This is a genomic window from Ruminiclostridium hungatei, from assembly GCF_002051585.1.
GTDB classification, from domain to species: Bacteria; Bacillota; Clostridia; order Acetivibrionales; family DSM-1351; genus Ruminiclostridium; species Ruminiclostridium hungatei.
The window spans coordinates 1-57,671 of sequence record NZ_MZGX01000015.1 but is presented as its reverse complement, the minus strand read 5'-3'; the positions used below and the strand labels follow the sequence as shown (position 1 = coordinate 57,671).

At 42.6% G+C, this 57,671-nt stretch carries 50 protein-coding genes, 3 tRNA genes and 1 pseudogene (1 of these 54 running past the window's edge); 10 read left to right on the top strand and 44 right to left on the bottom strand.

Features of this window, described 5'->3' with window-relative positions:
• From CLHUN_RS11985 to CLHUN_RS11960, 6 genes are all read right to left on the bottom strand, one after another.
• Positions 1-1,300: the 5' portion of a sensor histidine kinase gene (locus CLHUN_RS11985; protein WP_080064831.1), read on the bottom strand. The gene continues 101 nt to the left of window position 1, outside the view; the window shows 1,300 of its 1,401 coding nt (coding positions 1-1,300); the start codon lies at positions 1,298-1,300; its stop codon lies beyond the left edge, outside the window.
• Positions 1,301-1,390: 90 nt separating this feature from the next.
• On the bottom strand, positions 1,391-2,083 hold the full coding sequence (locus CLHUN_RS11980) for a response regulator transcription factor (RefSeq protein ID WP_080064830.1): 693 nt from the start codon (positions 2,081-2,083) through the stop codon (positions 1,391-1,393).
• A 166-nt stretch (positions 2,084-2,249) separates the two neighbouring features.
• The gene (locus CLHUN_RS11975; protein ID WP_080064829.1) at positions 2,250-2,465 is read right to left on the bottom strand and encodes a copper ion binding protein; all 216 of its coding nucleotides are present in this window, start codon (positions 2,463-2,465) and stop codon (positions 2,250-2,252) included.
• Between the two features lie 371 nt (positions 2,466-2,836).
• On the bottom strand, positions 2,837-5,257 hold the full coding sequence (locus CLHUN_RS11970) for a heavy metal translocating P-type ATPase (RefSeq protein WP_080064890.1): 2,421 nt from the start codon (positions 5,255-5,257) through the stop codon (positions 2,837-2,839).
• A gap of 48 nt (positions 5,258-5,305) precedes the next feature.
• Positions 5,306-7,207, bottom strand: coding sequence for an urease accessory protein UreH domain-containing protein (locus tag CLHUN_RS11965; RefSeq protein ID WP_080064828.1), 1,902 nt, complete (start codon positions 7,205-7,207; stop codon positions 5,306-5,308).
• Between the two features lie 36 nt (positions 7,208-7,243).
• Entirely contained in the window at positions 7,244-7,765 is a 522-nt protein-coding gene (locus tag CLHUN_RS11960; RefSeq protein WP_080064827.1) for a DUF2318 domain-containing protein, read from the bottom strand.
• 205 nt (positions 7,766-7,970) lie between these two features.
• Here CLHUN_RS11960 and CLHUN_RS11955 point away from each other — a divergent pair, with 205 nt between their 5' ends.
• Positions 7,971-9,110 carry an LCP family protein gene (locus CLHUN_RS11955; RefSeq protein WP_080064826.1) on the top strand — a complete coding sequence of 380 codons (1,140 nt, stop codon included), beginning with the start codon at positions 7,971-7,973 and terminating at the stop codon, positions 9,108-9,110.
• A 102-nt stretch (positions 9,111-9,212) separates the two neighbouring features.
• Here the strand turns inward: CLHUN_RS11955 and CLHUN_RS11950 are convergent, their stop codons facing one another.
• From CLHUN_RS11950 to CLHUN_RS11930, 5 genes are all read right to left on the bottom strand, one after another.
• Positions 9,213-11,105, bottom strand: coding sequence for a stalk domain-containing protein (locus CLHUN_RS11950; protein ID WP_080064825.1), 1,893 nt, complete (start codon positions 11,103-11,105; stop codon positions 9,213-9,215).
• Positions 11,106-11,151: 46 nt separating this feature from the next.
• Positions 11,152-12,288 (bottom strand): S1C family serine protease, encoded by a 1,137-nt coding sequence (locus CLHUN_RS11945; protein ID WP_242656507.1) that lies wholly within the window; start codon positions 12,286-12,288, stop codon positions 11,152-11,154.
• Positions 12,289-12,654: 366 nt separating this feature from the next.
• On the bottom strand, positions 12,655-13,047 hold the full coding sequence (locus CLHUN_RS11940) for a DUF2752 domain-containing protein (RefSeq protein ID WP_080064824.1): 393 nt from the start codon (positions 13,045-13,047) through the stop codon (positions 12,655-12,657).
• Between the two features lie 226 nt (positions 13,048-13,273).
• A complete protein-coding gene (locus CLHUN_RS11935) occupies positions 13,274-14,632 on the bottom strand; it encodes a PFL family protein (RefSeq protein WP_080064823.1) in 1,359 nt (452 codons plus the stop codon).
• An 11-nt stretch (positions 14,633-14,643) separates the two neighbouring features.
• Positions 14,644-14,913 (bottom strand): ACT domain-containing protein, encoded by a 270-nt coding sequence (locus tag CLHUN_RS11930; RefSeq protein ID WP_080064822.1) that lies wholly within the window; start codon positions 14,911-14,913, stop codon positions 14,644-14,646.
• A gap of 264 nt (positions 14,914-15,177) precedes the next feature.
• Between CLHUN_RS11930 and CLHUN_RS11925 the strand changes: the two genes are divergently transcribed.
• Positions 15,178-16,683, top strand: a complete 1,506-nt coding sequence (locus CLHUN_RS11925; protein ID WP_080064821.1) for a putative DNA modification/repair radical SAM protein — start codon at positions 15,178-15,180, stop codon at positions 16,681-16,683.
• Positions 16,667-17,401: a TIGR03915 family putative DNA repair protein gene (locus CLHUN_RS11920; RefSeq protein ID WP_080064820.1), complete on the top strand. Its 735-nt coding sequence runs from the start codon at positions 16,667-16,669 to the stop codon at positions 17,399-17,401. Before CLHUN_RS11925 ends, CLHUN_RS11920 begins: the two co-directional genes overlap by 17 nt.
• Before the next feature lie 134 nt (positions 17,402-17,535).
• Here CLHUN_RS11920 and murD read toward each other — a convergent pair whose 3' ends face one another.
• Positions 17,536-18,933 (bottom strand): UDP-N-acetylmuramoyl-L-alanine--D-glutamate ligase, encoded by a 1,398-nt coding sequence (gene murD, locus CLHUN_RS11915; RefSeq protein WP_080064819.1) that lies wholly within the window; start codon positions 18,931-18,933, stop codon positions 17,536-17,538.
• 83 nt (positions 18,934-19,016) lie between these two features.
• Between murD and CLHUN_RS11910 the strand changes: the two genes are divergently transcribed.
• Positions 19,017-19,103, top strand: a tRNA-Leu gene (locus tag CLHUN_RS11910).
• Positions 19,104-19,211: 108 nt separating this feature from the next.
• On the opposite strand, the pseudogene CLHUN_RS11905 reads toward CLHUN_RS11910, so the two are convergent.
• The 9 genes and pseudogenes from CLHUN_RS11905 to CLHUN_RS11865 all read right to left on the bottom strand — a co-directional run bounded on the left by CLHUN_RS11905 (position 19,212) and on the right by CLHUN_RS11865 (position 27,986).
• A pseudogene (locus CLHUN_RS11905) lies at positions 19,212-19,999 on the bottom strand (CheR family methyltransferase).
• A 204-nt stretch (positions 20,000-20,203) separates the two neighbouring features.
• Positions 20,204-22,231 (bottom strand): bifunctional 4-hydroxy-3-methylbut-2-enyl diphosphate reductase/30S ribosomal protein S1, encoded by a 2,028-nt coding sequence (locus tag CLHUN_RS11900; protein WP_080064818.1) that lies wholly within the window; start codon positions 22,229-22,231, stop codon positions 20,204-20,206.
• A gap of 14 nt (positions 22,232-22,245) precedes the next feature.
• Positions 22,246-22,935 carry a (d)CMP kinase gene (cmk, locus tag CLHUN_RS11895; protein ID WP_080064817.1) on the bottom strand — a complete coding sequence of 230 codons (690 nt, stop codon included), beginning with the start codon at positions 22,933-22,935 and terminating at the stop codon, positions 22,246-22,248.
• A gap of 23 nt (positions 22,936-22,958) precedes the next feature.
• Entirely contained in the window at positions 22,959-23,321 is a 363-nt protein-coding gene (gene aroH / locus CLHUN_RS11890) for a chorismate mutase (RefSeq protein WP_080064816.1), read from the bottom strand.
• A gap of 36 nt (positions 23,322-23,357) precedes the next feature.
• On the bottom strand, positions 23,358-23,771 hold the full coding sequence (locus tag CLHUN_RS11885; RefSeq protein ID WP_080064815.1) for a HutP family protein: 414 nt from the start codon (positions 23,769-23,771) through the stop codon (positions 23,358-23,360).
• Between the two features lie 356 nt (positions 23,772-24,127).
• Positions 24,128-24,619, bottom strand: coding sequence for a hypothetical protein (locus tag CLHUN_RS11880; protein WP_080064814.1), 492 nt, complete (start codon positions 24,617-24,619; stop codon positions 24,128-24,130).
• 142 nt (positions 24,620-24,761) lie between these two features.
• Positions 24,762-25,994, bottom strand: a complete 1,233-nt coding sequence (locus tag CLHUN_RS11875; RefSeq protein ID WP_080064813.1) for a BaiN/RdsA family NAD(P)/FAD-dependent oxidoreductase — start codon at positions 25,992-25,994, stop codon at positions 24,762-24,764.
• A 23-nt stretch (positions 25,995-26,017) separates the two neighbouring features.
• On the bottom strand, positions 26,018-26,914 hold the full coding sequence (locus tag CLHUN_RS11870; RefSeq protein WP_080064812.1) for a MurR/RpiR family transcriptional regulator: 897 nt from the start codon (positions 26,912-26,914) through the stop codon (positions 26,018-26,020).
• Positions 26,915-27,005: 91 nt separating this feature from the next.
• Entirely contained in the window at positions 27,006-27,986 is a 981-nt protein-coding gene (locus CLHUN_RS11865; RefSeq protein ID WP_080064811.1) for a glycoside hydrolase family 88 protein, read from the bottom strand.
• A 291-nt stretch (positions 27,987-28,277) separates the two neighbouring features.
• Between CLHUN_RS11865 and CLHUN_RS11860 the strand changes: the two genes are divergently transcribed.
• Positions 28,278-28,976, top strand: coding sequence for a hypothetical protein (locus tag CLHUN_RS11860; RefSeq protein ID WP_080064810.1), 699 nt, complete (start codon positions 28,278-28,280; stop codon positions 28,974-28,976).
• Positions 28,977-29,048: 72 nt separating this feature from the next.
• Here CLHUN_RS11860 and CLHUN_RS11855 read toward each other — a convergent pair whose 3' ends face one another.
• The 3 genes from CLHUN_RS11855 to CLHUN_RS11845 all read right to left on the bottom strand — a co-directional run bounded on the left by CLHUN_RS11855 (position 29,049) and on the right by CLHUN_RS11845 (position 32,707).
• Positions 29,049-30,584, bottom strand: coding sequence for an oxaloacetate decarboxylase subunit alpha (locus tag CLHUN_RS11855; protein ID WP_080064809.1), 1,536 nt, complete (start codon positions 30,582-30,584; stop codon positions 29,049-29,051).
• 121 nt (positions 30,585-30,705) lie between these two features.
• Positions 30,706-31,083, bottom strand: a complete 378-nt coding sequence (locus CLHUN_RS11850; protein WP_080064808.1) for a biotin/lipoyl-containing protein — start codon at positions 31,081-31,083, stop codon at positions 30,706-30,708.
• A 73-nt stretch (positions 31,084-31,156) separates the two neighbouring features.
• A complete protein-coding gene (locus CLHUN_RS11845) occupies positions 31,157-32,707 on the bottom strand; it encodes an acyl-CoA carboxylase subunit beta (RefSeq protein WP_080064807.1) in 1,551 nt (516 codons plus the stop codon).
• A 375-nt stretch (positions 32,708-33,082) separates the two neighbouring features.
• Between CLHUN_RS11845 and CLHUN_RS11840 the strand changes: the two genes are divergently transcribed.
• On the top strand, positions 33,083-34,285 hold the full coding sequence (locus tag CLHUN_RS11840) for a hypothetical protein (protein ID WP_080064806.1): 1,203 nt from the start codon (positions 33,083-33,085) through the stop codon (positions 34,283-34,285).
• Between the two features lie 7 nt (positions 34,286-34,292).
• Here CLHUN_RS11840 and mnmM read toward each other — a convergent pair whose 3' ends face one another.
• Positions 34,293-34,859, bottom strand: coding sequence for a tRNA 5-(aminomethyl)-2-thiouridylate-methyltransferase MnmM (mnmM, locus tag CLHUN_RS11835; RefSeq protein ID WP_080064805.1), 567 nt, complete (start codon positions 34,857-34,859; stop codon positions 34,293-34,295).
• Positions 34,860-35,038: 179 nt separating this feature from the next.
• Between mnmM and CLHUN_RS11830 the strand changes: the two genes are divergently transcribed.
• Positions 35,039-35,527: a DUF5362 domain-containing protein gene (locus tag CLHUN_RS11830; RefSeq protein ID WP_080064804.1), complete on the top strand. Its 489-nt coding sequence runs from the start codon at positions 35,039-35,041 to the stop codon at positions 35,525-35,527.
• Here CLHUN_RS11830 and CLHUN_RS11825 read toward each other — a convergent pair.
• The 5 genes from CLHUN_RS11825 to CLHUN_RS11805 form a co-directional block, all read right to left on the bottom strand.
• Positions 35,512-36,237 carry a pseudouridine synthase gene (locus CLHUN_RS11825; protein WP_080064803.1) on the bottom strand — a complete coding sequence of 242 codons (726 nt, stop codon included), beginning with the start codon at positions 36,235-36,237 and terminating at the stop codon, positions 35,512-35,514. The genes CLHUN_RS11830 and CLHUN_RS11825 overlap by 16 nt on opposite strands.
• Positions 36,238-36,673: 436 nt before the next feature.
• A complete protein-coding gene (ytfJ, locus tag CLHUN_RS11820; protein WP_165755733.1) occupies positions 36,674-37,114 on the bottom strand; it encodes a GerW family sporulation protein in 441 nt (146 codons plus the stop codon).
• On the bottom strand, positions 37,062-37,679 hold the full coding sequence (locus CLHUN_RS11815; RefSeq protein ID WP_207559165.1) for a DUF2953 domain-containing protein: 618 nt from the start codon (positions 37,677-37,679) through the stop codon (positions 37,062-37,064). The genes ytfJ and CLHUN_RS11815 overlap by 53 nt, the downstream gene beginning before the upstream one ends.
• A gap of 88 nt (positions 37,680-37,767) precedes the next feature.
• Complete coding sequence (scpB, locus tag CLHUN_RS11810) at positions 37,768-38,325, bottom strand: SMC-Scp complex subunit ScpB (RefSeq protein ID WP_080064800.1); 558 nt, start codon at positions 38,323-38,325, stop codon at positions 37,768-37,770.
• On the bottom strand, positions 38,326-39,135 hold the full coding sequence (locus tag CLHUN_RS11805) for a segregation and condensation protein A (protein WP_080064799.1): 810 nt from the start codon (positions 39,133-39,135) through the stop codon (positions 38,326-38,328).
• Positions 39,136-39,353: 218 nt separating this feature from the next.
• Between CLHUN_RS11805 and CLHUN_RS11800 the strand changes: the two genes are divergently transcribed.
• Complete coding sequence (locus CLHUN_RS11800) at positions 39,354-39,992, top strand: site-2 protease family protein (RefSeq protein WP_080064798.1); 639 nt, start codon at positions 39,354-39,356, stop codon at positions 39,990-39,992.
• Positions 39,993-40,003: 11 nt separating this feature from the next.
• Here CLHUN_RS11800 and CLHUN_RS11795 read toward each other — a convergent pair whose 3' ends face one another.
• From CLHUN_RS11795 to CLHUN_RS11730, 13 genes are all read right to left on the bottom strand, one after another.
• Entirely contained in the window at positions 40,004-41,224 is a 1,221-nt protein-coding gene (locus CLHUN_RS11795; RefSeq protein WP_080064797.1) for a D-alanyl-D-alanine carboxypeptidase family protein, read from the bottom strand.
• 154 nt (positions 41,225-41,378) lie between these two features.
• Entirely contained in the window at positions 41,379-42,701 is a 1,323-nt protein-coding gene (locus tag CLHUN_RS11790) for a pyrimidine-nucleoside phosphorylase (protein ID WP_080064796.1), read from the bottom strand.
• Between the two features lie 304 nt (positions 42,702-43,005).
• Complete coding sequence (gene xerD / locus CLHUN_RS11785; RefSeq protein ID WP_080064795.1) at positions 43,006-43,890, bottom strand: site-specific tyrosine recombinase XerD; 885 nt, start codon at positions 43,888-43,890, stop codon at positions 43,006-43,008.
• Positions 43,891-44,065: 175 nt separating this feature from the next.
• Positions 44,066-44,698 (bottom strand): stage II sporulation protein M, encoded by a 633-nt coding sequence (gene spoIIM / locus CLHUN_RS11780; RefSeq protein WP_080064794.1) that lies wholly within the window; start codon positions 44,696-44,698, stop codon positions 44,066-44,068.
• An 82-nt stretch (positions 44,699-44,780) separates the two neighbouring features.
• A complete protein-coding gene (locus CLHUN_RS11775; RefSeq protein ID WP_080064793.1) occupies positions 44,781-45,329 on the bottom strand; it encodes an NUDIX domain-containing protein in 549 nt (182 codons plus the stop codon).
• A gap of 89 nt (positions 45,330-45,418) precedes the next feature.
• A complete protein-coding gene (rnhA, locus tag CLHUN_RS11770; RefSeq protein WP_080064792.1) occupies positions 45,419-45,865 on the bottom strand; it encodes a ribonuclease HI in 447 nt (148 codons plus the stop codon).
• 231 nt (positions 45,866-46,096) lie between these two features.
• Entirely contained in the window at positions 46,097-47,692 is a 1,596-nt protein-coding gene (locus CLHUN_RS11765; RefSeq protein WP_080064791.1) for an L-lactate permease, read from the bottom strand.
• 442 nt (positions 47,693-48,134) lie between these two features.
• Positions 48,135-49,112: a hypothetical protein gene (locus CLHUN_RS11760; RefSeq protein WP_080064790.1), complete on the bottom strand. Its 978-nt coding sequence runs from the start codon at positions 49,110-49,112 to the stop codon at positions 48,135-48,137.
• A 440-nt stretch (positions 49,113-49,552) separates the two neighbouring features.
• Positions 49,553-51,184 (bottom strand): MBL fold metallo-hydrolase RNA specificity domain-containing protein, encoded by a 1,632-nt coding sequence (locus tag CLHUN_RS11750; protein ID WP_080064788.1) that lies wholly within the window; start codon positions 51,182-51,184, stop codon positions 49,553-49,555.
• A 50-nt stretch (positions 51,185-51,234) separates the two neighbouring features.
• Complete coding sequence (locus tag CLHUN_RS11745; protein ID WP_242656506.1) at positions 51,235-52,083, bottom strand: DMT family transporter; 849 nt, start codon at positions 52,081-52,083, stop codon at positions 51,235-51,237.
• 63 nt (positions 52,084-52,146) lie between these two features.
• Positions 52,147-53,136 (bottom strand): M42 family metallopeptidase, encoded by a 990-nt coding sequence (locus tag CLHUN_RS11740; RefSeq protein ID WP_080064786.1) that lies wholly within the window; start codon positions 53,134-53,136, stop codon positions 52,147-52,149.
• A 75-nt stretch (positions 53,137-53,211) separates the two neighbouring features.
• The gene (locus CLHUN_RS11735) at positions 53,212-54,246 is read right to left on the bottom strand and encodes a M42 family metallopeptidase (RefSeq protein ID WP_080064785.1); all 1,035 of its coding nucleotides are present in this window, start codon (positions 54,244-54,246) and stop codon (positions 53,212-53,214) included.
• Complete coding sequence (locus CLHUN_RS11730; RefSeq protein ID WP_479692029.1) at positions 54,237-55,259, bottom strand: M42 family metallopeptidase; 1,023 nt, start codon at positions 55,257-55,259, stop codon at positions 54,237-54,239. The genes CLHUN_RS11735 and CLHUN_RS11730 overlap by 10 nt, the downstream gene beginning before the upstream one ends.
• Positions 55,260-55,460: 201 nt before the next feature.
• On the opposite strand from CLHUN_RS11730, the gene CLHUN_RS11725 reads away from it, so the two are divergent.
• Positions 55,461-55,537, top strand: a tRNA-Ile gene (locus CLHUN_RS11725).
• A gap of 171 nt (positions 55,538-55,708) precedes the next feature.
• Positions 55,709-55,784, top strand: a tRNA-Phe gene (locus CLHUN_RS11720).
• Positions 55,785-56,118: 334 nt separating this feature from the next.
• Here CLHUN_RS11720 and CLHUN_RS11710 read toward each other — a convergent pair.
• Positions 56,119-56,940 (bottom strand): IS110 family transposase, encoded by an 822-nt coding sequence (locus CLHUN_RS11710; protein WP_080064783.1) that lies wholly within the window; start codon positions 56,938-56,940, stop codon positions 56,119-56,121.
• Positions 56,941-57,671: the final 731 nt, after the last annotated feature.

Here is a 57,671-nt window from a genome sequence, read left to right as displayed (position 1 = left end):
CTCTGCTTATGGTGAGCCCTATCCCCGAACCTCCTGTCAACCTGTTTCTGGACTTGTCGGCCCTGTAGAATCTTTCAAAAATATATGGCAGGTCCTCACCGGGAATCCCCACCCCATTGTCTTCCACAACAATCTTCACACAGCCCTGCTCACGTAAAACCAGCACTGAAACCCTGCCTCCCGCCGCTGTAAACTTTAGTGCATTTGAAAAAAGATTTACAAGCACCTGGCTGATTTTATCCCTGTCCGCATATATAATAGCCTCGGTTTCCGTGAATTCCAGCCTTATATCCTTCCCCAAAAACTGGCTTTCAAAATTTTGCAGCAGTCTTTTGGCAAGCTCACCAACATCAAAATCCGTCTTTTCCATAACCAGCTTTTCATTCTCATATTTCGTCAGCTTCTCCAAATCCCCCACCAGCTTGCTGATACGGACTATTTCCTCATGGCAGCTTCTTAACCTTTCCGCATCTGCCGTCCAGATGCCATCAATCATTGCTTCCATATGGCTTTGCAGGGTGGCCAGAGGTGTTCGGAGTTCATGGGCAACATCTCCTGTCAGTCTTTTTCTCAGCGCCTCCTGCTGCTCCAGAGACTCCGCCAGATTATTTACAGTAGATGTCAATTCGATTATCTCGGTTATATTTGTGCTTTGAGCTATCCTCTCATTATAAAAACCCTTTGAAATAGAGCCGGCAGCAGAGATTACCCTTGATATGGGTGAACTCAGCCGTCTTGACATGATTGTCCCCAGGAGCAGTGCAAATATAAGGGAAAATACGCCCACACCCATGAGTACACCGTTAAAGGCCTCTATAAATGCCTTGTCATGTTCATTCAAATAGTCAGGCAGGTAAGGGCCGATTTCCACCATGCCCACTTTATTGAGGCTGCTATAAAGAGAATATGGTACCGCACTGTACTGGGATGCCTTGGTTTCAGATGCTCCGCTTGCATTTGCGGCCATATGCTCGATTATTTTCTGGCACATTCCGTTGTTATGTTCCTTTGCATCCCAAAGGATACTCCCCTTGGCATCTACAACCTTGATTATTATCCCGTTTACAAGATAACTTTCTCCGATAGAGGCCACAGAATCCAGATTCCATTTTCCATTTCCCTTGTATTGGGCGGCCAGAGTGGCTACTATTTCTTTATTCCTTAGCTGCTGGTTCTCATTTACATACTCTTTAAAATGCTTCACAACAAACAAATTGGTCAGTATATTGATTAAAAAAACAATAATAACCGCAGCAATTATATATGATAAGGACAGTTTTGTCCGAAGGCTGTTCATCATTTGCTTTTCACCCTTCGCTACCTAAATTTTTTATTCATAAATCCGTTATTCATCGGCCTCTTAATGCTTTACGCCCGGTTTGCCTTCAGCTCACCGGACCGCCAGCCTGTACCCGACTCCGTGGACTGTTTGCAGGTATTGCGGAGACTTGGGGTTGTCCTCAATTTTCTGCCGCAGGTTTTTGATGTGGGTATCTATTGTTCTGTCAAAGCCTTCAAAATCCTCTCCAAAGGCTATTGCTATCAATTCCTCACGGGTAAAGGTCTTATTGGGATACCTGAGCATGGTCTGGAGGATTTTATATTCATTTGGAGTAACGTTTATAATCTCATCCTTCTTTTTTACTTCATGCTTCAAAGCATCAATCACAATATCCCCCAACACCAAAACTTCCTCAGGCACAGACATTTCGGAGGCCGTCCTTCTCAATACTGCTGCGGCTCTTGCCACAAGCTGCCTGGGACTGAAGGGCTTTGTAACATAGTCGTCCGCCCCGGTATCAAGTCCGTTAAGAATATCCTCCTCTTCAACTCGGGCAGTGAGCATTATGACAGGCACCTTTGACTGCTTCCTTATTTGACTGAGTATAGCTGTTCCTGAAATATCCGGAAGCATCAAATCAAGAATTACCAGATCCGGACCGGCCTTCTCAAAAAGCCGTAGCGCCTCATTTCCGCTAAAAGCTGTAAATACCCGGTATCCACTATGCTCAAGGTAGGACTTTACAACATCCACTATTTTATGTTCATCATCCACCACAAGTATCTTTTTTAATTGACTCATATATGGAACTCCCTGTTAATACGTTGAATTATTTGCTGTTGTCATTGCATACTGCTGCTCCTGCAGCGGGATTCCATACAAAGATACCCCGCTTCCTGAAAAGCGAGGTGTCTTGTTTGAAATCCTGATAACTTGCCATGTTATACTTGCCCCAGGAACAAGGTGTTTACTTTATAACCTCGTAGCCCTGATCCTCAATAGCATTAAAAATAGCCTCTCCTGTTACTTCTCCCGGATCAAATTCCACTGTGACCCTTTTTCCCGCAAGATCCACAGAAACCCTGTCTACTCCCTGCAATGCTCCCACAGCTTTCTTTACGCTGTTTTCACAGTGACTGCAGGACATTCCCTCAACAGTTATATCAATTATTTGTTTTGCCATTTTCAATTCCTCCTGTTTAATTTATCAAGCCATATTACCCTCTATTGACAATGTGTAACACGCCTCACACCGGCTATTTTGCCACTTTTCTTTGTTGTCGTCCTTGCCTTGCATCAGCAAGGCTGCGTCCATCCGCCTCGAAAATTGCCAAAATATCTCGGTGTGAGGTCGGAGATTTTTGAGCGAGAGAATTTGGCTTGCGGCAAGGCGAAGACGCGAAGGAAGGCTTTGTACCTTACAAACGGCTTCAACGTAGCCGAAGGGTAAATTCGCCGCTCAAAAACGTATTGTACATTGTTAATAGAGGGTAGCATAATTAAATGCTATACACCTAATTAAAATTTTACACCAAAATCTCTTGTACCGACATACTATTTTTTAGCTCTGAACCTTTTCAGGCTTAGAGAGTTTGTAACTACCGAGACCGAACTGAAAGCCATGGCTCCTCCGGCAATTACAGGACTCAGCAATCCCAGCGCGGCAAATGGAATACCTATTATATTATATATAAATGCCCAGAACAGGTTTTGCTTAATCTTGTTCATTGTCCTTTTGGATAATTTGATAGCTGTGGGAATGGTTCGCAGATCACCATTCATCAATGTAATATCGGCAGCCTCAATGGCCACATCAGTGCCTGTCCCGATGGCCATGCCAATATCCGCAGTTGCAAGTGCCGGCGCGTCATTTATACCGTCTCCCACCATTGCCACAATCCTTCCCTGCTTTTTCAGCTTCTCTACCTCTTCCGCCTTGTGCTCGGGTAGAACCTCCGCCAGCACATTCTTTATACCTACCTTTTTGGCTATTGCTGCAGCAGTTCTTTTATTGTCGCCGGTTATCATATATACTTCAATACCCATTTTTATCAACTGCTGTATGGCTTCTTCGGAATTTTCCTTCAAGGTATCCGCAACAGCCAATACAGCTTCTGCCTTGCCTTCCACAGCCATGAGCATTGCAGTTTTACCCTCGTCTTCAAGCCCCGCAATAATATCTTCCAGGCTGTATATGTCAATCCCTTTTTCCCCAAGAAGTTTTCTGGTTCCGATGAAAATCTCCCTGCCTCCGGCAACCGCTCTTACTCCTCTTCCCGGTATTGCCTCAAACTCTTCAGGATCTGGAATACTCTCAAAGTCTGACTTACCTTTTTCGTAAATTGCTGCCCCTAAAGGATGCTCGGAGTTCTTTTCCGAAATTGCAGCCAGTTTGAGAAGCTCAGCGGCATCCAGCCCATTTACGGGTATTACGTCGGTTACCTCTGGTTTGCCCTTTGTAATGGTTCCTGTTTTATCAAGCACAATGCTGTTCAGCTTATATGCCCTTTCCAGGTGTTCCCCGCCTTTAATGAGAATACCGTTTTCAGCACCCTTGCCGGTACCCACCATGATAGCTGTGGGAGTGGCCAGTCCCAGTGCGCAGGGGCAGGCTATGACCAGCACGGAAACTGCACTCACAATGGCTCCGGTAAAGTCACCGGCAATCAGATACCATACCAGGAAAGTAACAAGGGCTATGGCAATTACCACAGGCACGAAAATTCCTGAAACCTTGTCGGCTATTTTCTGAATAGGAGCTTTTGAGCCCTGAGCCTCTTCCACCAGCTTAATTATTTGAGAAAGTGCGGTATCTTTGCCGATTTTGGTGGCCTCGAATTTAAAGGTTCCAAATTTATTAATGGTCGCCCCTATTACCATATCGCCGGCCTTTTTTTCTACTGGAAGGCTTTCACCTGTGAGCATGGATTCATCAATGGAAGAATTTCCTTCAACAATCCGTCCGTCTACGGGTATTTTTTCTCCCGGCCTTACAACAACTACATATCCGGTTTCAACCTCTTCAACAGGTATGTCTTTTTCAACACCGTCCAGAATTATTCTTGCAGTCTTGGCCTGAAGTCCCATAAGCTTCTTTATCGCTTCTGAAGTCTTTCCTTTTGCCACCGCTTCAAAATACTTTCCTAAAAGTATCAAGGTAATAATGACAGCTCCGGCTTCAAAATAAAGTTCCTTCATCATTACTCCGGGCTGAGCCGGTACAAAAAATGCATTATATATGCTGAAGAAATACGCCGCCGAGGTACCCATGGCAATAAGCACATCCATATTGGCACTCTTTGCTCTGAGTGCGTGGTATGCATTTTTATAAAAACGCAGTCCTATTATAAACTGCACCGGAGTTGCTATGACAAGCTGGAAATACTCGTTGTGCAAAAAAGCAACATCAATCTTTATCATTGACAGCAGCATTGCAAGTATTAAAGGAGAACTCAGAACTGCTGAAGTAATCAATTCCCTTTTTAGTTTTCTGACTTCCTTTTCTCTCAGGGCCTTTTCCCTGTCCTGGGTTAAATCTTCCACCCTTTCTGCCTTATAGCCCAGGTTTCCGATTATATTTATTATATCTGAAACCTTTACCTGGTCAGGATCAAATTCAATGGCCGCCTTTTCTGTGGCAAGATTTACCGCTGCAGATGCAATACCCTCCAGCTTGCCCAGCCTTCGTTCTATTTTGGCCGAGCATGCGGCGCAGCTCATTCCTGTAATCTTTAACTCCACCTTGTTATTATTTAAAGTCTCTTTCTCCAAGACCTCATAACCTAGTTTTCTGACAGTCTCATTTATTTTTTCCAGAACCACAAGAGAATCATCATACTCAACAGTGGCCTTCTCCATTGCAAAATTCACAGCCGCCTGCCTGACACCCTCCAGCTTGTTCAGTCCCTTTTCAATTCTGGCAGCACAGGCCGCACAGGACATTCCTGTTATATTAATACTTTCCTTTCTGTCCATGCAAGTATCCTTTCTCACTAAAATGATTTTATGTTATCCGGCGGATTGTCAGCCTCCGCAGCAGCCTCCGCCGCCCTCACCCGAAGCAGGTACAAAGTTGTCCACTTCCTTTCTGACATCCTCCATACTAAAATTATTTATATCATCCACAACCTTTATATACCCATTTAGCATGCCCATCCAACAACTAAAATTAAAATCCTCTTCTGCAGTGAATTCTATTTTGTTTTCGCCCTGCACCAGGTCAATTCCCGCACCGTAATTTGAAATGACAATCCTGTCATTGCAACTGTTCAGTTTCTCACCGTTGAAATTTACTACGGTATTTACACCCCTTTGAACCACAGCCACCGCAGGCGAAAATCCATAATCATTCACATTGATGGTAACCGACTGGACTCCATTCTCAAGCTTTGCAACTGCCACATCCTCAGTTGGGATATTCCCGTTATAGAATTCTGTTGCTTTTGAGCCGGCAGCACAACAGCCCCCCGGTATGCCTGACGGGCCTTGCACCTCACCGCCGCTTTCCGTTCCGGAATCATTAAATGTCAGTGCTTGTTCAGCAAGGTTGTCCGTATCCTCAACCACCCTTATATTACTTCTTATCATCCCCATCCAGCAAGTATAAATAAAATTACCCGCTTTTTCAGGTGTAAATTCAATAATGTTATCACCCACCGAAAGTTTTTTCTGTATATTGTACTCTGGTATATTTACAGGATTGTTGCAGCCGTTCAGTTCACCTGCTTCCACAATGATATTCCACCTGACAGGTATTCCTTTCTGAACTGTTATGGGCTGATATCTTCCGGCTTCAAGCTTTGTTGAAACCACCTGGACACCATTTTCCACCGTTGCAGTACCTGCTGCTCCGGAGTATGAACCTGTGGCCCCGGCAACAGGACTCATAAGGTTAAAACCGGACAGGCTCATTCCTCTGTTCATCATTATGACACCAAGCACAATAACAAGTGCAGCACTTACCTTGAGCATCCTGTGAGTGAACTTACCGCTCAGGAAGGAGCTTATGGCTCCAAAACCGAACATCAAAGGCATTGTTCCCAGGCTGAACAGGAACATTGAGAGGGCCCCGGCTGCAAAGCTGCCGGTTCCCAAGGCATAAAGCTGCATTGCCTGCAAGGGGCCGCAGGGCATCAGCCCGTTCAGAAGCCCTACAAAAAGAGGGCCTTTTCCGCCTGAGCTGCTGTACACTTTAGCCCCCAAGGCTTTTGGAAGTCTCGGATTAAGCTTTCTGAGCCAGGGAAAGATATCCAGCATATTCAATCCCATTATTATCATAAAAATACCCGATATTACGGCAACTATTCCTTTGGCAGTGCCTGAAAAGCTTACCACGGAGCCAAGAGCCCCTGCCGCTCCTCCCACAAGCGTATATGCTGCAAGCCTGCCAAGGTTGTATAGAATGCCCGGCTTTAATCTGGAAGCTTTTGAACCTGTATTTCCAGCATTGTACCTTACACTGACGGAAAGATTTATTCCTCCGCACATGGCGATGCAGTGAAGCGATGTCAGAAGTCCTACGATAAACAGGACACCAAAACCCATGGTCTGGTCAACCTGCGGTATGAAGTTGAAACCTACGGTATTTTTTATCAAAGTATACAGGGCAAAAATAATGATTCCCGCTCCAAGGAGCTGACCCATATTATTATTGCCGCTTTTCTTATCATTTTGGTTCCGGGATGCAGGTGTGTTGTCCAGAGGATTGTTCAATACCCCGTAGTCCAGTTTTTCAATAGCGTCAATAATCTGTTCCAGCCTGACTGTATTTGAATCGTAAGTGATATATACATTTGCACTTGTGAACATGGCTTTGACTTCTTCAATTCCGTCCAGCTTTTTGAGAGTAAACTCAATTTTGTTTTCACAGCCGGTACAAGTCATCCCGTCAATATGAAGCACTCTCTTTATAATATTTTTTTCCATCTGAAGCCATCCTCCTGAGATATAGCTTTTGTATAACTATTTAGTCTTCCAGTTGTCGGTGAAAAGCTCCTTGTTAGCTGAAATAAACTCTTTGGAAATTGTGATGCTCGTGCCGTCGTCAGTTTTGTCTTCAGCATATATTGGAATAGGATTACAGCCTCCTCTTTGCTGCTCTATCATATCCATGGAAAACTTGTTGCCGCAGTTCTGGCAAACCAGAATGTCTCCCTCCTGCTTGTAATAGGCTCTCGGAGAGCCATTACACACCTGGCAGGTGTTAAATGCGGTTCTGATGGTTCCGTCTCCGGCCTTCACCGCAAGAATCTCCATATTTTTCCCGCCAATTTTGACCGGATAAAATTTTGCAGTTTCAGTTATTTCGCTTTTGTTGATAACAATATCTTCATCGGCTGCTGCATTGTCTGCAGTTCCGACCGCCTTAAGCCTCGGTACGACAACAGCAGCAACCAGCAAAACAACCGCCACTATGGTTATGATAATTTGTCGGTTTCTTTTATTATTATTTTTGTTATTGGTGCGAATGTTTTTATTGTTCATTATAACCTCCGGGTGTCAAGTATTTTATGAATGCATTTTAACAAACATATATGTAGAATTTATGAAGATTAAAATAATCTTAAATAATGTTAGCATATATTTACAATATCCTTAATCTAAAGTAATATGTTTTATGTAACAGTAATTAACTATATATTTTGCTGCCGGACATAACCTGTATGTCTTACCGCAGATGGGAGTTTCTATGAAATCTGTCAAAATCACTTATCTTACAAGCTTTATATGCGGGATCATCCTTTTTGTAATAGGGTTTACTTTGATTTTCAGCATAAGAAATACACCAGAGGTTGACAGTGCTGTAAAAACCCCCGCCGGCAATACTGATAAACCCGTCAATTTCCTGGAAAATTATACGGGAAGCAAAGATCCAATAAATCTGCTTGTGCTGATAAAGGAAGCTTCGGGGCTTCACACCGATACCATAATTATTGCAAACTATTCCCCCGTTACAAGGCAGATAAATCTGTTGACCATTCCCAGAGATACAAAGGCTAATAACACCTCGGACATTAAAATCAATAATATTTATGAAATAGGCCTGAACAAGACAAAAGATGCCTCCAAGGCGGAAAACAAGCACAAGGCTCTGGAATATACCGCTCAAACCATCAGTAACCTCACAGATATAAGTATTAATTACTACGTTTACCTGGATATTGATACAATTAAAGCGATAGTAGACAAGCTTGGGGGTGTATATTTCGATGTTCCGGCCAAGCTCAGGTACAGCGACCCCGTCCAGAAGCTGTATATCGACCTGGAGAAGGGCTATCAGTTGCTGGACGGAGACAAGACCGAGCAACTGCTGCGTTTCAGAAAGGAGCAGAGGCGTTATTATACCTCGGAAGAACTGAAGGAATTAAAAAAATATTATGATGGTTCCGATCTGAAACGAACAGAAATGCAACTCAAGTTTGTTAATGCCCTCATTGATCAAAAAGTCAATTTGCTGCAGTTGCCAAACCTTATTCCCATTGTCGGCTATACTTTTGAGAATGTAATCACAAATACAGAGCTGAATGATGTCCTATCCCTTGTAAGTGCATTTACACAGGGCTCCAGGCCGGGTATGAACACTTTCAAGCTCTATGGGATAGATAAGAGGATAGCAGGTGCCGATTTCTTTATTTACAATCAAACCGTGGAAGATACCGGCAGCAGAAAAATAATCAGGGCCCGGGAAGTTATTGCTAGTTACTTTTCCATTGCTTCAGCCGAATTTACGCCTGACCCGGGAAAGAGGTATGATTTCAATACAGCCAACTGGGATAATCCTTCAAATGACCAGTCAGATGCTGCAGGTGACAATACCGACAAGCCATGACAGCAAGCCGGGTAGCCCCAGGCTTTCAACGTACTGAAAACAAGTCTTAAAAAAAGGCCATAAACAGGACTGCTGCAGCCGTGTTTTATGGCCCTTCTTATATTATTTAAATTTGAAGGAATTCCATATCTTATTTATTATATTGATATTTTTTGTTCCATAAACCATATCATCAATAATAAAAGACAGTATATAAATCTTGTTGTTTTTCTGCATTACATATTGTTCAATCTTAGAAGTATAGCCATCTTTATCTGTATATTTAATTATAAATTTATAGCAGCTATAATCCCTGTCCGTTATCTGTGTCATGCTTTCAATCTTATATGAATCCTTGTTAAAATAAATATTCATAAAAGAGAGAAAATCAGACAGGTTCGGGACATTATCAACAATATTGACGCTTGCAGATATATCCTTATCCAGATATATGCCGGAGGTGCCATCACTTGTTTCGCTGTCAATCCAATTGAAGGGTATTTCCATAGAGTAGCCGGCTGTTTCAACTTTACGTGTCAAATCTGCCAGCGTTACTTTTTTCGGGTCCAAAAGCTTTCCGGTAACCTTTGGATCAAGCTGTTTTATCTTGATGGAATTCAGCATGCCCTCACAAAGACTTCTTTGTTTGGTATTGTTGTATGCTTCCTGTGGTATCTGAAGAGTAAATATGTACTTGTAGTTTTTGTCGGCAAAGAATACCTGGTAGCCATAAACAATTTTTTTAGGGTGTTTCAAGGTATAATATACCTTATTGACTTCCATGCCGCCGATTTTTACTTTTTCCTGCCTGGTTACGGAATAAAAGGCCGGATTCAAATCTGCCGCATCCAGCTCCAGAGTCTTTTTCGTAACAGAATCCAGGGTATCTCCCTTATCCAGAGAGTAAACCTCTACAGACATAAATTCTTCATCCTTTCCTGTAAAGGCAACCTTGTTCTGTATCTTGCTGTCCTTTAGCTCCTCCCAGTACGGTATCATATCCACCGACCATTTCAGGCGGGTATCCTGGTATTTTCTATACCCTTCCTTGTTTACGTCGGACAAATCCTCCGTACTGCCGGTTTTGTCAAATTTGAAGTTAAAGGAGTCCATCAAAGCCTGGTACTTTTCATCCTCATAGAAATCTTCATTCTTAGTAAAGATTTGAATGTGATATTCCGTGTCATCGGTAATATATACTCTGAACTGGGTTGTCCAAATATCATCCTTGTATACGAATTCTATAAAATCCTCTCCATTATTGGTATCCCTTTTGTAGTCCACAAGGGTATATCCTTTGATACTCTCTTTGATATTATTTACGGCATTGTCCAGATTGGACCCATCATCAGATTCAAAAAGGTATACGGCTATGGCATAGGATTCGTCGTTTGCAATAAAAACATTTTCCGAACCGTTAAAATCCCTGTAGTTCAGTTTAAGGTCATCCGGCAACTGCATGGACCAGTTGTAATAACTGTCACCGATTTTAGCTTTTGTAGTTTTCTTGATTAATGAACTGAAGTCCTTGATACTGTTCGGATTTGCTATTTCCTTCAAAAATGTGATTTTTCCGCCCGAGGTTGATACATCTGCACCTAAAATATCAGCAAGAGAAGTTATTGATGCCATAAAGGAATTGTTTTTTATATATGGAGCTGCATCCAGGCTTACCTTTTTCCCTGAAATCTGTGCTTCCTTTTTCTTGTCGGTCAGTTTGATATCAACTGAATTATAGCTTATAACAGCGGTTTTGGCTTTAAGGTCAACGGTAAGAGCAGCACCCAAAGCATCTGTTATCACCTTCACAGGAACAAAAGTCTTTCCGCCTGTGGTCACACTTGTCTCATCCTTGACGGTCTTGCCGTTAACCGTGTAAGAATTGGTTCCGGCCTTAAATGAAACGGAAAGCTCTGTGGAATTCTTGTTTTCAATTGGAGTATCAGCAGCAAAAACACCTGCCTGCAAAAGAACAAAACATAGAACAAAACTGAATACAGCCAATAATTTTTTCATTTTAACCTCCAGTAGTTATAAAGAAGAATATATATTAATTTGTAAATTAATTTTTCAGCTCGTCCAATACAACATCAATAATCTGAGTCTTGCCGTCCCTGCGTATACTGACCTTTGTTTTGCCTCCGGGCAGCAGTCCCTTAAAGGCTTCGTTCAAATCAACGGTTGTATTGACAGCCTTGCCGTTTACACTGTAAATATAATCATTTTTTTTAAGGCCGTATTTTTCAGCACAGGAGCCGGACCCGACCCTGGTTATCTTTAGTCCTGTCTTGCTTGGAAGCCCATACAGAGCAACCGAATCATCTTCATACTCGGCACCCAGGGATACCCTTCTCACCTTTCCGTATTTGTAGAAATGGTCCAGAACAAATTGAATGGTATCAACGGGAATTGCATAATTAAGTCCCTGGGCATTAAGGGTAGTAATGGAATTTACGCCGATTACCTCACCCGCCATATTTACCAGCGGGCCACCGCTGTTTCCGGGATTTATTGCAACATCGGTCTGTATGAGCTTATATTGGTAGAATCCGTCAATGCTCCTGTTCAAACCGCTTATGACTCCTACCGAAGCACTGTTTCTGTTTTGAAAGGACAAAGGAGTACCGATGGCTATTGCCGTCTTTCCAATAATTATATCCGAGGCCTTTCCAAATTTTGCAGGTAAAAGCCCTATCTTGTCAATTTTGACCACAGCCAGGTCGGAGGCTTCGTCAATATACTTGATTCGGCCATCATATCCGCTTCCGTCGGACAAAACAACAGCTATCCTGGTCATATCCTTTACAACATGAGCATTGGTAAGGATTTCTCCTCCGGATTTGATAACTATGCCGGTACCCAGGGCAAGCCCTTCCGCATTCCCTTCTTCCGCCCTGATATTGCCAATGATACCAACTACAGAAGAACCTATACCCTTTACAATTTCCGGAATAAGGTCGTCATTTTTGTTTGAAAGGCTTATGGAGTTATTGGTCTGGGAAACTTTTATATTCATGAGATTTGAAAGTGCGGCAATATCAACATAAACTTTGTCGTTAATTTTTGTTGCCGCTACCTGGGTGGGGCTTCCATTTACCAATACCTGGATATTTGAAACTCCTGAAACCCATAAAGTCGAAAATGCAGATACTAAAAAAACTGAAAGGAATACAATAATTTTTGTCTTGTTTATTTTCATTTTGACCTCTGTGAACAATATTATTATAAGATATTAACATTTATTCACAGATATTACAATAAAATTTGACAATATATTTGATATTCTACCATTTATGAGTAAATTAACCTGTTGTAGGCTTACAGCATGCTGCTTTGGCAGTTAAATTGACCGGATGTCAATTTAAGCAGCCCTGGAGACCTGGATGGTCGAGTTGCTGCGAGGGCTAAAAAAGCATGCTGTAAGGTATACAATTTCGCCAAAAGCGTTATTTAGCTCGTCCGGGAGTGAGTGGCATTTTCTGACTGTTATCACACTTTTAATTAGCACTACAGGTTAATTTAATAATATTTTTAATGGCTAAAATTTTAAACTCTCCCGGCATACCTAAAATATTCTTATAAAATTCCTCACTACAAAATAAATGATAAAAACCAGCCCGATAATAGACCAGAAGGGTTTACTCCTGGGTATCAGCCTTACTCTCCTGTTAAAGGAATAAGACAGCATTTCCACATATCCCAGCAACAGCAGCAGGATTCCAAAAACCGGCACGGGATTATACCTTAGCGACCCCGCCAGGTCACCTGAAAGCAGATGCTGCACACTTCTGGTATTTCCGCAGCCGGGGCAGTATATATGAAGATAGGTATAGCTGGGGCAGCCGGGAAAAAGTGTCCCCAAATCAAATAGCTGCTGTCTGAAGAAATATATCAAGCCCAGCGTAATGGCGGGCAAAAGAATCAAGATTATTCTGAACCGCTTGCTTTGTATTTTCATGAGTCCCCCGGTAATTTATATATTATGGTTTAAGTCCATCCTGTAATATTATACTTTGCTCAGGGAAAAAAGACTGATATCACCTGTACGGAATTCATAGACAGCACGGTAAATGCACAGTAAACATGCTAAATAAAAAGTGCAGCCGGCCCGTAATCATTATACAGGCTGCTACACTTTATATGCTGCATTCTCAGCAGTACAAGGCTTGGGAGATTCCAGCCTCCTAGTTTTTCAAGCTGTGCAGCGGGGCGGGAATTCTGCCGCCTCTTTTTATGAACTCGCTGCTTCCGAAATCATTTACCTTCATTACCGGCCCTGAGCCAAGGAGACCTCCGAATTCCACAGTTTCACCGATTTTCTTTCCCGGTGCGGGAATAATCCTTACAGCAGTGGTTTTTTGATTCACAACACCTATAGCCGACTCGTCGGCAATTATGGCAGCTATTGTTTCAGCCGTGGTATCTCCCGGTACCACAATCATGTCAAGTCCAACCGAGCAAACGCAAGTCATGGCTTCCAGCTTTTCAAGAGACAGAGCACCCGCCAGTACAGCATCAATCATTCCGGCGTCTTCGCTGACAGGAATAAATGCACCGCTCAAGCCTCCTACATAAGAGGATGCCATAACCCCGCCCTTCTTTACCGCGTCATTCAAAAGAGCCAGAGCCGCTGTGGTGCCGTGTGTTCCGCACTTTTCCAGCCCCATTTCCTCCAGAATGTACGCAACGCTGTCTCCGATTGCCGGTGTTGGCGCAAGAGACAGGTCGACTATTCCAAAGGGTACGTTGAGCCTGCGGGATGCTTCCCGAGCCACCAATTGTCCCATTCTTGTTATTTTGAAGGCAGTTTTTTTAATCGTTTCGGCAACAACACCAAAATCCTCCCCCTTGACCTTTTCCAGAGCACACTTTACAACGCCCGGACCGCTGACACCCACATTTATAACGCATTCAGGTTCTCCTATCCCATGGAACGCTCCCGCCATGAAAGGGTTATCTTCAACAGCATTGGCAAAAACCACCAGCTTTGCACAGGCCAAGGCTCCGCTGTCAGCCGTCAGCGAGGCACATTCTTTTATAACCCTTCCCATCTCTGCAACGGCATCCATGTTTATTCCCGCTTTGGTAGAAGCAACATTTACCGAGGAACAAACAAGCTTTGTGGTGCTTAAAGCCTCGGGGATAGAGGAAATAAGTCTTCTGTCTCCGGTTGTATAGCCCTTATGCACCAGTGACGAAAAACCTCCGATAAAATTTACTCCCACAGTTTGAGCCGCCTTATCCATTGCTTTGGCAAATTTAGCATAATCCGCGCTTTCACAGCTCTCTGCAACAAGTGCAATCGGCGTAACGGATATCCTTTTATTGATTATGGGGATTCCGTATTCCCTCTCAATATTTTCTCCTGTAATAACAAGCTTTTCAGCATATCTGGTTATCTTGTCGTATATTTTCCCGCACGAAACATCTATGTCAGGATGAGAACAATCCCTCAATGAAATTCCCATGGTTATTGTTCTGATGTCCAGATTTTCCTTTTGAATCATTTTAAGTGTTTCAAATACTTCGAATTGACCTAACATAAGCTTTCACCTCATATTCTATGCATTGAGTTAAAAATATCTTCGTGCTGAATCTGGATTTTCAAACCCAATTCGATTCCTTTTTTCTCAAGCTTCTCGGAAAGCTCGTGGAAATGAACATTGCACTTTGAAATGTCTACAAGCATTATCATTGTAAATACATCCTGCAAAATAGTCTGTGTTATATCAAGTATGTTGACATCACTGTCAGCCAATATATTACTTACCCCCGCAATTATTCCCACCCTGTCTTTTCCAATAACAGTTATGACCGCTCTCATGTCTATCTCCATTTCCGGCAGCTACTGATGAGTCCTTAACGTAAAAGCCCGTCCGGGCATCCCGCGGACTAAAGCTTTCCACTGCCATTATTCTATTTTATTTTCTCTCTTGAACGCCTTTCCACATATGTATAAAAAGGCCCATTAAATTGTATTATATATCTTTGTTATATAAATATCAATTCCGAACATATGTTTGATTTTTTATTTTTTTAGTGCTATAATTAACTTATTGCAGAAAATACAATTTTTCGAGAGGGTTTTATGGATTTATTGGAAAAACTGGGCATTTTGGCCGATGCGGCAAAGTATGATGTCTCCTGCTCTTCAAGCGGCGGAACAAGAAACAACAATAAGGGAGTTGGAAACAGCTTTGCTGCGGGTATTTGCCATACGTGGGCAGACGACGGCCGCTGTGTTTCTCTTTTGAAAATACTTTTGTCAAATGAATGTATTTACGATTGCGTCTACTGTGTCAACCGGGCTTCAAATGATATCCCCAGAGCCAGCTTCACTGCCGACGAGATAATCGACCTGACAATGAATTTTTATAGAAGAAACTATATAGAAGGGCTCTTCCTGAGTTCGGCAGTCCTTAAGAATCCAAGCCATACTATGGAGCTTATGCTGGAAATAGTCCGGAGGCTGAGAAATGAACAGGCTTTTTTTGGATACATACATTTGAAGGCGATACCCGGAGCAGATCAGAGGTTAATCCATGAAGCAGGCATGTATGTGGACCGTATGAGTGTAAATATTGAATTGCCTTCTGATAAGGGCCTGGAGGTGCTTGCCCCGCAAAAACCCGTTAAAGCGCTGCTAAAGCCCATGCAGCAGATAAGCCAGGGCATTGCCGAGCATAAGGAACACCCGGCCTTCAAACGGGGCGGCTCCGGTACAAATTCTGCCGGTTTGTTTACACCTTCAGTGCAGTCAGACTCTTCAAGCTTTCCTGAAAGTCTTCCGGACGCAGACTTCTCCCGCAGAGAGCTTGCAGGCAGAAATTCCGGAAAATACTTTGTCCCTGCCGGCCAAAGCACACAGCTTATAGTAGGTGCCACTCCCGACAGGGACTTGAGCATTCTGAAGCTCTCTGAAGCCCTGTACGGCAAATTTTCCCTTAAAAGGGTGTATTACTCTGCTTATGTGCCCACCCTTTCCGACCCCCGGCTTCCAGCTATTATCAAGCCTCCTCTTCTGAGGGAGCACAGGCTTTATCAGGCTGACTGGCTTTTAAGGTTTTATGGTTTCGAAGCGGATGAATTATTGAGCAAGACAAACCCGGATTTTGACCCCCAGCTTGACCCCAAGGCGTTCTGGGCATTACGCAATCTACACCTGTTTCCCCTGGAGGTCAACAAGGCTGAGTATGAGATGCTGCTCCGGGTTCCGGGCATTGGCGTAAAATCAGCACAAAGAATTGTTGCCGCAAGAAGAGTGAATAAGCTGAACTTTGATAACCTGAAGAAGATGGGTATTGTCCTTAAACGTGCGGGCCACTTCATAACCTGTCAGGGAAAAACCTATGAGAGCTTCAGCCAAAACGAGCATATCGTCAAGGAGGCACTTACCTCCGCCAAGCTGCTGCCCCAGGGCAAAAAGGCCGTTCCCGGCCAGATGTCACTTTTTTCTACACTAAACGAAACTGGCTTGGGAGAAAACATGTCGGATCTGTATCTGTTCAGTTCACCTGAAAATACCAAGGAGTGGCTGAGTTACTACACCCAGCCGCAGGATGGGAGGCTGCTATTAAGTGATATACATCTATGACGGAACCTGGGATGGCTTTCTGACTACTGTCCATCACTTTTATTATGACCGCCTGGAAGTCAGCAACATTGAGTCTGCGCTTTCATACCAGCCTAATCTTATAGATGAATACAGAACCATACCTCCCGACAAGACCAAGGCCCAGACCGTTGAGCAGGCTATACTGAACAAGATTTCCTATGAAAGTCTGGAAAATATTCAGAAATGCTTTTTTTCTGAACTGCAAGGGCGGGAGATGTGGATTTTAAACTACATTAAGCTGGGTTTCAAGCTGGGGGGCAAGATTGACTGCATGCTTGGTGACCAGACTGTCCTGAATGTCCTGATACCTGCCAGAAAAGTCGGTCTGGAGTGCCATAGGATGCTGGGACTGCTCCGTTTTGAGCTCCTGGAAAATAATATTTATTATGCCAGGCTTCAGCCTGACCACAATATTATTACTTTCATATCCCCGCATTTTAAAGAAAGGTTTGCCGACCAGAATTGGATTATCCATGACACAAGGCGTAACCTTGCCTCTCTGTACAACACCAGGAAAATGCTCATTTCGTATATGGATTTGGCAAATATTCCGGAGCTCCATACAAATGAAATAAGATTTCAAGACCTGTGGAAGAACTACTACAAGCACATTGCAATTAAGAGCCGCTACAACCCAAAGCTTCAAAAAAATTTTCTGCCCAAGCGTTACTGGAAGAACCTTACAGAAAAGCAATAGCCGCATGAAAAACAGTATAGCCGCAACCGGCTTAACCCCAAACCCTTCTTCAAAGACAAACCGGCATGCAGTTGCCGGCCGGTTTGTGTACTTTATTGAAATTTTGCCATGTTCATTTCATCCATTGCCATTAATTACTCCAGACGGTTTACAAGCTCCTTAAAAACATTTCCGCGCTGCTCAAAGTTTTTAAACATATCAAAGCTGGTGCTTGCAGGAGAAAGAATAACACAGTCCCCCGGAACTGCCTCATTATATGCTTTGGTTACAATCTCCTCATATGTGTCGCAGTGAATTATTTTTACCTCGCTGTCTATATCAGTCTGGTGTACATAATTGTTATACGCCTCTTCAATTCTGGGAGCAGTTGCTCCTATAAGCAGCAGGCACTTCACCTTGTCCGCTATAATCTGTCCCAGGGGTTCATAGGGTATTCCCTTATCCTTGCCCCCTGCAAGCAAAATAACCTTGTTTTTAAAGGTACTGAGGGCAGCTATGGTTCTTGAGGGACTGCTGTCTATGGAACTGTTATAAAACTTTATTCCGTTCAATTCCCTTACCAGCTCAATCCTGTGTTCGACACCTGTGAAGGTGGTGGCCACCCTTCTGATAGTTTCAGGCTTTACGTATTCTATGGTGGCGGCGGCTGCAGCCATGTAATTCTCAATATTATGCACGCCCGGAATAATTATGTCATTTATATCCACCAGTTCTGTTTCCTGTTCATGATTTTTAACAATAATCTTATCGTTCTTCAGAGCAACACCTTTTTCAAGGTTTGCTGTCCTTGAAAAATAAACTGCTTCACCTCTTGCTTCCAATGCAAAATCCCTTGTAATATCATTATCAAAATTTAAAACCAGTTTATTGCCGGTTTTCTGAAAAAGAAAAATATTCTTTTTTGCTTCGATATATTCCTGAAGAGACAAGTGAACATCCAGGTGGTTAGGAGATATATTTGTAATGACGCTCACAGCAGGACTTTGTTTTATGGTCATCAGTTGGAAACTGCTCAGTTCCAGTATTACCTTGTCAGAAGGCTGTACCTGGTCAATTTTGCTCAGCAGAGGAGTTCCTATGTTGCCTCCCAGCCAGCAATTGTAGCCTTCGGCTGAAAGTATTTTGTAAATTAAAGTAGTGGTGGTAGTTTTACCGTCACTGCCGGTCACTGCAAAAACCTGTGCAGGACACAGCTTCAAAAAGACCTCCATTTCTGAAGTAAGCTCTGCCCCATGGTTCACAGCCTCTGTCAGTTCAGGCAGGTCAGGTCTCATACCTGGAGTTCTGAATATGAGGTCAAAACCTTTAAGTCCTGATAAATAATCACTTCCAAAACTATATTTTACCGGCATTCCGCTTAGTTCCCCCAATGCCTCCGCCAGATTTTCCTCAGTATTTTTGTCAAAGGCGGTAACATCCACCTCAAGATTTACGAGATATTTTATTAAAGGGATATTGCTGATTCCAATACCTAAAACAGCTACCTTCTTATCTTTTATGTCATACTTAAATTGCTCAAGCAGACTATTCATAAATTCCTCCTTAAAAAAATTAAAATTACCTATTGATTTACTAAAACTTTTATAGTACAATACATTATGCAGTTCGAGTTCACGCGGATATGGCGGAATTGGCAGACGCGCATGATTCAGGTTCATGTGAGAGAAATTTCATGCAGGTTCAACTCCTGTTATCCGCACCAAAAGAGTTTGAAAGTTTATACTTCAAACTCTTTTTTTATTTTGCTTAAAACATGGGTGAAAAACAATACTTCACCGTATGCTTCAAATCGGGTTTTCTATTAGTAATTTTAGCCAAAATTAAAGGTATCTGCATCCTTTTGATAAAAAAATGTCTTCAGTGACTTAAAATTATACCTGGTGGACATTATCATCTGCTCGGTGCTTCCCACGAACAGAATACCCTGCGGATTCAACGCCATGTTGAATTTCTTGTAAATACATTTTTAGCTTCTTCGGTAAAATAAATAAGGACGTTCCTGCAAACTATCAGATCCATACCTGTAGGATAGGGGTCCCTTAAAAGATTGAACTGTTTAAATTCAACGCAGTTCTTTACATCATCCTTTACCCTGTAACTTTCACCGGTCATGGTAAAATACTTGTCTTTCATTTCCCTGGGGAGGTTTTCCAGACTCTTGGCATTGTATATGCCTGTTTGGGCCTTTTCAAGAGCCCCCATATCAATATCGGTGGCAAGTATCTTAATGGAGCTGAGAGGCAGCAGCTTGTTCAGAACCATTACAAGGGTATAGGGTTCATCTCCTGTTGAGCAGGCAGAACTCCATATGTTGATCTTCTTGTTCTTTGCAAGTAAAATGGGAAGTATTTCCTTCTCCAGTACAGCCCACTGGTCAGGGTTACGATAAAACTCGGATACATTAATTGTCAGATAGTTTATAAACTCCTTGAACAGGTCCTTATGATCCTTAAGGGCCTGCACGTATTCTTTATATGTATCATAGTTATTCTTTTTTATAAGAGCATCTATTCTTCTCTTCATCTGCTTTTCTTTATAGAGAGTCAGATTTATTTTTGTCATTTTAAAGATTTCGTCTTTAAAACCCTCGTAATCCATATTTTATCCTCCTGGTATAAGTATATTATGAATAGGTTCCACTTGATGTTAATGATGTTAATGTAACAATGAATGATAATGAATAAAGCTCATAACAACTATTTCACTAACTGTTTGAGCCTGAAGGCTTAAAAACCCTGTAATTTTCAATATTTAAATAAAAGGATGTACCGAGGTACATCCTTTATTTTGAACGCTTGATGATTAGTTATTATCCAAATCTGATAAGTTTTCACCAATTGTATTGGTCATATCCTCTTTATGTTCAGTAGGAAGCTCTTCACCTGCTTCGGCAGCAGTTTCTTCCTTCTTTGCACCAACAGGATCAATAGGATTAACTTCTTTAATGCTCAAGCTTATTTTTTTTGCCTCAACATCAAGTTCAGTTATTTTGGCTTCAACCATCTGTCCAACCTTCAGTACGTCTCCAGGCTTACCCAAACGGACATTTGAAATCTGAGAGATATGAACCAGACCGTCAACGCCCTGCTCAATCTCCACAAAGGCTCCAAAAGGTACAAGTCTTACAACCTTTCCGGTAATAACATTTCCAACCTCATACTTTTCGGCTGCCTTATTCCAAGGATTGTCATCCTGCTTCTTGTAGCCCAGTGAAATTCTCTTTTTGTCCCTGTCAAACTCTATAACTGAAACAATAATCTCATCGCCAACCTTGACCACTTCAGAAGGATGCTTGATCTTGTTCCATGAAAGCTCGGACAGGTGTACAAGTCCGTCAACTCCTCCGATATCCACAAAGGCTCCGAAATCCATCAAGCTCTTGACAATACCCTTATAGGTCTTGCCGGCCTCGATGTTGTTCCAAATTTCACTTGAAGCACTTTCCTTGTTCTTTTCTATCAATACTCTTGCAGAACCTACAACTTTTCTCTTCTGCTTGTTCAATTCAATGATTTGTACCTGTAAAACCTGCTTGACAAATTCGGAAAGCTCCTTTACAAATCTGTCGCTAATCTGAGATGCAGGTATAAATACCTTTACTCCGCTGGCATTGCCTATTACTCCGCCATTTACCTTTTCAGTTATTTTAACTGTAACGGGTTTCTTTGTTTCAAATGCGCTTTCAATTATATCCCAGCCCTTAACTGCATCAACTTTTTTCTTGCTGAGTACTACGTTGCCTTCGCCGTCATTCACTCTTACAACAAAAACGTCAATTTCCTCTCCAACCTTAAGTGATTTTTCAGGATTAAAGTCAGGATCATCAGAAAACTCCTGCATTGGAATTATTCCGTCTGATTTGAAGCCCAAGTCAACAAATACTTCACTCTGATTATATCCGATAATTCTTCCTTTGGTAATCTGACCCGTAGTCAATGTTACAAGTGAGCTTTCAAACGCATCCGCAAAGCTCATTTCAAAATCCTGTTTATCTAATTCACTCATTTTATGAATAACCTCCTTGATTACCCAGTCAGGTGTTGACGCCCCTGCAGTAATACCAATTTTTTTAATTTTTTTTATATCAACCGGTGGAATTTCACTGGCTGTTTGTATTTTATAAGTCCGTTCACAGTTTTTCCTGCAGATTTCATAAAGCTTATTGGTATTGGAGCTGTTTTGGTCTCCAATTACCAGTACCATATCTACTTCTCTTGAAATCTTATCTGCTTCAGCTTGTCTTTTGTCTGTCGCATTACATATTGTATCAAATTTTATAACATTTTCAAACCTTTTATTTAAACTCTTTATAATTTTTTCCCATTTTTCTCGAATAAATGTAGTTTGAGCAACAACACAAATATTTTTTTTGATGTCCGGAAGACCGTCCACCTGTTCATCCGTTTCTATTATTAAAGCAGAATTATCACACCAGCCGTTTATGCCGATTATTTCAGGATGATTTTTGTCTCCTATTATTATTATCTGATAACCCTCATTGTATTTCTCACTGACCAGCTTTTGAATTTTTTTGACATAGGGGCAGGTTGCGTTGACTATATCCAAGCCATTGTCCCTTAAACCGCCTATTATGTCCGGTCCTACACCATGGGCTCTGATTACCACCCTTGCCGGACCTCCGGCCTCCTGAGGCCTGTTGATGGTCACAACGCCTTCCTTTTCAAGCTTGGCAACCACCTGTTCATTGTGAATGATAGGGCCGAAGGTGTAAATCTGTTTATCGGATTTGGCAGCCAGGTCAAATACAATCTTCACAGCATTGTTCACTCCGAAGCAAAATCCGGCAGTGTTTGCAATAATCAACTCCATATATAACCTCTAAACTATGAAATATCCTCAAATTTTATATTGGCATAATTCTGATAAAAATATATTATCTTTTCAACTACTTCATCTATTTCAAGAGCAGTTGAATCTATTTCTATTGCATCCGGCACCTTTACAAGGGGAGCCAGAGCCCTGGAACTGTCATTTTTATCTCTTTGCACCATCTCCTGGCGAACAGCTTCAAAAGTAACCTGCTGTCCCTTTTGGAGCAGCTCGTCAAATCTTCTTCTGGCTCTTTCCTCCACGGAAGCAGTCAGAAATATTTTTAAATCCGCATCAGGCAGCACGTAGGAGCCAATATCCCTGCCATCCATTACAACATCTGCGCCTGCGGCTATCTTGCGCTGCAGTTCAACCATTTTAAGCCTGACCTCCGGAAAGGCCGCTACATTTGATGCCCCCGCGGACACTTCTGCCGTTCTGATGGCTTCCGACACATCCGCACCCTCCAGGAAAATTTTCTGGAGGTTATTATCGTGAGAAATGGCTATATCCAGTTTGTCCATAATACCCGCCAGCCCCTGCTGATTTTTCGTGTCTATACCGCTTTGAATCGCCTTCAGAGCCACAGCACGGTACATGGCACCCGTATCCAGATATATATATCCAAGCTTTGCAGAAACCTTTTTTGCTATAGTACTTTTTCCGGCGCCCGCAGGACCGTCAATCGCTATACTCCTTGACATACCTTCTCCTTTGACAGCGTTATTTACTTTACCAAATCAGGCCTTAAAACCTTGGCCCCCCTTAAATACACATGATTTAATTCATCATTGGCCTTTTCACAGTTCAGATGGGCCAGTATCCTCACACACCTGCTCAAGCTTCCCGGCACCTCCAGCTCGCTTGCACACATCAGCGGCACATCAACAAGTCCAATATCTCTGGCTGCCACAGCAGGAAAAGCTGCATTCAGATCGGTTGTCAAAGTAAAAATCAAGCTTATCAAGTCGGATGGGTTTATAGCATTTCTGTTAATAATTTCTGTAAGAAGCTCCCTGGTCCCTTCAAGAATTGACTCTCTTGTGTTTTCAGGAATGGTTATTGCCCCTCTTATGGCTCTTACGTTCATTTATCGGACCTCCAATATATTTTCTCTCTATAGCTGTCAAACTACTCTGTGACCCAAGCCAATGGCAACCTCGTTCAAGTTTAACAGACCTATTCCAAAAAATACGGCAACGCTGATATGATCTTTATATCTTGCTATGCCGATTTTTCCTCCTACATTCAAGCCAATTGCCTTGGGCATAATCTGCGAAATAGCCTCCCTGGTGGCACCTGCCACAGCGCCCTGCTCGGCATGGCTTTCCGAAATCACACCTTCTCTTTTGGAAGACACAACCGCACGTTCAACTATTTTCATAACAGAGGTTATGAATTCACCTCCGTAGTCAACTGCGGCAGATTGTATTCCTATCTGGCTGAACTCAGCCTGAAGCTTCTTTTCTGAGGCTCTGTCACCTGTCAAGGCTATTTTTATTGCAGCACCAGCTATATCCTTACTTCCGAATTCTGTCATATAAACCTCCTGACCTGTTTGGCTTAAAGCCCCAATGGCCACAGTATATTATAAAATCTGTTTTAAATATTCAGCAAGGAACAAAAAAATCACATAAGCCCGGCCTTCGTTCATGTTTTCTATCTGTAATAATAAAGAAAAACCCTTTGAGGTTTCTCATTTATGAAAGCAATTCTATTGCAGGCAGTTCGACCCAGGCCGGCAAACCAATATATACGGCCGGACAAGTCCCTTTATGAAATCCCCCGAAAAAAACCTATACAATATTATATAGGTTTTTTTTTTATAAAACAATCATAAGTTATTTATTTCAGTGTTCCGTGGACTTTTATCAGGGTGCATGCAAGAGGCAACTGTCAACTGTCCATCTGCACTTTAACCAGCATTCTGATATTACTGTCGATATTTACCATTGCATTTTTGCATTTGCTGTTGATATTTGTGGTGGTTGATTTAACCTTGACAACATGCCCCACGGCACTGTGACTTCCGTCTATCTCCACAACATCACCGTCTTTAACGCTGATTGTCATCTGGGTTGAATCGAAAGCCGATACACTGTCGCCATTGACAAGTATCCTCAAGGCAGCGTCGGGTTCAGTTCCTATAATCTCCACGGTTATCTGTCCCTGCTCGTACAGGTATTCATCTCCGTTCAAAGGCAGGCCCAGGCTCTTGTCAGTGAGGTGGAACCTGCTTCTGAGAGAGGGCACCACCAAAACCGTCTGCACCAATATCAGTATTACAAAGCACAATATGCATATGCTGAACAGTATATTTTCAAAAGCCGTATTTTTCCCGGTATTTTCAGAGCTGCTGCTTTTCAATTTGAAAACCTTTAATTTCATATTCTATCCCCCGTTTCTGCACACAATAACAAAAGTGAAAATCCTTTCGTTATTGTTAATATGCTCAATTTCGGGGTGAAATAGTCATCATTTCCTAAATCGAAGAAGGTTTGCGCAGCAGCATTAGCAGCTTCAACAGTCTTTAGCAGCTTGTTCCTGCAAGATAACCTGTTGAAAAGGCTATTGTCAGATTGAAGCCTCCGGTATAGGCATCAACATCTATGATCTCTCCTGCAAAATAAAGCCCTTTAATCTTTTTGGACTCCATTGTAGAGGGATTTATTTCGTTTATCCTTACGCCGCCTGCGGTCACAATTGCTTCTTTAATGGGTCTTGCGGATATTATGGTGACTTCCAGATGCTTCAGAAGACTTACCAGCCTTTTTCTCTCTTCCCTGGTAATCTGATGAACAGGCTTATGCTGATCTATCCCTGACAGTTCTATTATTACCGGAATCAGCTTCTGAGGCAGCAGTTCATCCAGAGAGTTCTTAAACTGCTTTCTGCTGGTCTTGTCGAAATCCCGCTGTACCCGTTCATCAAGCTTTTCTTCAGACAGTGCGGGCTTTAAATCTATGAAAAGCGACACATCCTTAAAATCATATGCCAAAAGATGTCTGCTGGCACTTAAAATAACCGGGCCTGAAACGCCGAAATGGGTAAACAGCATCTCTCCAAAATCACTGAAGACCTCTTTTCCATTGCTGTTCTTAAAGCTGACCGACACATTCTTCAGGGATAAGCCCTGCAAATCCTTCACCCATTCCTCTTTGGCCACAAGAGAAACCAGGGATGGCTTCAGGGGAGTAATGGAGTGTCCAAGCCTTTTAGCCATCTCGTAACCGTCTCCGGTTGAACCTGTGCCGGGATATGACATGCCACCCGCAGCAAGTATGACGCTTTCCGCCTCCAATAGGGTTCCATCCGCCAATTCAACCCCCGCAGCCGAACCGTCCTTTTCAACAATTCTTTTAACATTGGCTCCGGTATTTATTTTCACCTTGTTTTTGTCCAGAAATCTCATAAGTGCAGCCAAAACATCCCTGGAAGAGTCCGAAACCGGAAATATCCTCCCTCCGCGCTCCACCTTTGTTTCCAGCCCCAGCTCATTAAAAAAGCTGATGAGGTCCTGGTTGGAAAAAGTATAAAAGGCGGAATACAAAAAATTCCCGTTACCCGGCGTGTTTTCAATAAGTCCTTCTATATCGGCGGCATTGGTGATATTACAGCGCCCTTTGCCCGATATAAGCAGCTTTTTCCCCAAGCGGTCATTTTTTTCCAGCAACACCACATTATTTCCTCTATGCGCAGCAATGCCTGCAGCCATTATGCCTGCAGGCCCTCCACCAACAACAATTACATCCTTTGTGTTCATAAGCTTCCTTCCGTTAAATGGACTTAAAGTTTTTCTCCACCGTAACCATCATCCTTTTCGTAAACCTGATATTCATCCCATATCTTCTCAAGCTTCTCAAAGGTATTGTAAACTTCCTTTTTCCGTCTCATTCCTATAGCCACAATAAGTGCATTTATGAGACTGAGCGGTGCCACAAGGGAGTCTACAAAGGAAGCCATGTCACTTCTGGCCAGCAGAGACATGTCAGCCGACTTGGCAACCGGTGATTCTGCACTGTCTGTAAGTGCTATGGTTTTTACCCCCTGCTTTTTGGCAAACTGCATTGCCTTAATGGTTCTCTTGGAGTACCGGGGAAAACTGACACCGATAACCACGTCACCTTCCTGGGCTCTTATTATCTGTTCAAACATCTCGCTTACACTGGTAGTATGCACCAGTCTGACATTATCAAAAATTAAATTGAAATAAAAACCCAAAAAACTTGCAAGGGGAGCCGAACTTCTCACCCCCAGAATAAATATCCGCTTTGCTCCCAGGATAGTTTCTACTATGTTGTTGAAATCCGAATTATCTATCTGTTCAAGTGTTATCTTTATTTTGTCCATGTCGGACTGAAGTACGCTTTTGAGAATGTTATCCTCATTTATTCTGTTGGAAGATACCTCAATTCTCTGTACTGCGGTAAGCTTGCTTTTTATAAGCTCCTGAAGCACCTTCTGAAGCTTGGGATATCCGTCAAACCCAAGTTCTATGGCAAATCTTACAACAGTGGATTCACTGACGCCAACTATCTCTCCAAGCTTTGCCGCAGTTACATACGCAGCCTTATCGTAATGGTTTACGATGTAGTTGGCAATAAGCTTTTGACCTTTGCTGAAATCATCATATTTTTGCTGTATGATATTTATCAGATCATTGTTTTTCCGTGTATCGTTCATATATCCTCCAAACCGAATGTTCGTAATATCCAAATAAATTGCCGATTTTCCCAGCATTATACTCTAATATTACCTTTTTGCAGGATAAAAATCAAGTACTTGCATTTTTATCCCTCTGACCTTTGTAATCATAGTATGCAGCTTCCATCAGAATATAAAAAGCCTGCACCTCGGGAGCGGTAGCCGGGGCATTAAAGTCCGGAACACCGCATGAACCCTGTATCAAACCGTTTTCATCCACCCTTTCATATGCAGCCTTACGCATTTTATGGGCAACGGGTATGTACTCCTCCGGCAGCCAGCCGCCGGTTACCGCCCTGTATATTGCATAGCTCAGCATCTGTGCCAGATTTGAGTCCACAAAGGTTTCAGGATCATCCACTATATCATGAAACAAGCCGTCCTCCCTTTGATATGACAGGCAGCCGTCAATTACCTCCCTGAGATATGCCTTGAGGCTTTCCAGCTCCCCGGTCAGCTCCCTGGGAAGTTCCCTGAGTATCCTTACTATCCCTGCCGCCACCCAGCCGTTTCCTACGCCCCAGTGGAGTCCTCTCGCAAAGCTGCCCGAATAATCATCCCACTGATGCTTATACAACTTTTTATTTGTATCAAAAAGATATCTCCTGTAGCCCTCCACCTGCCTGACCGCTTCCTTGTGATAACCTGCCGCCGCCAAAAATGGAGGAGCCATATATACCGAGTCCACCCAGAACTTTCCATCATTCTCGTTGTGGTATATTATTCCGTCTTTTGACCTGGGAGCTCTGTATAGAAGATAGTCCAGCATTTTCTGTGCCCCAGCCTTGAATTTCTCCTCTCCGGTAATTTGAGCTGCCCGAAGAACTATTTCCCCATTTGCTGCCGAGTCAGTAGCAGGAATTCTTTCGTATTTCATGGCCAGTCTTCCATCCTTGTATTGATTTGTCACGGCTTCCCTGGCCATAAGCAGGGCAAGCTCAATATCTCCCAGTTCGTAAAAGGCCTGGGCCACCACTCCCTGTTCCCAGGGCCAGCGCTGCATGGTCAATACAGCCGTTTTTACCTTTCCCAGCAATTCATTTTCGTGCATACACCTTCTCCATTTCCGGCAGGCTGTGAGATTATACCGCCCTGTGCCTCCATAAGCAGCTATGATTTTTTGTTCAACTATATAATATCAAATTAATAATCGGATAATAAGTTCATATTCATGAGTGCCTCACAAAAATATGCGACATAAAAACGCAGTTATGTCACACTGCTGACATATATTTTTTGAAACTTACCAATACTAATCTGGCAGTTCATGTTTTAATGTTTATGGGCAAAGCCTTGATTCCTTGCCTTTTAAATTATAAATCATTACGAGAACGGGGTAAATATGATTCAGATAGATGACGCCGGAAGCGGCAGCTTTGTGGGAGGAACCTGTATCGGATTTTATCGTCCGGAAACAAATGAATATTATTTTGACATCATACCTGTTGAATTATACGGTATTGAGAACTTTAAGAAAAAGCTCTATCTCGACTGTGTGGTTGAAATAGCCGAGAAAGCCTTTGATGCACTGAAAGTCAGCCGGAATGAAACCATTGAAATCTGCCGGGGATATATGTTTGAAAAATTAAAGCTCTGGCTCGCTGATAAGGGCTTTTGCTGGTATGTAACCCAGATTACCGGCAAAATCCAGGAGGTAGTTGAAAAAAATTTCGAGCTCTACACCATTAAAATGGGGCTGCCGAAAGAATATATCAAATATACCCATTACCCCTTTCATTTTCACAAGCTCCTCAGGTGGGTGCTGTCCGACTATGATAACAGGATAAGCCTGTGCAAGGTAGGCTGGAAAAGTTGGCAGAAGCTGAAAAATATCACCCTGTCAATCTCATATGAAAAAATGGAGCATGCAAATTATTATTGCCTCAAATGCGGCAAGAGAATAAAAAAAGGTGCAAATGTTGCCATACTCCGGTTTTACAGTAACCAGCTCAACTATATATATCTGCATAAGGGCTGTGAAGTGCGGCAAACCGGCATAATTTCAAAAACAGAAAACCCGCCTCAACACTTTCATGTATAAGGCAGGTTTCCTGTTTAAAATGGATTTGTTGGGATATATTTATAAAAATTGTATAATCAACTGTTAAAATTTTTATAGTTTTGTTCTGAATCTGTCCAGCATTCCATACAGTCCCCATCTGTTCTGATTATTCAATCTGGAAATATTGCCCACAGCATATTGCCTGCCGTCTCGTACCCCCATATCGGCTACTACTGCGGATATGGCAGCAACCACCTCGGGGTTGATTCCTTCTGTCTTAGGCGCAGCAGGTTCCACAGGCTTATTCCTGTCTTCTAGCCTCTGCTTGAAGAACTTCTCGGCAACCTGGGGCAGCATGGCATAGGAAAGGACATCTTCCTCCTGCTCTATATATTCCCCGGCAGTATTTTTGATCTTGTCAAGCTCAGGTTCTATCAGGTCTGCAGGTCTGCAGGTGATAGGCTTTTCATCTCCAAGTATCTTGTTTCTGATTTCTTCGCTGACCGGAGCAGGAGTTTTGCCGTATTCTCCCTTAACAATGCCTTTGGACTCCTTGGGCACCATCTTGTATCTTTCACCGGTTATTACATTCAACACAGCCTGTGTTCCCACAATCTGGCTGGTAGGAGTTACCAAAGGAGGATATCCGAAGTCTTCACGGACTCTCGGAACCTCTTTCAAAACCTCGTCATATTTGTCCAAAGCGTTGGACTGCTTCAACTGGGAAACCAGATTGGACAGCATTCCGCCTGGAACCTGATATATAAGAGCATTTACATCCACGCCCATAACCTTCACGTCCAGCAGACCGCTTTCAATATATTTCTCCTTGAGAGGTCTGAAATAATCAGCTATTTCACTGAGCTTTTCAAGATCCAGCCCCGTATCGTACGGCGAGTCCTTCAAGGTTGCAACCAGTGGCTCAGTTGGCGGCTGTGAGGTTCCCATGGCCATTGGAGATATGGCACAATCCACGATGTCAACGCCTGCCTCTATGGCCTTGATATATGTCATTGAGGCCACACCGCTGGTATAATGTGTATGCAGTTGAACAGGAACCTTTACATTTTCCTTGAGGGCCTTTACAAGCTCATATGCCTCATAAGGCACCAGAAGTCCTGCCATATCCTTGATGCAGATGGAGTCCGCACCCATGCTCTCTATACGTTTGGCATCCTTTACGAAAAGCTCCAGGCTGTGAACAGGGCTGACAGTGTAGCAAATGCACCCCTGTGCATGGCCGCCTTCCTTCTTGCATGCCTTTATTGCTGTTTCTATGTTTCTGGGATCGTTCAAGGCATCGAATATTCTCATGATATCCATACCGTTTGCTATGGCCTTCTGTATGAAATATTCAACCACATCGTCAGCATAATGCTTGTAGCCCAGAAGATTTTGTCCTCTCAAAAGCATCTGCAGCGGTGTTTTCTTTGCCACTTCCTTTATTTTTCTGAGTCTGACCCAGGGATCTTCATTCAAGAATCTCATTGAGGCATCAAAAGTCGCTCCGCCCCATGCTTCCAGTGAATGATAGCCTATAGCATCAAGCTTTTCAACTATCGGAAGCATATCTTCGGTTCTCATTCTGGTGGCTATCAGCGACTGATGTGCATCTCTTAACACTGTCTCAGTAATTCTTACTCCCATACCTATCTCCTCTTTTCTCAAGCTTATGAAAATCACCGGCAGCTCCGGCGACACAAAATCAAAACAACAGGTGCAGACCACTGCTTGACTTTGCCCACACCCACAAAAGGCCCTTAAGCTATTAAGCTATAGTCACCATTACCTCACCGGCAGACACGGATTTGCCTGCTTCCACGTTCAATGCGGCAACCTTTCCGTCAGACGGAGCTACTATTTCATTTTCCATTTTCATGGCTTCAAGGATCAACAATACCTGACCCTTTTTAACAGTTTCTCCGGCAGTAACTTTAACCTTCAGGACCGTACCCGGCATAGGAGCCGCAACGTCTCCCGCACTGGCAACTACAGGTTGTGCTGGCTGTGCAGCCTTCCCGGCCTGCGCCGAAGCCTTCCCTTTGGGCTTTACAGCCACAGGGGCCATAGGTGCACCCGGTCCGCCAATTTCCTGTACCTCTACTTCATAAGGATTTCCATTAACCTTGATTATATATTTACTCATAGCAATACCTCCATAAAACTTGATTAGTAATCCATATCAAAAATCTTGTCCGTCCTGCATAGGCCACGCTTTTTTAGAGCGGTATGTTGCCATGCTTTTTGGATGGCCTGTTTTCCCTCTTTGTATTTAACATTTCAAGAGCCATAATTATCTTTGTCCTTGTCTGAGCCGGTTCGATAACATCGTCAATATAACCCCTGGCAGCGGCAACATAAGGATTTGAGAATTTATCCCTGTATTCTGCAATTTTTTCTTTTCTGGTTTCCGAAGGGTTTTCAGAAGCAGTAATATCCTTTTTAAAAATAATATTAGCAGCTCCATCAGGTCCCATAACAGCTATTTCAGCCGATGGCCACGCAAATACCATATCCGCGCCGATGGTTTTGCTGTTCATGGCAATATATGCGCCGCCATAGGCTTTTCTCAAAATAACATTGATTTTGGGAACCGTAGCCTCTGAAAATGAATAAAGCAGCTTGGCACCGTGCCTTATAATGCCGTTATGCTCCTGGGCAACACCCGGAAGGAAGGCCGGAACATCAGTCAGGCTCACCAAGGGAATGTTGAAGGCGTCACAGAAACGTACAAAGCGAGCTGCCTTGTCTGCCGCATTCATATCCAGTGATCCTGCCATAACCTTGGGCTGGTTTGCAACTATGCCTACGGATTTTCCGTTTAATCTTCCGAAACCAATTATTATATTCTGTGCAAATGCACCGTGAATTTCCATGAAATCACCGTCGTCCACGATTTCTTCAATTATTCCGTACATGTCGTAAGGCTTGTTTGATTCTTCAGGTATTACATCGTTCAGGCTTTCAATTATTCTGTTGGCACTGTCCGCGGTGCCATAATAAATGGTATCCGAAACATTATTGTCCGGCAGGAAGCTGAGAAGTCTCTTTATATCTTCTATGCACTCCTCTTCACCGGCAGACTTGAAATGGGCCACACCGCTTACCGCCGTGTGAACGTCCGCTCCTCCAAGCTTCTCTACCGATACGTCCTCACCTGTTACCGATTTGATTACCTGCGGGCCTGTAATAAACATCTGGCTTGTGCTTTCAACCATAAAAATGAAATCCGTAATGGCAGGCGAGTATACGGCACCTCCGGCACAGGGACCCATTATTACGGAAATTTGAGGAATTACTCCTGAAGCAAGTGTATTCCTGTAGAAGATATCGCCATAGCCTGAAAGTGCATCCAGACCTTCTTCAATTCTTGCTCCTCCCGAGTCATTTATAGCAATAAAAGGCGCACCCATTTTAAGCGCCATATCCATAACTTTTGTTATCTTTTTAGCATGCATTTCACCAAGAGATCCGCCAATTACGGTAAAATCCTGGGAGGCCACAAATACTTTTCTTCCGTTCACCGTGCCATAGCCGCTAACAACGCCGTCACCTGCCAGTTTTTTCTTCTGCATCCCGAAATCAAAGCACCTTGATTCGATAAAGGCATCTATTTCAACAAAGCTTCCTTCATCAAACAGCATGTCAATTCTTTCCCTTGCGGAGAATTTTCCTTCTGCATGCCTTTTTTCAATCTTGTCCTGTCCACCGCCTAAAGCGATGGCTGCTTTCATACTTTTTAAGCTCTCAAGCTTTTCTTTCTGTGACATATAAACCTCCTTCATGATATCCGACACTGAACAAAATGCAAGTACACAATTATTCCCAAACCTTGCGGTCCACATGTTACCTAAAATATTATTAGTTATTATTACCTAGTAATAATTATATATTACCAAAAAAAGTGTGTCAATAGAGTTGCTTTTTATTGCCTGCTTACAACAGCTTTTTATAAATTGAAAACATATCGCAGAGGGAAAAAACATTTTTACAGAATAATTACATAATTTTACAGAGCCATTACATTATTTACAAGTCAATTACAGGCTCCTTAAAACTTCCACAATTTAACATCACCCATCCAATCATTTAGTATAATTATTCCAGTGTTAATAATGTTAATTTTGAAAGGAGTTTTGTTATTTATGAAAGGTACTTTAAAAAAGATTTTTGCATTAATCCTGTCCCTGACCATGGTATTCCAGTTGACAATGGCCTTATCTGCAAAGAGCAATCAAAAAGCCATAACCGACAAGAACCATAACGGCTTTGATGACAAGTGGGAAAGCCGTTACAAAATCAAAACCCCCATCCTTACCTATGCCGATAATGACAAGGATGGTCTCATCAACTCAATAGAATATAAATTAAACCTTAACCCCATGAAAAAGGATACCGATAACGACGGAATAAATGATGGTGACGAGGACTTCGACAGCGACGGCCTCAGCAATAAAAACGAGTTGATAACAGGCACAGACCCGGCCTCGGCTGATACCGACAAGGACGGTATAAAGGATTCCGATGAAGACCTTGACAAGGATGGTCTGACAAACAAGCAGGAATTCAGCCTGGGCTACAATGTAAAGAGTCCCGATACCGACAGGGACGGTATAAAGGATGGTGATGAGGATTTTGACAAGGACGGAGTATCCAATTATCAGGAATACAGAAACGGCACTGATCCAAAAAAATCCGACAATCCAAATTCAGCACCCAACAATCCGCCCAAACCCGGCAAAGTGAAAGACGGTGACAAGGATCTTGACAATGACGGTTTGACAAATGTCCAGGAATTCAAGCTGGGCTACGATCCCACTAAAGCCGATACAAATGCAAACGGCATCAAAGATGGTGATGAAGACCTGGATGGCGACTATATAAAAAATTCCCAGGAGTATGCGCTGGGTTACGACCCTGCCAAGGCTGACACTGACGGAAATGGTATAAAGGACTGCGATGAAGATCTGGACAAGGACGGAATATCCAATATCGCTGAAATAAGAGCCGGAACAGACCCCAAAAACTACAATTCCGGAAATCCTCCCAACGACGGCAAGCTGGATTCGGACAAGGACGGTTTGACAAATGCACAGGAAATTCTGCTGGGCTATGACCCTCAGAAGCCTGATTCAAATTCAAACGGCATCCTTGATTCAAATGAAGACTATGACGGCGATGGGTTAAAAAACCTGCTTGAATTCAAGATGTCCTATGACCCTACCAAAATTGATACCGATAACAACGGAGTGACCGACTTCAATGAAGACTATGACAGGGACGGCCTTACAAACAGTCAGGAAATATGGCTGGGCTATGATCCCGCCAATGCGTATTCAAACAGATAAATGTACATTACCTGGTTTTTTCAATGCATACCAGAATAGGAGGACAGTTTATCTGATTTACAAATTCCGTTTGCATCACTGTAAAATTTCTGCAATCAATGGTTTTTATAAAATCCATAAACTGGTTTTTTTCATCAAAACCGCTGTCTCCCCCGTAATAAAGTACCACACTGATGATGCCATGGAGAGAAACAAGCTCCATGGCGCTTTTTACGGCTGCTATGGTTGTATTTCCCCTGGTTCCGACGGAATGGTCTCCGCCCGGCAGATATCCCAGATTGAACATCACGGCCTTAACCGGTCCATTTATATATGCCTTCATGTTTTGATGCCCGTCATTGATCAGTTTTACCCTTTGATTCAGTTGTTTGCCCTCAAGCTTTTTTAGAGTGGCATTTATGGCCCGCTCCTGGATATCAAAGGAATAGACAAGCCCTTCTTCCCCCACAAGGCCCGCCAGAAAAACAGTATCATTGCCGTTTCCGGCAGTTGCATCAACTACAGTGTCACCGTTCTTCACAATACTCTCCACCAGCAGGTGGGACTGCACTAAAGAATTCTTTAAAATACACATATTTGTCCTCCGGTAAAATTCAGTGGTAAATTTCAGATGTTACAGACAACTGGTATAAATTATATTTTATTAACAGTGGTCAATTCATTGCGGCTAAAAAAAGGCTATGATATAATCAAAGCATTCGGCTGCTTAATTGAAAAGCAGATACAATTCCATTTTATTAAGGAGAGATTAGCATGGATCAGCAATCAGATACAATAAATCCGGCACCAGGTACTCCCGCTGAAAATTTTCATCATAGTGATTCCGGCTACGGCACCAATGGCAATACAAATGTTAACTACAATTATAATCCAAATTATAATCAGAACTATAATCAGAACTTCTTTATGCCTTCGGTGCTTGACAGCCTGGCAGGCTGGATGAAATTTCTAGGTATTTATACCATTGTAACAGGGGCTATAACCTGTATAGGAATCATCACCGCCGCACTTGGAATCCCCATGATTTTTGCAGGCATCGGGCTTACAAACGCCTCAAAAAACCTTAAGGAATACAGACAATTCAACAACCAGTTTACCCTGAATAATTTCTTTACCTATTTAAATAAGTATTTCAAGATATATGGGATATTTGCCATTATCGGAATTGTGATTTCCCTGATCTATATAGCATTCATACTGATATTTGCCATCATGGCGGTATATACTTACAACGGGTATTGATAAAGGCTTTCCACTTCCTCCCGGGTGAGTTTTCTCCACTTTCCTTCAGGCAGTTCCCCAAGAGCTATGGGCCCAATGGAAATCCGTTTCAGGGACAGGACCTTGTGGCCTATGGCTTCACACATCTTTCTCACCTGCCTGTTTTTACCCTCATGTATGGTGACCAGCACAGCAGCATTCCCCCCTTTGGCAGACAGAAGCTGCAGTTTGGCGGGTGAGGTCACGTAATCCTCAATGGCCAGACCTTTTTCAAATTTTTCTATTTCGGACTGGGATGGAATACCTGAAACTTCAGCCCGGTATACCTTGTCAATTTCATGCTTCGGATGGGTGAGACGATATGTAAATTCTCCGTCATTTGTCAGAAGCAACAGGCCGGAAGTATCATAATCAAGTCTTCCCACCGGATATATCCGGCTCTTCACATCCTGTACCAGGTCTGTGACCGCAGGTCTTCCAAATTGATCCCTGGCAGTGGATACATACCCCACAGGCTTGTGCAATATTATATAAAGCTTCTCATTATCTTCAATACCTGAAATAATTTTCCCATCCAGTGAGACTGTGTCCTCTTCTCCCACAGTGACACCCATACCGGTGACTATCTCACCGTTAACAGACACTCTTCCCTCTCTGATCAATTCCTCAGATGCCCTCCTGGAGGCAACTCCCGAGTGGGCTAAAAACTTCTGCAATCTCATATCCGCCATTCCAACCTCTGCCATATAAGTTTTTCGTTTTTCGTTTGTAGACATTTCAATTCAATATGAATTATTTTATAACCCGGAAACTGCGGCGTCAAGATAATTAAACCAGCGGTCTGTAACATCTGAAACTTATCTTGCCCGGTGAGGAAAATTTTTTCAGGACTAGTACAACATTCGATAAATAGGGTGCATAAATTTGGAGGAAATTTTTTGGAAATACAAGGCGGAGGAGTGCGGAATAATTGCTTTATTTCAATCGATGGCAACGACGTCCTGGAGAAATTTAACCGCCGGCAATGTATGAATTCAGATGTTACAGACTATCAACACAGCCCATAAAAAAACATTGGCCCATAACAGGTGATAGCCCATTATGAACCATTGAATTTTCGTATTTTATAGCAGCCCGCTGTTATAAAACAAGTGATAATAAACTTGATCAACCATCAATACTTCCATTGTGATCCTTTTTTCTGCCGTTCTCTTCCTTCCTGGACATCTTTTCCTTCAGAACTTCATTTGCCTTCTCAATCAGGTCGGGAACCATGTCCAGTATCTTTTCAACGGAGGAGTTTACATTTACCGGAAGCAATTTTATGTGGTTTTGCCCGCAAACCATAAAAGCTACGGGATTAATTGATACACCCGCACCGCTTCCGCCGGCGAACGGCAGCTTTTTTTCTCCTTCTCCGGAAGCACCGCCTTCTGTGGAGTAATCTCCACCACCTGCCGCAAATCCGAAACTTACTTTGGATATTGGTATTATCACTGTTCCATCCGGAGCCTGAACAGCATCTCCCACTATGGTGTTAACATCCACCATTTCCTTAATACTTTGCATGGCTGTAGTCATTAGACCTTCTATTGGATGATCTGACACCAGCATCACCGCCTTTTCTATTTTTTAAGTAAATTTTTATTATTTCTCTCACTATGGATATAATATTTACAATTTTTAGGCTAAATATGCAATCAAAATCCACTTTCCATACTTTTTCATCGAAGTCCGCTTCAATCCTGATTTCTTTTTCTTTTACAGAAAAATTGTTGAACAGCCATCCAGGAATGAAGCTTGTAAAACTCCACAAAAGCCCGTATAAAAGTGCAGTTTGGCTGGCATCCCCCGTTCCCGCCCTGATATTGAGCTTGAATCTCCTTAAAAACACGCTTCTGTAAAATAGCTTAACCAGAACCCATAAACTCTTTCTAAGTTGATTTACATCCACCTTTCGCCTTACCTTGCGGGGCTTGATCTTTTTCTTTTTTTCTTTATTCACTGGATAAATTGTTATTTTTTTAGCCGGAATTTTTCCAAACAGATAGATGATAACATAGGCTGAACAAGCAAGCTTGTCCATTTTGAATATGAAGCCTACGGTTAACTTTGAGCAAAAGATGAATAATATTGCAGATAAAAAAATTCCTATAACTATAAAAATAACCAAGAGACATACCACCTCCTGGTTATTTTTGACATATATTCAGTATTTAAATCACAATGAGTATTTTTTTTAAAAACTATTTATACCGCAGCTAAATATTTTCTTCTACAAGTTCATCCAGATTAAGTTCATTCAAATCCTGAATATCCAGCATTGGCAAATCTTTTATGGATTTGAACCCAAAACATCTCAGAAACTCATCGGTAGTTTCATAAAGTCTTGGCCTTCCGGGAACATCCAACTTTCCCGCCTCTTTAACAAGATTTCTCTCCAACAGTCTGGTTACGGCGCTGTCGGAATTAACTCCTCTTATTTGTTCAATTTTTGCTCTGGTAATGGGCTGGTTATAGGCAATAATAGCCAGAACTTCATAAGCTGCCTGTGACAGCGCCTGCTTCTGCCTTATCTGGTACAGCTTGGTTACATAGTCATAATATTGTGGATTTGAACACATTTGATATTTGTCATTTATTTCTCGAATAATTATCCCTTTATTTTCACCGTTATATTTATCCATAAAGTTTTTCATTAAATTTTTGGCAGTTTTCTTGTCCAATTCTATTATTTCGCATATCTTTTCAAGAGACAAAGCATCTCCATAGGAGAAAATCAGACTTTCAATAATGCTTTCCATTGTACTTATTTCCATTTAAAACTCCCTCACATTATCATCAATCTCATTGTATAAATCAAAATTGTCTTCTTCACCGCCAAGGGTAGAATTGCCTACAATGTGTATGTCTGAAAACTGTTGCTTCTGTACAATCCTTACCTTTTTCATCTTTGCAAGCTCCAATATGGCCATAAAGCCCGTGACAACCTCGGTTTTTGATTTGGTCTTAGCGGGGAACAAATCGGAGAACCTGAAAGACATTTTGCTTAGCAGTTGTTTTATAACATCTCTCATCTTGCTTCTGAGAGACACCTTTTCATGTTCAATAAGCTTAGTAATATTTTTTGCGCCTGCATTTACCTTCTTCCTGTTCCTGTCAAGAATAGCCAGGTACTGCTGTCTCAATATCTGAGGGTCAATTTCAAGTACCTCCTCTCTGACCGGCAGATCAATTGTCTCCGGCAGTCTGAATACAACTGTATCCCACTTTTTTTCAAAAGCCTTGAGCTCCGAAGTAAACTCCTTGTAACGCTTATATTCAATAAGCCTCTTAACCAGCTCTTCTCTTGGGTCAAGCTCTTCTTCCTTCTGCTCCTTCTTTTCCGGCAAAAGCATCTTTGACTTGATATGAAGAAGTGTCGACGCCATTACAAGAAACTCGCTGGCCACCTCCAAATCAAGCTGCTGCATGGCATACAAATAATCCAGGTACTGATCGGTAATGGCATTTATAGGAATATCATAAATATCCACCTGATTTTTCTCAAACAGATGAAACAATAAATCAAAGGGGCCTTCGAAGTTGTCCAGTTTTAAGGTGCATGCTTTTGTAAGGGCGCTTTCCATCAAATCTCCATGTGCGTGTAAACACGCTGTCAACTAATAATTACTTGTTTTTTCTCAACCAACTTATATTATCACAAATAGGGCAATAATTACAATAATAATCAGCCAGGTAGACTTTTTTCCCAACATGACGTAAAATAGTATATCAAGACGCCCCGAATCGCCTATCCGGTGTCTCATTGTATTTATTGCTGTTCGTTCAGTTACGGAGGTTTATTATGTTTGGAAATTTTAATATTACAGAGATGCTGATGACACTTCCAGGCTTGCTGCTGGGTTTCGTCTTTCATGAATTCGCCCATGCCAAAACATCCGACCTGCTGGGTGATCCCACTCCCAGATCACAGGGCAGGATAACCCTGGACCCCAGAGCCCATATTGACATAGTTGGTTTTATAGTAATGCTGATTGCACACTTTGGATGGGCCAAACCTGTCATAACAAACCCCAGCTATTACAAAAAGCCCAGGAGAGACGACATACTCGTCTCTGTGGCCGGGCCTTTCACAAATTTTTTAATTTCTGTGGTATTTATGTTCATTTTGAAGCTTTTTGTTATAACGGGTGCATTCCAAGCCAATCAAGCCCTGTGGACAAATATATATTCGGTATTATTTATAACTGCCCACGTAAATATGGTTCTATTCGTTTTAAACATGATTCCATTTCCCATGTTTGACGGCTACCATGTGATATCAAATATTTTCAACACCTGGCGCTACCGCTTCTTTAACATACTGGAGCAGTACGGAATGTTTATTTTCATTTTTCTTGCTGTCAGCGGGCTTTTGGGAAGGATTCTCTCACCCATTGTAACCTTTGTCTTTAAGAATATGTTTTACTTGATACTGGGATAACGGAGAGCGTTTTAGGCTCTCCCCACGCTGAACCACCTTATAAACAGCTTTGCAAAGAGTTTTGTAAAGGATACCTTGCCGATGGCCTCATTAGCCACAAGGTCATAGCGGCCAACCTCCACACTGTCTATTTTGTATATGATTTCTCCCACCTTCTGATCTTTAAGGATTGGAGCAGTAAGTTCAGGTACCAGCTTGACTTCCTTTTCTATTTTACCTTTTTCCCCTTTTGCAACAAGTACACTGGTGTCATTGCCGTAGGCTGCCGTTACCTGAAGCTTTGTACCTTTTTTTACATTGATGTTCCCCACAAGCTCGCCTTTTTTATCCATACTGACCATCTCATAATTTGCAAAACCATAATCCAGAAGCTTCCGGGCTTCGGCAAACCTGGTATTTGAATCGGGTTCACCCAGTACAACCGATATGAGCCTTAAATTGTTTCTCCTTGTAGTAGCTGAAAGATTGAAGCCGGCCTTGTTTGTAAACCCGGTCTTCAAGCCGTCGGTATCGGCATAATACCTTATAAGCTTGTTGGTATTGTCCAGCCTGAAGGTTCCGTTCCTGAAGGTATCCTGCCAGGTACCTGTAAATTTTAAAACTTTAGGATGCCTGGTAACCAGTTCTCTTGACATAATGGCAACGTCGTTTGCAGAGCTGTAGCCGTCGTCATTCAGTCCGGTACAATCCAAGAACCGGGTATCCTTCATACCCAATTCTTCAGCCCTTCTGTTCATGTCGGCGACAAAAGCCTCCTCACTGCCGCTGACCTTTTCTGCCAGAGCGACGGTTACATCGTTGGAGGAGTGAATGGCAAGAGCTTTCATCATCTCTGAAACGGCAAATTCCTCGCCGGCTTCCAGGTAGGCCTGAGAGCCCCCCATACCTGCCGCATAATCCGACACACTTACTCTATCTTCAAATGAAAGCCGTCCGGAATCTACCGCTTCCATAACCAAAAGCATTGACATGACCTTCGTTACACTGGCAATGGCCAGCTTTTCGTGGCTGTTCTTTTCATTGAGGATTTTTCCCGAAGCAGCATCCATTAAAACGGCGGATTTCGCTCTAAGATCCAATACATTTGTTTTGGATATAAGTTTGCTCACCGCCACCTCGTCATATTTTGCAGATGCTTCAACAGCAGCTTCATCCGCATCGGCAAATACCGCCGCCGGCAGCAGCAATATGGATATTGATAATATGTATCCTATAATAGACTTTCTTCTCACTGGGGTCCCTCCAATTATTAACTATTCACAACGGTATATCTGTCCTAGTTAATTGTTATGCAGAAGGTTTTAGGTATATTCTGTAAATGGGTAAAATATTTTCACCCATTATGGAAATCTGCCTTTCACCCGTGGTCTGAATTTAAGGGTATTATTAATAGCTGCTCACTCCTTTGGCGTCTATATAAGCCAGAATGAGGGGTTTTTCCTCCGGTCTTGCATCACTTAATTCTACAGCCTGCTTCAGAAGACCGCAGGCTTCAGCCAGCTTTTCCTCCCTATTTGTATAAAGCGTTGCTATAACCTCTCCCTTTTCCACCTTTTCACCGGTCTTTTTATGGAAGTAAATGCCTGCCGCATAATCAATGGAGCTCTCCTTGGTCTCTCTTCCCGCACCCAGCACAAGAGATGCAACTCCTATTGTATCGGTTTTCATGCTGCATATATGTCCTGCGGTTTCAGACTTGTATTCAAAAATGTATTTTGCCCGGGGAAACAATGAATAATCATTGATAACAGCTCTGTTTCCACCCTGCTTTTCAATAAGTACCGCCATTTTTTCAAGAGCCTCTCCGCTTTCTACCGCATGGCGAACCAGGCTGCTGCAATGTTCAAAGCTTCCCTTGCCGCCCAATTCCAGCATTCTTGCAGCCAGTTCGAAGGAAACCTGCGCCAGGTCCCGGGGGCCTTTGTTCTTAAGCGTCTCAATAGCTTCAATTATTTCCAGAGAGTTTCCTACAGCTTTTCCAAGAGGTATATCCATCTCGGTAACCACAGCAACGGTGTGTCTGCCTGTATTCTCACCTATCCTTACCATAGCCTGCGCAAGCTTCACGGAATCCTCCAGGTTCTTCATGAAGGCACCGCTGCCGGTTTTTACATCCAGAACAATACGTTGTGCACCGGAAGCCAGTTTCTTGCTCATGATGCTGCTGGCTATGAGAGCTGTGTTATTGACAGTAGCGGTTACATCTCTCAAGGCATATATCTTTTTGTCGGCAGGTGCAAGATTACCGGTTTGCCCTGCAATGGCAATTCCGATTTCCTTTACATTCCTGATAAAATTTTCACGGGTAATGCCCGTATTGAAGCCTGGAATAGCCTCAAGCTTATCTATTGTACCGCCTGTATGCCCAAGTCCCCTGCCCGACATTTTTGCCACAGGTATCCCGCAGGCCGCCACAATCGGTCCGAGCACCAGTGTAGTCTTGTCTCCAACTCCTCCTGTACTGTGCTTATCCACCTTGATGCCGTCGATTTCCGACAAATCTATCATATCACCCGACTGCGCCATGGCATGGGTTAACAAGGCTGTTTCCCGTTCATTCATACCCTTGAGAAAGATTGCCATCAACAGTGCGGAAGCCTGATAGTCAGGAATGCTGTCGTTGCAGTAACCTGAAATAAAAAAATCAATTTCGTCTGAGGACAGTTCAAAACCGTCTCTTTTTTTCTCAATAATATCGTACATTCTCATAGCAATACCTCCGCAGCCTAAATAGTACCTTGATACAAACACATGCATAAAATTCCACGCATTCGGGACAAAAGCCGGCAAGCTGCCGCCTGCCACAACTGTAGTATTTCCAACCTATGAAGTATTAATAACTCAGGCTGCCTTTTGAAAATAACAATTGTGTTAATAATACTTCCCACCCCTGCCCTTGTCAAACATATACCTTAACAAAGTTTCAGAAAAAATATTAAAGGACACATATCTTGTTGAATTTTAAGCCAATTACAACAAAATGTGTCCTTTAAAAATGCTTGTATTTACTTCACTACGCTCTGGGATGGGTTTTCTTGTAAATTTCCTTTATCTTGTTTTTTGCAATCTGGGCATATATCTGTGTTGAAGAAATGTCTGAATGACCAAGCATTTCCTGTATTGACCTTAAATCTGCTCCGTTTTCCAAAAGATGTGCGGCAAATGAATGTCTCAGAGTATGAGGAGTTATATCCTTGTTTATGTTGGCCTGATTCTTGTAATGTTTGATTATTTTCCAAAAACCTTGTCTTGTCAGTCTTTTACCGTTAACATTAACAAACAGGGCTTCTTCATTTACATCCTGAATCAGAAAATTTCTGGATTTTAAGAGATATTCGTGTACGGCGGCCACAGAAATTGAACCTATGGGAATACTTCTCTCCCGGGTACCCTTATTGCACTTGATAAACCCGAGTTCAAGGTTAATATCAGCCAGATTCAACGAAATCAATTCCGATACTCTTATACCTGTGGCATAGAGAAGTTCCAGCATGGCCTTGTCTCTGATACCTTTCAAATCAAGACACTTTGGCTGGTCCAGCAGCAATTCCACCTCCTGGGTCGAAAGAATCTGCGGCAGCTTTTTTTCCACTTTTGGTGATTCAAGCTCTGAGGTAGGGTCAAGTTCTATAATCTTGTTCTTATGCAAAAATTGATAAAAAGATCGTATTGAAGCCAGATTTCTTGAAATGGTTGAGGTAGCCCTTCCTTTCTTTTGTAGATTCAGAAGATATGCTATAACGGTTGTTTTGTTGGTAGCAGCTACATTGTTGGCATTGATCTCTTTCAGATATGTAGTGTACTGTTCAATATCCCTCTTATAAGATTGAAGAGTATTTAGAGACAATCTCTTATCCCTTTCAAGAAAATTGATAAAATTTTCAACCTGAACTTCCATCAAAAACGACTCCTTTTTTTTTAGTTAAGCACTTATTTCCAGTTCCTATAAAATCAGACTTAATCTTTATCCTATATTCTATAACAAATATTTCTATATTTAAAGAACATTTTGTATTTTTATCTATATTTAACATAATTATTCCAAATAATTGTTGAATTTTCCAAATGGCCCTTTAAAAATTTAACAGCTTCAACGCTCCGGAGGATATAAATGTTTCAATTAAAGTCGTCAGCAGGATAAAAAACGAAAAAAATGCTGCAACAAAGTTATAAGGACCAATTTTTTGTTTGATTCCATCATACCCTGAGCCGGATCTTTTGAGCCAGGTCTTGAAAACAGCTCCTGACAGCTTAATTCCATTCACTCCGAGAGCAACCAGGCAGGGAACCAAAATAATCTCCTTGGGCACAAAACAAATTGTGGAAATCAATATTCCTTTTGTCCCCAGCATACCCATTATAATTCCCGAGCCAAAACCGGTGCTGAATCCCCGCATGCCAAGCACTGCGTAATACACCGGAAATCCCACCACGGTAAACCCCAGCACCCAGAACAGCAGTATCAGCTTTGTATTATCCAGTAACGTAATCTTCAACAAGTCCAGCTTGTCAAAATCGTTTGTATCCAGCAGTTTTACAAACCCGTTGAAAAAGGTGACCATCTCCCCTTTCTGCTGAAAATCAAGGTCATTTACCGATGCTGCACCAAGGCAAATGCCAATGATATAAAACAGGAAAAGGCTCAGGTATAAGAATTTATTGTTTTTTATATGCTCTTTTACAACATTGCCAGTTTTTTTAAACATACAGTGTTCCTCCGGCTTTTATCTTATTGTGTATGAAAGTCTTTTGACAATAAAATATATGCCGGATAAACATAAGATATTACTATAACCTGGCAGCTTTTATCTTTCTTTCTGCCAGAAGAACACCGATTATGGTTTTGGCATCGGTTATTTTGTGCTCCAGAATCATGTCTACCAGCTTGGATACATGTATTTTATCAACATCAAGGAATTCGTCTTCATCAGTGCAGGACTCTCCCTGAGTCAGGCCTGTGGCCATATACATATGGATAACCTCGTTGCAGAAGCCCGGAGTTGTATGAATACTTATGAGATGTTCAATATTCTCAGCCCTGAGACCGGTTTCCTCCATCAGTTCTCTTTCCGCGCATATTTTCGGATCTTCTCCGGGGGCATCAAGCTTTCCTGCGGGAAGCTCAAGTGTAGTAAAATCAAGGGGTTTTCTGAACTGTCTGACCATATATATTTCGCCATTTTCATTGACAGGTACAACCACTGAAGCCCCGGGGTGAAGTACAATATCCCTGGTTGCTTCCTTGCCGTTGGGAAGGCTTACTGTAAGGTTTTGAACCTTGATAATATTACCCTTGTAAATGTCCTCTGTTTTTAACGTTTTTTCCGAGTATTCCATATTTTATCCTCCCTGTCCGCTCTGCGGACATAAATTCAAAGGGTTGAAAGTGGTTTTCTTTCAACCTTGCTCCTCCAAAGATTTATAGTTTACATGCCCCCGGCAGCTTTCTTGATTTCGTCGGTGGCCAGCTTGTCACATCTGTTGTTCATTTCATTGTCGGAATGTCCTTTTACCTTTATCCATTTGACCTTGTGGTATGCCGACAACCGGAGCAGCTCCTTCCACAGCTCAACATTTTTTACCTCTTCATTTTTGTTTCTCTTCCAGCCGGCTTTTATCCATTTGTCCAGCCAGCCCTGTGTAAATGCGTTAATCAGGTAGGCGCTGTCACTGTATAAATTAACACTGCAAGGTTCCTTCAGCTTTTTAAGGGCCTGGAGGGCCGCAGTCAATTCCATTTTATTATTTGTAGTAGTTTCCTCAAACCCCGACAATTCTATTTTATGTTCTCCATATATAAGAACTGCCCCCCAGCCTCCGGCTCCCGGATTTCCGGAGCATGCTCCATCTGTATATATTTCGACCTGCTTCATGAAAATATTTCCTCCGATTAAGAATATTTTACCTTCAAAACACTACTATTATAACTTATTATCGGTAATATCCAAACAAATATTTCTCCATGGCCTGTCTATGACAAGAGGCACAAGCTCTGCCACCTGTGCCTCAACCTTATAAGTCTGTATTTCAACCCCATACCGGCTCCAATGATTTATAACATTTTAACCCTCCGTATTTCCCAACCTCAGGCATTTACAGGAAGGCTACACCTGCAGGCCGACTTTCAAAAGCATCATGGCATAGGCAGATGTAATAAGGGTAAGTATGAGCGCAAATATAAAGGCTATTCTTATAACCTTGTTTTCTTCACCCAGCTTGTCAATGGAAGCGGCAGCATTTTGCAGCTTGGCAGGTGAAATTACGCTGGCCAGACCGCCCCCAAAGGCAAGCGCAGCGGTTGCAATAATCAGTCCGTTCAAGCCCAGATCCAGATTTTTTGCAGTTTCCATGGTATAATTTGCAAACATTGCAATGGTTGAGGCCTCACTGCCGGTTATAAAGCCTCCAAACAAGCCTATGAAGCCGGTTATAAAGCCATATGCTCCACTGAAGGCATCAGCCGAAACATCGGCCAGAACCTTGATCATGCTGGCTGACTGAAACTTCATTTCAGCCAGGCTCCAATTTGAATAGTTCATAATTTCACCTATGGCAAAGAAGATGGCTGCTGAGAACACAGGCCTGGGAGCTCTTTTCCACCATACCTTGAAGGTTTCCTTCACCTGTGCCGCTTTTGGCCTTATTACAAGCATTGACAAAACCACTGCTACGGCTATCCAGGTATATGCATTCCACAAGGCTCTGGTTGCTATTCCTTTCCCGTCCACGGAAATACCGTTTATAGGGAGCTTTAGGTTGTAAAGCACGTCATATACCGGCTTTGGCAGGTTAAGCACAAGAATAAGTCCTATCAGTATTACCCAGGGGCTTAAGGCCTTCCAGAGCGGATATTGTTTCTCATAGGCCTTTTCCTCCTCAGTGAGGTTGCTTCTGTCTATGACGTTATTTCCTGTAAGCTTCAGATAAAGTGCCATGGCAATGATTACAGCCAAACCGCAGAGTACACCTGTCAGAGTAACCAGATTGTCCACCTTGTTTGTAAAATAAGCTACCACGGCGATTACTGCACCCGTGGCTATGCAGGGCAGAAAACCCTTTTTTATGCCGTTCCACCTGTCTACTATGTAGAGCATGCAGAAGCCTATCAGTGTGGAAACAATGGGCAGGAACATATAAAAAACGCTTCCTGCCTGGGAGGGTGTTATTTCATTTCCGGGGCCCAGAAATCTGTTGGCAAAATCAACAAAGGCCACAACCGGAGCACCCAGCAGAGCATATGTGCAAAGTGCATCATAGCCAATGGAAGGAAGTGCTATGGCTACATAGGTTGAATAACCCATGGCCAAAAGGATGGGCGGCAGCAGAGATACCGGAGTGGCTCCTACCGCAACCATCAGAGTCCCAAAGCCTATATTTATCATCATAATCTGTACGGCTTTGTTATGACTGGAGATAGTTTTAATAAATATGATTATTCTTTTGAGCGCGCCGGTTTTTTCCATATAGGCCATCATAAAAAGAGATGTGAGAACTATCAGGGAAACCGGAAAAGACCTTATTATACCTGAAACCGTTGATCTTAAGATAACTTCAAACGAAGTGTTGAAAAAGAAAAATGCAACTGCGGATACACACAGCCAGCCCACTATACCGCTGATATCGGCCGACTTCTTAAAAATTACAAGCATACAGACTATTACCAGTATCGGCAATAGTGTTAATAAAAATGACCCTACCATATTAACCGTCCTCCAAAAAATTAAAATAAACCATTCTACTTTTAATCAAATATTTTGACAATAGTTGATTAATTTTTACTCTACAGGAAATATTTTAATACATCCCGAAATAAAAATAAAGTGTAATTTAATTCATTACACTTTACCCTCTATTAACAATGTACAATACGTTTTTGAGCGGCGAATTTACCCTTCGGCTACGTTGAAGCCGTTTGTAAGGCACAAAGCCTTCCTTCGCGTCTTCGCCTTGCCGCAAGCCAAATTCTCTCGCTCAAAAATCTCCGACCTCACACCGAGATATTTTGGCAGTTTTCGAGGCGGATGGACGCAGCCTTGCTGATACAAGGCAAGGACGACAACAAAGAAAAGTGGCAAAATAGCCGGTGTGAGGCATGTTACACATTGTCAATAGAGGGTATCATCATATAAAAGCAATATTTTTTTATTTATCCTGCTGCAATTTGTAGTATTCCTTGAACAGCTCGTAGTACTCATAGGTCTCCTGTGCATATTTGCCCTTGGTTTTTACCGGGCCTATATTAACCGGAATACTGGACAGATTATAATTTTCCAGCACCTTCAAGAGCTGTTCCCTGCTTAATTCGTTAAGGTCCACGCCTGCATTCCCGGTCAGCTTTATGGCTCTTGCCCTGAGCTGCACCGCGCAAAAGTATACGGCATGTTTGGGATTCTGGAGCATGGTTTTTATCTGCTCATCCGATTCACTCAATATCAGGGATTTGCCGCCATGCACTATCTGTTCATTGTAACGTACGTTTTCAATTCCTATCTGACATATACCCATGGATTTTCCGCCGATAAAAGGCAGACCGTCCAGTAAGTCCTCCTGTCCCAGGAACATCATTTCTCTGAACAGTACGGCAGTGAGCAATGCCTCGGGCACTTTCTGCGCCTCTGAAATCCTGCTGATGGAATTGTCCAGTTCTCTCAGGGCATTCATGGTGTAGTCAAAATTGAAAACATAATATATTCCAAGCTTCTTGTCCCGGCAGGAATCTTCATTTATACGGGTATTAAGTTTCTCAAAAACATCCTTGTATTTTTCCGCTTCCCGGACGATTTCCTCAAGCCTTGTGTCAGGGCCCAGGGCCTCGGCCTCATCCAGAAACATATAATTTTGCTGATTATGTATGGTTATCTTTTGTCCAAGCCCCTTGCTGTAGTTCACCTGGAAATTGTTGAATTTAAGCACATTTTCGTCACTCTCCGAAAATTTGTCTCCCGGTGCGTCACCTTGCCCATATGCAAATTTCATTTCTTTTTCTTTTATAGTCTTATATTGTTCATTTATGTATCCGTTTATATCAAAATAATTATTTGCCGAGTAAAACAGTGTACTGCACAGCATTAACGCAATTAAAGAAAAAGCTGCTCTTTTCTTTAATTTCAAGATATTCATATTTTATCCCCCTGTCCGCTCTGCGGACATAAATTCAAAGGGTTGAAAGCGGTTTCTTTCAACCTTATAGTCCTCCAAAAGCCGGCAACCTGTAATGTCATATTTCCTGATATACTGATTAATATCCCGAGTACTATTTTTCTTGTCTTACTGTTTTTTACATCCCTATCAGTTATACAAACTTTCAAAATAAATGTCAATTATTCAATTTCTTCAAAATGTTAAATAAACATTAATTTTCGTTAATTATACTGTTATACTTCATGTTTTGTATGAAATGGTTTGATTTGCTCACATCTGTGCAATATTTCTTAAATCCTTCAAATCAAAGGGTTTAAAAGGTGTAAACATAAACAAAAAGCAATGAGGATACTCATTGCTTTTTGTTTAAAATTGATAGTTTTTTAATTTTACTTTAAATAACTTTTCAAAAATATTTTTTATTTAAGAGCATCCACAATAGATTTTTCAACCAATTTCAGCTTGGCGGCAACTTCATCTATTTCAACATCGGACTTTTCCTGCTTTAAATCTCCTTTGAGGATTCCAGCCAATTCCTCAAATTCTTCCCTTAAGGTTTCCAGCATTTCAACAACCGCAAGTCTTCTGAATCTCCTTTGTACCTGTGCATCAGGAATATTTTCATATACGCCGTCAGCCGTTACCACAAAGCTGTCTCCTCTGGTGGGAACAATACATTTAAGTCCAAATTCATCTGTCAGTGTGTGGGAAAACTCATTCATAACCTCAAGTTCACCGTGAACTATGAATACCTTTTTAGGCTTTTTGGCGAAGCCTCCCACCCAGGAAAGCAAACCTGCCCTGTCGGCATGGCCCGAGAAACCGTCTATGGCTTCTATCCTGGCATTGACCGATATTTCCTCACCAAACAGCTTTACCCTTTCAGCCCCGTCCAATATCCTTCTTCCAAGAGTCCCCTCAGCCTGATAACCCACAAACAGTATGGTAGATTCCTTCCTCCAGAGATTATGCTTCAAGTGGTGCTTTATTCTGCCTGCATCACACATTCCGCTGGCAGAAATTATTATGGTGCTTTCGGTCTTTTCATTGAGTTTCCTGGACTCTTCCGGAGACTGTGTAAACTTAAGCGTGGGGAAATCAAGAGGATTATCCCCGTTGGCAATGTACTCCTTGGCCTCTTCATCAAAGCAATCCAGATTCTCCCTGAATATCTGGGTCGCCGAAGTTGCCAGCGGACTGTCCACATAAACAGGAATGTTTAATATTTTATTTACAGCATCCCCGAAAACATCCATATATTTGTTAAGGTCATATATTATTTCCTGGGTTCTGCCCACCGCAAAGGACGGAATTATAACATTTCCGCCTTTTTCAATGGTTTCTGTGATAATGCTGATAAACCTTTCAAGCTTATCGGTTTCCTTTTTTAATTTGTGAAGCCTGTTGCCGTAAGTTGATTCAATAACCAGATAGTCAGCATCAGATATGGCAACGGGATCTTTTAAAATAGGTATTCCTTTATTTCCAAGGTCGCCGCTGAAAACTATCTTTGTATCCTTTCCGTTTTCCCTGACCCATATTTCAATAATGGCCGACCCGAGAATATGGCCCGCATCATTAAATCGTATTCTTATGTCTTCTGTCACGCTGAAAGCTTCTCCATAGGCGACACCTTTAAAAAGTCCCAGGCAATCGGTAGCCTCCTTGACGGTGTACAAAGGTTTAACAGGCGCTTTCCCGGCTCTCTGCCTTTTCCTGTTGATCCACTCGTTTTCCGTTTCCTGTATGTGTCCACTGTCAGGCAGCATTATACCGCAAAGCTGAACAGTGGGTTTAGTGGCATAAATCGTACCCTTGAAACCGTCCATATAAAGTTTTGGAATCCTGCCGCTGTGATCTATATGGGCATGTGAAAGAAGCATAAAGTCCAGTTCCGCCGGATTGACCGAAAACGGTTCCGCATTTAAAAGCACCTCGTTGGCCCGGCCTTGAAACATTCCGCAATCCACCAGAAATTTCGTATCCCTGGTTTCAATCAAATAGCAGGAACCAGTTACTGTCTTAGCTGCTCCAAGAAAAGTAATGTTCATAACAGCACCCCATTTCAATTAATTATTCTGCACAATGACTTATTCTATCCTCATGCTGCAATTTCCTTCTTATTTCTATGCAGTTCTCCCCTCTTCGACAAATAATATGTATATATGCATCTTGCCGTTATTATGGTCAAAACAAGGCTACCTCCCAGAATGGAATAAAAACCGGGTACTTCATGCACCACCAGCGCCACCCAGATGGGATTTAAAACAGGCTCGATGACAGGGATCAAAACCGCCTCCAATGCAGATACATTCTTTATTGCAACAGAAAATAATATATATGAAAAGCCCAACTGGAAGATTCCCAGAAGTCCAATGCCCATCAGGCTCCTTGCATCGGGTACTGACTGGAACATAAAGGGAAGGGCTATCAGCGCGGTCATTACATTGCCCCAGAATATCCTGTCCAGCGGGGAATCATCCTTTTGCAGCTTCAGGAGCAAGGCCACCAGCGCAAAAAATATTCCGCTTATAATCCCAAGAATATTTCCCAGCATTCCTCCCGCTGATAATTTATCGATAAAAAACAGGAGCATTCCCAAAAAAACCGCTGCTATTGTTATAATGTCGTACCATCTTACCTTCTCACGCAGGAAAACAGCCCCCAGTATGGCAACATATATGGGCGCCGTATATTGAAGAACAATTGCGTTGGCTGCCGTTGTAAGTTTTGTGGCAGCAACAAACGTAATTACCGTTGCGGCATAAACAAAGGATGCTGCAAATTTTAAAAATGTGAACCTGAAATCTGGCTTTTTGATGAAAAACAGAATCAATACTGCGGCAATAAGGCTTCTGGTTCCTGCTATCGCAACAGGATTCCAGTCCACAAGCTTTATCAGCAGACCTCCCAAACTCCACAAAACCGCAGTTAAAGCCAGCAAAAACAAAGCCGGACTTCTCCTTGGCGTTATTTCCGATATATTAAACTTAGACATTTTTATCCAGAGACCTTAACCCTTGTAATTTTTTATGAACAGAGAAGTAAGTTTGACACAGTACTCCAAATCCTCAAGACTTACCATTTCTGCCGGTGAGTGGACACCTCTGCATGGAATGGAAATTCCGCCGCAGGGAACTCCAATGCCGGTGGTCTGAATTGCACCGGGATCGCTGCCGCCTCTGTCCAGCAACTCAAGCGTGTATGGAATCCCATTTTCCGCGGCCAGCTCCTCAAGGTATCTGCGGATGGCAGGATGGGCAATATAGGCATTATCCTTGACCTTGATTGCAGGACCTCCCCCAAGCTTTACCTCTCTTTTTCCGCACTCGGGAGTGTCTCCGGTCAACGTAACGTCTATAGCTATGGCGCAATCAGGCATGATACCGAATGCAGCCGTTTTTGCACCTCGAAGCCCAACTTCCTCCTGGGTGGTAAAGACAAAATATATTTCATTTTCTGTTTTAGGCATATTTCTGATCAACTCGATGAGAACCGCACATCCGCTTCTGTCATCCATGGCCTTTGATACGGCGCTGCTTCCCTGTACATAGAATTCTCCCACAAAATTGGCAGTATCGCCTACCTTAACCAACTTTTCAGCTTCCTCCCTGTTCTTGCAGCCAATATCGATAAACAGCTTTCCCAGCTTCAAACCTTTGAAGTCCTCAAGCTTTTCTTCCGCACTTATGGTTCCCGTAATGCCATTCCTGAACCTGACCCTCTGCCCAAGTGAGGTAAACGGCGAAACACCGCCTATATTTGAAAATCTTATAAAGCCGTCTTCGTCAATAAAGGTGGCAATGATTCCAATTTCATCCATATGAGCGGCAAGCATGATTTTTTTCTTTCTGCCTTTTTTTACTGCTATGAGATTTCCCATGGCGTCCACCCTGGTCTCATCAACATATTTTTTTATCTCATTGAAAATTACTTCCCGTATATCTTCTTCGTTGCCCGAAACTCCAAATACCTGCGTAACCAGCTTTAATGTATCCTGCATAATAATCCTCCCGGCCTATACCGATTCTAACCTGTAATATTTCAAATACCCGGCTGTGACTCCTCCTGCCTGCCATTACCAGCCACCCTTAAAGGCCCTGTCCCTGCTCATCTGGTATAAAGCGGCAACCGTAAGCCTCTCAACAGCCTCATAATCCCTTCCGGACATAACTGAAACCGGTGAGTGAATGTACCTGCAGGGAACAGATATGGATGCGGTTTTGACCCCGTTTCCGGTTCTTTGAATCTGTCCCGCATCGTTTCCCCCTGTGGTTGTCTGCTTGTACTGTACTTTTATGCCGTTATTGACGGCGACATCATATAGATACTGAACCAGCTCCCTGTCACAATAGCAGGTTCTGTCCATTATGGTAAGTGCTGCACCGTTACCCAAAACAGTGGAATATTCATGCTTATCAACCTCCGGAACGTCGGCGCAGGTAGTACCCTCTATAACCAATGCAACATCCGGCATTACGTTATAGGCTGCAACCTGTGCTCCTCTCAGTCCTACCTCTTCCTGCACGGTAAAGCAGGCATACAGTTCAAAATCAAAGCTGTGTTTCAGCGCTTCAATCAGCACTGCACAGCCCACTCTGTCATCCAGGGCCTTGGCCTTGATACAGTCATTGCCAAACTTGACAAAATCACTGTCAAAGGCTATGAATTCCCCCAGAGGAGCCAGCTTTTCCGCCTCCTCCTTTGAATCTGCGCCAATATCAATATATAAATTCCTGATTTTTGCTATTTTTTCTCTCTCTTCACGCTCTTGCTGGTGAATGGGTTTTGCTCCTATAACCCCGCTCAACCGCTTCTTCCCCACAATAACTTTTTTGCCCGGTAAAATTCTGTCATCTATACCGCCCACAGCTTTAAATCTTATGAAACCCTTTTCGCTGTGCCCCGAAACAATAAAGCCCACCTCATCCATGTGGGCCGACAGCATTACCTTCAGCTTTCCGCCGCCGCCTTTTTTAAAGGCTATTATATTGCCTATGGAATCTACTTTGTATGAGTCACATAAGCCTTCTATTTTTGATATAATAAATTCTCTTACTTCATTTTCATTTCCCGAAACGCCGTTTAAATCCGTCAATTCTTTTATAAGCATAGTAATTCCCCCAACTGTTCACTGCTCAGCTTTGCAAATTCCGATACCATTCTTGCAGTATGTTTAATATCTTCAATATTCACCGTTTCAACTGCAGTGTGCATATACCTTATTGGAATTGACAGCAGGGCCGTGGGAATTCCGTTTGCACTGACCTGTGTGGCCCATGCCTCGGTGCCCGTATCTCCGGCTTCCACCATTTTTTGATATGGAATCCCATTTTCTTTGCCCAGCTCGAAAAATTTTGCAACCAGCTTTGGATGTAAATTTGGACCAATGGATATCTCCGGTCCCTTGCCCGGAGTTGAAGAAACTTCCTTCGGAAGCTCCGGAATATCTCCATGACAGGTATCAATAACTATTGCGGCATCAGGGCGGAGTTCATAGGCTGCGGTCATAACTCCCGTCAGATGTGTCTCTTCCTGTGCCGATGCTATGAATATCAGATCGTTTTCATGGTTGACCGCCGCAAGAAGTCTGAGAATCTCAAGCAGGCAGGCAATACTTGCCCTGTTGTCAAGAGATTTGCCGCTGGCCTTCTGTTCATTCATTTTATTGAATTTTGACTTAAGTGATACCGTGTCTCCAACGGAAACATACTTTTTCAATTCCTGACCGTCATACCCGGTATCCACCCTGATATCCCGGAGTTTCACAGCTTTGCCCGCATCCTCGGCCTTTAAAAGGTGCGGAGGGGTTGCCCCGATAATGCCCAAAACATCCTGTTTTCCATGGATTATCACTTCCTGGGCCAGCAATATTTTGCTGTCTATTCCCCCTACATTCGTTAATCCTGCAAAACCTTTTTCGTCAATTGAATTTACCAGAAAACCTATTTCGTCTATATGTGCTGTTATCATCAACTTTTTAGCGGCCTTTCCGGTTCCTTTTCTTGTGCAGACAACATTAAAAAACTTATCCACCCTTACCTGGTCGCACCAGTCCTTAAAAAGCCCGGCGCATTTTTCCGCCGCAGCCTTCTCATATCCCGGCACTGCTACAAGTTGTGACAAGTACTCCAAATTTTGAATTATACCCATGAATTAAAATATCAACCCTTTTCCATAATCTTCTTTAATTCAATTCTATCAAATTATTCAAGACTTTCCTAGCAGAGTTTGTTTTTCTTAAGGCAAATAATTTTAAAAAATATTTCCAAGATTACTATTGACTTAATTTAGTTTTTTTATTATACTGAAATTCGTCCTTTTCGAGGGCCTTTAGCTCAGTTGGTTAGAGCAACCGGCTCATAACCGGTTGGTCCGGGGTTCGAGTCCCTGAAGGCCCACCACATTTAGCAGTAAAAAGAAACATTTTGCTTCGGCCTTTCCCGGCTCCCGCCGGGATATGGATTGCCTGCAGCAATCCCAACAGTGACTCTCAAGCTACAAAACATGCTAACAGCATCTTTTGCTACGCTTTCGTCTGAAGGTCCACCATATTAGCAGTATTAAGGACGCTTGCCCAGATAGCTCAGTCGGTAGAGCAGGGGACTGAAAATCCCCGTGTCGCTGGTTCGATTCCGGCTCTGGGCACCAAAAAATTCGGTATTATAGATGCAGGCTTTGATATAATCATGAATCTGAACAATAAATTTATTGTTCAGATTCATGGAAGACCCTCGTGGCTCAAAAAATCTTTTTTACACTATTGCTCAAAAGGGGCTGTCGCACTAAGTAATTTAGTGTGCAGCCCTTTTAACTCATAAAAATAAATCCCAAACTCCGAAAAGTAAGGGATTTATGGTAAAATATATGTATGCAAAAACAAAATATTTTACACAAGAATTATACAATTAACCAAGGTTTTTATCAATTAAAACTTCCGTTAAATATTGATTTCATAATCCCAGATAACGATTCAGTGCGTTTGCTAAGTCAATTTGTGGAGGAGATGACCAATTTCCGCTTCGATTTGAGCCAATTCAATTACCTGATGCTCAAGATCCCGCACAAGACTTTGTGTAATAAAGTCTCTGGATTCCTGATAATCCCGCATTGTATTGCCATCGTTTTGTACACATTCAAGGATTATTTCAGCTTTGCCTTTGGTGTAGTTCGAGGATACAGCTTTTAATTCAGCCTTTAATTCTTCTGCTGTTTTGTCTTTCAGGTGACCGGGCGACGGATAGGTCTTCCAAAAGTACAATGCCGTTTTCCGGTCGATCTCGCAGAAAAATTTGCGGTAACTAGGATAAGTGTTTGTCAACTGCTCATGCAAACCATTTTTCAGCCGGATACCGTCTTTGACAATGGTATCCCGGCGGTTGACGAACTGAGACAGCGTCCAATGGTTGTCCTCCGGCTTTGCGTCAGGCAGGGTGTGAAGCTGATTCATCAGCACTGTAGCCACGCAGTAAGCATCATGCTCGTCGTTCTTCTTCATCATGGGTGCGCTTTTGCGTTGATCATAAGCCAGGGATGGGTTAACATCCTTAACCGCATAACCTTTTTCAATCAGCCAAACGGCAAGGCTCCTGCCGTAGCCGTAGGCATTTTCTAGGCCGTAAATCGGTGATAAATTTAGTCTTAATGCTGCTTTAGCAACCTTCTTTGCCAGCTTGCTAAACTCGCTGGACTTGTTTTCGATAACAATTGTATCCAACTTTTCGTTCCAGCAATTCACCAGAACAGCAGTATGGGTGTCCTTGTGTAAATCCATACCGACATAGAGGTAATTTTCTCTTCTCTGCATATCATCCCTTCTTTTGTCCTGCCATCCACATAAAGCCCGAGTACCGGCAACCTCAGATGATAGCCTTCGTTCTCAGAACGGGCAAGGGCGCGACAGCCTATCTACCGCAAGACTCACAGTTTCAAACAGGTTATTACGTTTCACACGTTGGTGTGTGATGTTAACTCTGATTGAAAACTATTGCAAGTCATTTCTGCGTTTTGTATCAAAACTGTCAACTGCAGAAAAAGAAAAAACGGAGGATTTTCGTACCCCCTTATACCCCCCTCTGGCACAAATTTTACCACAGAACAGATTTTCTGTAAATCCATGGTTCACCATGAACCATGGGGTGCAAGCCAGTTTACATGTTCGTTACTGGCACTCTACAGAAGCTACATGTTGCATTTTCATAAATACACTCGTTATCCGGCACTCAAATGCTTAACGCCGTAAGCCACCGTGTGCCGCTGTGTAGCGTTTTAGTTACCGCCATAAGGTGTTTGCCCCTTCGGCAAAAATGGAACCGTATTTAGCGACTTTCTGCGAAAGAACCTTTCCCTTCAGAATGCAGCCCAAAAATGTGTTTCATCCCCTCAATCACAGGGTGAACCATGGGGTCGAAAACTGTGCAGACCGGCTATGTATTTGTCAAGCAGATTTTGCTGTCTGAAGGACAGGCTCATAGGTTTTGTTGTCCCTAAGTACAGCGAATATAACCGCCGTCATTTTCTTGCTGACATGACCGATGA

Coding starts and splice junctions, on each gene's coding strand:
- CLHUN_RS11980 (WP_080064830.1), bottom strand. CDS start 2,083: ATGAGTCAATTAAAAAAGATACTTGTGGTGGATGATGAACATAAAATA.
- CLHUN_RS11975 (WP_080064829.1), bottom strand. CDS start 2,465: ATGGCAAAACAAATAATTGATATAACTGTTGAGGGAATGTCCTGCAGT.
- CLHUN_RS11970 (WP_080064890.1), bottom strand. CDS start 5,257: ATGGACAGAAAGGAAAGTATTAATATAACAGGAATGTCCTGTGCGGCC.
- CLHUN_RS11965 (WP_080064828.1), bottom strand. CDS start 7,207: ATGGAAAAAAATATTATAAAGAGAGTGCTTCATATTGACGGGATGACT.
- CLHUN_RS11960 (WP_080064827.1), bottom strand. CDS start 7,765: ATGAACAATAAAAACATTCGCACCAATAACAAAAATAATAATAAAAGA.
- CLHUN_RS11955 (WP_080064826.1), top strand. CDS start 7,971: ATGAAATCTGTCAAAATCACTTATCTTACAAGCTTTATATGCGGGATC.
- CLHUN_RS11950 (WP_080064825.1), bottom strand. CDS start 11,105: ATGAAAAAATTATTGGCTGTATTCAGTTTTGTTCTATGTTTTGTTCTT.
- CLHUN_RS11945 (WP_242656507.1), bottom strand. CDS start 12,288: ATGAAAATAAACAAGACAAAAATTATTGTATTCCTTTCAGTTTTTTTA.
- CLHUN_RS11940 (WP_080064824.1), bottom strand. CDS start 13,047: ATGAAAATACAAAGCAAGCGGTTCAGAATAATCTTGATTCTTTTGCCC.
- CLHUN_RS11935 (WP_080064823.1), bottom strand. CDS start 14,632: ATGTTAGGTCAATTCGAAGTATTTGAAACACTTAAAATGATTCAAAAG.
- CLHUN_RS11930 (WP_080064822.1), bottom strand. CDS start 14,913: ATGAGAGCGGTCATAACTGTTATTGGAAAAGACAGGGTGGGAATAATT.
- CLHUN_RS11925 (WP_080064821.1), top strand. CDS start 15,178: ATGGATTTATTGGAAAAACTGGGCATTTTGGCCGATGCGGCAAAGTAT.
- murD (WP_080064819.1), bottom strand. CDS start 18,933: ATGAATAGTCTGCTTGAGCAATTTAAGTATGACATAAAAGATAAGAAG.
- CLHUN_RS11900 (WP_080064818.1), bottom strand. CDS start 22,231: ATGGAGTTGATTATTGCAAACACTGCCGGATTTTGCTTCGGAGTGAAC.
- cmk (WP_080064817.1), bottom strand. CDS start 22,935: ATGTCAAGGAGTATAGCGATTGACGGTCCTGCGGGCGCCGGAAAAAGT.
- aroH (WP_080064816.1), bottom strand. CDS start 23,321: ATGAACGTAAGAGCCATAAGAGGGGCAATAACCATTCCTGAAAACACA.
- CLHUN_RS11885 (WP_080064815.1), bottom strand. CDS start 23,771: ATGACAGAATTCGGAAGTAAGGATATAGCTGGTGCTGCAATAAAAATA.
- CLHUN_RS11880 (WP_080064814.1), bottom strand. CDS start 24,619: ATGAAATTAAAGGTTTTCAAATTGAAAAGCAGCAGCTCTGAAAATACC.
- CLHUN_RS11875 (WP_080064813.1), bottom strand. CDS start 25,994: ATGAACACAAAGGATGTAATTGTTGTTGGTGGAGGGCCTGCAGGCATA.
- CLHUN_RS11870 (WP_080064812.1), bottom strand. CDS start 26,914: ATGAACGATACACGGAAAAACAATGATCTGATAAATATCATACAGCAA.
- CLHUN_RS11865 (WP_080064811.1), bottom strand. CDS start 27,986: ATGCACGAAAATGAATTGCTGGGAAAGGTAAAAACGGCTGTATTGACC.
- CLHUN_RS11860 (WP_080064810.1), top strand. CDS start 28,278: ATGATTCAGATAGATGACGCCGGAAGCGGCAGCTTTGTGGGAGGAACC.
- CLHUN_RS11855 (WP_080064809.1), bottom strand. CDS start 30,584: ATGGGAGTAAGAATTACTGAGACAGTGTTAAGAGATGCACATCAGTCG.
- CLHUN_RS11850 (WP_080064808.1), bottom strand. CDS start 31,083: ATGAGTAAATATATAATCAAGGTTAATGGAAATCCTTATGAAGTAGAG.
- CLHUN_RS11845 (WP_080064807.1), bottom strand. CDS start 32,707: ATGTCACAGAAAGAAAAGCTTGAGAGCTTAAAAAGTATGAAAGCAGCC.
- CLHUN_RS11840 (WP_080064806.1), top strand. CDS start 33,083: ATGAAAGGTACTTTAAAAAAGATTTTTGCATTAATCCTGTCCCTGACC.
- mnmM (WP_080064805.1), bottom strand. CDS start 34,859: ATGTGTATTTTAAAGAATTCTTTAGTGCAGTCCCACCTGCTGGTGGAG.
- CLHUN_RS11830 (WP_080064804.1), top strand. CDS start 35,039: ATGGATCAGCAATCAGATACAATAAATCCGGCACCAGGTACTCCCGCT.
- CLHUN_RS11825 (WP_080064803.1), bottom strand. CDS start 36,237: ATGGCGGATATGAGATTGCAGAAGTTTTTAGCCCACTCGGGAGTTGCC.
- scpB (WP_080064800.1), bottom strand. CDS start 38,325: ATGGAAATAAGTACAATGGAAAGCATTATTGAAAGTCTGATTTTCTCC.
- CLHUN_RS11805 (WP_080064799.1), bottom strand. CDS start 39,135: ATGGAAAGCGCCCTTACAAAAGCATGCACCTTAAAACTGGACAACTTC.
- CLHUN_RS11800 (WP_080064798.1), top strand. CDS start 39,354: ATGTTTGGAAATTTTAATATTACAGAGATGCTGATGACACTTCCAGGC.
- CLHUN_RS11790 (WP_080064796.1), bottom strand. CDS start 42,701: ATGAGAATGTACGATATTATTGAGAAAAAAAGAGACGGTTTTGAACTG.
- xerD (WP_080064795.1), bottom strand. CDS start 43,890: ATGGAAGTTCAGGTTGAAAATTTTATCAATTTTCTTGAAAGGGATAAG.
- spoIIM (WP_080064794.1), bottom strand. CDS start 44,698: ATGTTTAAAAAAACTGGCAATGTTGTAAAAGAGCATATAAAAAACAAT.
- CLHUN_RS11775 (WP_080064793.1), bottom strand. CDS start 45,329: ATGGAATACTCGGAAAAAACGTTAAAAACAGAGGACATTTACAAGGGT.
- rnhA (WP_080064792.1), bottom strand. CDS start 45,865: ATGAAGCAGGTCGAAATATATACAGATGGAGCATGCTCCGGAAATCCG.
- CLHUN_RS11765 (WP_080064791.1), bottom strand. CDS start 47,692: ATGGTAGGGTCATTTTTATTAACACTATTGCCGATACTGGTAATAGTC.
- CLHUN_RS11760 (WP_080064790.1), bottom strand. CDS start 49,112: ATGAATATCTTGAAATTAAAGAAAAGAGCAGCTTTTTCTTTAATTGCG.
- CLHUN_RS11750 (WP_080064788.1), bottom strand. CDS start 51,184: ATGAACATTACTTTTCTTGGAGCAGCTAAGACAGTAACTGGTTCCTGC.
- CLHUN_RS11740 (WP_080064786.1), bottom strand. CDS start 53,136: ATGCAGGATACATTAAAGCTGGTTACGCAGGTATTTGGAGTTTCGGGC.
- CLHUN_RS11735 (WP_080064785.1), bottom strand. CDS start 54,246: ATGCTTATAAAAGAATTGACGGATTTAAACGGCGTTTCGGGAAATGAA.
- CLHUN_RS11710 (WP_080064783.1), bottom strand. CDS start 56,940: ATGCAGAGAAGAGAAAATTACCTCTATGTCGGTATGGATTTACACAAG.